51 protein-coding genes, 1 pseudogene and 1 riboswitch (2 of these 53 cut by a window edge) are annotated in these 57,671 nt (G+C 67.9%); of the genes and pseudogenes, 33 read left to right on the plus strand and 19 right to left on the minus strand.

The genetic code is table 11. The features are described 5' to 3' along the window. The 3 genes in view from D7316_RS20170 to D7316_RS20180 are tightly spaced (at most 34 nt apart) and all read left to right on the plus strand, a layout consistent with a single transcriptional unit that may run on beyond the window. On the plus strand, window positions 1-16 hold the 3' end of the coding sequence (locus tag D7316_RS20170) for a YidH family protein (RefSeq protein WP_232016994.1). 317 nt of this gene lie to the left of the window's left edge; the window shows 16 of its 333 coding nt (coding positions 318-333); its start codon lies off the left edge, out of view; the stop codon is at window positions 14-16. Between the two features lie 15 nt (window positions 17-31). Then, a complete protein-coding gene (locus tag D7316_RS20175) occupies window positions 32-271 on the plus strand; it encodes a hypothetical protein (RefSeq protein WP_124709839.1) in 240 nt (79 codons plus the stop codon). 34 nt (window positions 272-305) lie between these two features. Next, a complete protein-coding gene (locus D7316_RS20180) occupies window positions 306-788 on the plus strand; it encodes a TIGR03668 family PPOX class F420-dependent oxidoreductase (RefSeq protein ID WP_124709840.1) in 483 nt (160 codons plus the stop codon). A 20-nt stretch (window positions 789-808) separates the two neighbouring features. On the opposite strand, the gene D7316_RS20185 is transcribed toward D7316_RS20180, so the two are convergent. Further along, entirely contained in the window at window positions 809-2,707 is a 1,899-nt protein-coding gene (locus tag D7316_RS20185) for an ABC transporter ATP-binding protein (RefSeq protein WP_124709841.1), read from the minus strand. Between the two features lie 172 nt (window positions 2,708-2,879). Here D7316_RS20185 and fgd point away from each other — a divergent pair, with 172 nt between their 5' ends. Further along, window positions 2,880-3,896 (plus strand): glucose-6-phosphate dehydrogenase (coenzyme-F420), encoded by a 1,017-nt coding sequence (gene fgd, locus D7316_RS20190; RefSeq protein ID WP_124709842.1) that lies wholly within the window; start codon window positions 2,880-2,882, stop codon window positions 3,894-3,896. Window positions 3,897-3,929: 33 nt separating this feature from the next. On the opposite strand, the gene D7316_RS20195 is transcribed toward fgd, so the two are convergent. Beyond that, a complete protein-coding gene (locus D7316_RS20195) occupies window positions 3,930-4,817 on the minus strand; it encodes a LysR family transcriptional regulator (RefSeq protein WP_124709843.1) in 888 nt (295 codons plus the stop codon). A gap of 81 nt (window positions 4,818-4,898) precedes the next feature. On the opposite strand from D7316_RS20195, the gene D7316_RS20200 reads away from it, so the two are divergent. The 6 genes from D7316_RS20200 to D7316_RS20225 all read left to right on the plus strand — a co-directional run bounded on the left by D7316_RS20200 (window position 4,899) and on the right by D7316_RS20225 (window position 12,374). Further along, window positions 4,899-5,948, plus strand: coding sequence for a DMT family transporter (locus D7316_RS20200; RefSeq protein ID WP_124709844.1), 1,050 nt, complete (start codon window positions 4,899-4,901; stop codon window positions 5,946-5,948). Window positions 5,949-5,978: 30 nt separating this feature from the next. Beyond that, window positions 5,979-6,647: a hypothetical protein gene (locus D7316_RS20205; protein ID WP_124709845.1), complete on the plus strand. Its 669-nt coding sequence runs from the start codon at window positions 5,979-5,981 to the stop codon at window positions 6,645-6,647. A 59-nt stretch (window positions 6,648-6,706) separates the two neighbouring features. Further along, on the plus strand, window positions 6,707-7,255 hold the full coding sequence (locus D7316_RS20210; protein WP_124709846.1) for a TetR/AcrR family transcriptional regulator: 549 nt from the start codon (window positions 6,707-6,709) through the stop codon (window positions 7,253-7,255). Window positions 7,256-7,359: 104 nt separating this feature from the next. Then, window positions 7,360-8,991, plus strand: a complete 1,632-nt coding sequence (locus D7316_RS20215) for an FAD-binding oxidoreductase (RefSeq protein ID WP_124709847.1) — start codon at window positions 7,360-7,362, stop codon at window positions 8,989-8,991. A gap of 66 nt (window positions 8,992-9,057) precedes the next feature. Continuing rightward, window positions 9,058-11,169 (plus strand): phosphate acetyltransferase, encoded by a 2,112-nt coding sequence (gene pta, locus D7316_RS20220; RefSeq protein ID WP_124709848.1) that lies wholly within the window; start codon window positions 9,058-9,060, stop codon window positions 11,167-11,169. After that, a complete protein-coding gene (locus tag D7316_RS20225; RefSeq protein WP_124709849.1) occupies window positions 11,166-12,374 on the plus strand; it encodes an acetate kinase in 1,209 nt (402 codons plus the stop codon). Before pta ends, D7316_RS20225 begins: the two co-directional genes overlap by 4 nt. A gap of 21 nt (window positions 12,375-12,395) precedes the next feature. Here D7316_RS20225 and D7316_RS20230 read toward each other — a convergent pair whose 3' ends face one another. From D7316_RS20230 to D7316_RS20240, 3 genes are read right to left on the minus strand one after another with little or no spacing between them, the layout of a single operon-like run. Next, complete coding sequence (locus tag D7316_RS20230) at window positions 12,396-14,951, minus strand: serine/threonine-protein kinase (protein ID WP_124709850.1); 2,556 nt, start codon at window positions 14,949-14,951, stop codon at window positions 12,396-12,398. A gap of 41 nt (window positions 14,952-14,992) precedes the next feature. After that, window positions 14,993-16,012, minus strand: coding sequence for a glutamate ABC transporter substrate-binding protein (locus D7316_RS20235; protein WP_197718275.1), 1,020 nt, complete (start codon window positions 16,010-16,012; stop codon window positions 14,993-14,995). Beyond that, window positions 16,009-17,448: a hypothetical protein gene (locus tag D7316_RS20240; RefSeq protein WP_124709851.1), complete on the minus strand. Its 1,440-nt coding sequence runs from the start codon at window positions 17,446-17,448 to the stop codon at window positions 16,009-16,011. The genes D7316_RS20235 and D7316_RS20240 overlap by 4 nt, the downstream gene beginning before the upstream one ends. 351 nt (window positions 17,449-17,799) lie before the next feature. On the opposite strand from D7316_RS20240, the gene D7316_RS20245 reads away from it, so the two are divergent. After that, on the plus strand, window positions 17,800-18,282 hold the full coding sequence (locus D7316_RS20245) for an NUDIX hydrolase (protein WP_124709852.1): 483 nt from the start codon (window positions 17,800-17,802) through the stop codon (window positions 18,280-18,282). Here D7316_RS20245 and D7316_RS20250 read toward each other — a convergent pair. Next, window positions 18,257-18,643, minus strand: a complete 387-nt coding sequence (locus tag D7316_RS20250) for a hypothetical protein (protein ID WP_124709853.1) — start codon at window positions 18,641-18,643, stop codon at window positions 18,257-18,259. The two genes, D7316_RS20245 and D7316_RS20250, sit on opposite strands and share 26 nt — an antisense overlap. Before the next feature lie 289 nt (window positions 18,644-18,932). Beyond that, entirely contained in the window at window positions 18,933-19,391 is a 459-nt protein-coding gene (locus D7316_RS20255; protein WP_124709854.1) for a winged helix-turn-helix transcriptional regulator, read from the minus strand. Between the two features lie 86 nt (window positions 19,392-19,477). Between D7316_RS20255 and D7316_RS20260 the strand changes: the two genes are divergently transcribed. Beyond that, window positions 19,478-20,179, plus strand: a complete 702-nt coding sequence (locus D7316_RS20260) for a nitroreductase (protein ID WP_232016995.1) — start codon at window positions 19,478-19,480, stop codon at window positions 20,177-20,179. Here the strand turns inward: D7316_RS20260 and thiE are convergent. Then, a complete protein-coding gene (gene thiE, locus D7316_RS20265; protein ID WP_124709855.1) occupies window positions 20,172-20,879 on the minus strand; it encodes a thiamine phosphate synthase in 708 nt (235 codons plus the stop codon). The two genes, D7316_RS20260 and thiE, sit on opposite strands and share 8 nt — an antisense overlap. A 19-nt stretch (window positions 20,880-20,898) precedes the next feature. Further along, a riboswitch (TPP riboswitch) is annotated at window positions 20,899-21,012 on the plus strand. Here thiE and D7316_RS20270 point away from each other — a divergent pair. From D7316_RS20270 to thiG, 3 genes are all read left to right on the plus strand, one after another. Continuing rightward, window positions 21,009-22,106, plus strand: coding sequence for an FAD-dependent oxidoreductase (locus tag D7316_RS20270; RefSeq protein WP_124709856.1), 1,098 nt, complete (start codon window positions 21,009-21,011; stop codon window positions 22,104-22,106). It overlaps the preceding riboswitch by 4 nt. Next, on the plus strand, window positions 22,106-22,303 hold the full coding sequence (gene thiS, locus D7316_RS20275) for a sulfur carrier protein ThiS (RefSeq protein ID WP_124711466.1): 198 nt from the start codon (window positions 22,106-22,108) through the stop codon (window positions 22,301-22,303). The genes D7316_RS20270 and thiS overlap by 1 nt, the downstream gene beginning before the upstream one ends. Continuing rightward, window positions 22,263-23,078, plus strand: coding sequence for a thiazole synthase (gene thiG / locus D7316_RS20280; RefSeq protein WP_197718276.1), 816 nt, complete (start codon window positions 22,263-22,265; stop codon window positions 23,076-23,078). The genes thiS and thiG overlap by 41 nt, the downstream gene beginning before the upstream one ends. A 30-nt stretch (window positions 23,079-23,108) precedes the next feature. On the opposite strand, the gene D7316_RS20285 is transcribed toward thiG, so the two are convergent. Then, window positions 23,109-23,399 carry a DUF1330 domain-containing protein gene (locus D7316_RS20285; RefSeq protein WP_124709857.1) on the minus strand — a complete coding sequence of 97 codons (291 nt, stop codon included), beginning with the start codon at window positions 23,397-23,399 and terminating at the stop codon, window positions 23,109-23,111. A gap of 68 nt (window positions 23,400-23,467) precedes the next feature. On the opposite strand from D7316_RS20285, the gene D7316_RS20290 reads away from it, so the two are divergent. The 6 genes from D7316_RS20290 to D7316_RS20315 all read left to right on the plus strand — a co-directional run bounded on the left by D7316_RS20290 (window position 23,468) and on the right by D7316_RS20315 (window position 33,163). Beyond that, window positions 23,468-24,436, plus strand: coding sequence for an ABC transporter ATP-binding protein (locus tag D7316_RS20290; protein ID WP_124709858.1), 969 nt, complete (start codon window positions 23,468-23,470; stop codon window positions 24,434-24,436). Beyond that, window positions 24,433-25,185 carry an ABC transporter permease gene (locus tag D7316_RS20295; protein WP_124709859.1) on the plus strand — a complete coding sequence of 251 codons (753 nt, stop codon included), beginning with the start codon at window positions 24,433-24,435 and terminating at the stop codon, window positions 25,183-25,185. The genes D7316_RS20290 and D7316_RS20295 overlap by 4 nt, the downstream gene beginning before the upstream one ends. Before the next feature lie 80 nt (window positions 25,186-25,265). Further along, the gene (locus D7316_RS20300) at window positions 25,266-27,887 is read left to right on the plus strand and encodes a helix-turn-helix transcriptional regulator (protein WP_124709860.1); all 2,622 of its coding nucleotides are present in this window, start codon (window positions 25,266-25,268) and stop codon (window positions 27,885-27,887) included. Window positions 27,888-27,996: 109 nt separating this feature from the next. After that, on the plus strand, window positions 27,997-30,243 hold the full coding sequence (locus D7316_RS20305) for a glycerol-3-phosphate 1-O-acyltransferase (RefSeq protein ID WP_124711468.1): 2,247 nt from the start codon (window positions 27,997-27,999) through the stop codon (window positions 30,241-30,243). Further along, window positions 30,240-31,724: an HAD-IB family hydrolase gene (locus D7316_RS20310; RefSeq protein ID WP_124709861.1), complete on the plus strand. Its 1,485-nt coding sequence runs from the start codon at window positions 30,240-30,242 to the stop codon at window positions 31,722-31,724. The genes D7316_RS20305 and D7316_RS20310 overlap by 4 nt, the downstream gene beginning before the upstream one ends. Next, window positions 31,721-33,163, plus strand: coding sequence for a wax ester/triacylglycerol synthase domain-containing protein (locus D7316_RS20315; RefSeq protein WP_124709862.1), 1,443 nt, complete (start codon window positions 31,721-31,723; stop codon window positions 33,161-33,163). Before D7316_RS20310 ends, D7316_RS20315 begins: the two co-directional genes overlap by 4 nt. A gap of 4 nt (window positions 33,164-33,167) precedes the next feature. On the opposite strand, the gene D7316_RS20320 is transcribed toward D7316_RS20315, so the two are convergent. Together D7316_RS20320 and D7316_RS20325 are read right to left on the minus strand one after the other, a co-directional pair. Beyond that, a complete protein-coding gene (locus D7316_RS20320) occupies window positions 33,168-33,833 on the minus strand; it encodes a phosphoribosyltransferase (protein WP_124709863.1) in 666 nt (221 codons plus the stop codon). A gap of 5 nt (window positions 33,834-33,838) precedes the next feature. Beyond that, window positions 33,839-34,288, minus strand: a complete 450-nt coding sequence (locus tag D7316_RS20325; RefSeq protein ID WP_124709864.1) for a nuclear transport factor 2 family protein — start codon at window positions 34,286-34,288, stop codon at window positions 33,839-33,841. A gap of 145 nt (window positions 34,289-34,433) precedes the next feature. Between D7316_RS20325 and D7316_RS20330 the strand changes: the two genes are divergently transcribed. Then, complete coding sequence (locus tag D7316_RS20330) at window positions 34,434-35,318, plus strand: SCO6745 family protein (protein WP_124709865.1); 885 nt, start codon at window positions 34,434-34,436, stop codon at window positions 35,316-35,318. A gap of 27 nt (window positions 35,319-35,345) precedes the next feature. Here D7316_RS20330 and D7316_RS20335 read toward each other — a convergent pair. After that, window positions 35,346-36,463 (minus strand): annotated as a pseudogene (locus D7316_RS20335) (EamA/RhaT family transporter). 255 nt (window positions 36,464-36,718) lie between these two features. Between D7316_RS20335 and D7316_RS20340 the strand changes: the two are divergent. Then, window positions 36,719-37,816, plus strand: a complete 1,098-nt coding sequence (locus tag D7316_RS20340; protein ID WP_408610077.1) for an ATP-grasp domain-containing protein — start codon at window positions 36,719-36,721, stop codon at window positions 37,814-37,816. 32 nt (window positions 37,817-37,848) lie between these two features. Here the strand turns inward: D7316_RS20340 and D7316_RS20345 are convergent, their stop codons facing one another. Next, complete coding sequence (locus tag D7316_RS20345) at window positions 37,849-39,261, minus strand: amidohydrolase family protein (protein ID WP_124709867.1); 1,413 nt, start codon at window positions 39,259-39,261, stop codon at window positions 37,849-37,851. Window positions 39,262-39,410: 149 nt separating this feature from the next. Here D7316_RS20345 and D7316_RS27200 point away from each other — a divergent pair, with 149 nt between their 5' ends. Continuing rightward, window positions 39,411-39,587, plus strand: coding sequence for a hypothetical protein (locus tag D7316_RS27200; protein ID WP_164473823.1), 177 nt, complete (start codon window positions 39,411-39,413; stop codon window positions 39,585-39,587). 8 nt (window positions 39,588-39,595) lie between these two features. Here D7316_RS27200 and D7316_RS20350 read toward each other — a convergent pair whose 3' ends face one another. Beyond that, a complete protein-coding gene (locus D7316_RS20350) occupies window positions 39,596-41,287 on the minus strand; it encodes a SulP family inorganic anion transporter (RefSeq protein ID WP_232016996.1) in 1,692 nt (563 codons plus the stop codon). A gap of 78 nt (window positions 41,288-41,365) precedes the next feature. Here D7316_RS20350 and D7316_RS20355 point away from each other — a divergent pair, with 78 nt between their 5' ends. Next, the gene (locus tag D7316_RS20355; RefSeq protein ID WP_124709868.1) at window positions 41,366-42,019 is read left to right on the plus strand and encodes a GAP family protein; all 654 of its coding nucleotides are present in this window, start codon (window positions 41,366-41,368) and stop codon (window positions 42,017-42,019) included. Between the two features lie 70 nt (window positions 42,020-42,089). Here D7316_RS20355 and D7316_RS20360 read toward each other — a convergent pair whose 3' ends face one another. Next, window positions 42,090-43,988 (minus strand): alkyl/aryl-sulfatase, encoded by a 1,899-nt coding sequence (locus tag D7316_RS20360; RefSeq protein ID WP_124709869.1) that lies wholly within the window; start codon window positions 43,986-43,988, stop codon window positions 42,090-42,092. Window positions 43,989-44,088: 100 nt separating this feature from the next. Further along, entirely contained in the window at window positions 44,089-45,087 is a 999-nt protein-coding gene (locus tag D7316_RS20365; protein WP_124709870.1) for a TIGR00341 family protein, read from the minus strand. A 154-nt stretch (window positions 45,088-45,241) separates the two neighbouring features. Here D7316_RS20365 and D7316_RS20370 point away from each other — a divergent pair, with 154 nt between their 5' ends. The 8 genes from D7316_RS20370 to D7316_RS20405 all read left to right on the plus strand — a co-directional run bounded on the left by D7316_RS20370 (window position 45,242) and on the right by D7316_RS20405 (window position 53,980). After that, complete coding sequence (locus D7316_RS20370) at window positions 45,242-46,825, plus strand: MFS transporter (RefSeq protein WP_124709871.1); 1,584 nt, start codon at window positions 45,242-45,244, stop codon at window positions 46,823-46,825. 280 nt (window positions 46,826-47,105) lie between these two features. Then, window positions 47,106-48,368 carry an ABC transporter substrate-binding protein gene (locus D7316_RS20375; protein ID WP_124709872.1) on the plus strand — a complete coding sequence of 421 codons (1,263 nt, stop codon included), beginning with the start codon at window positions 47,106-47,108 and terminating at the stop codon, window positions 48,366-48,368. A 123-nt stretch (window positions 48,369-48,491) separates the two neighbouring features. Next, window positions 48,492-50,498, plus strand: a complete 2,007-nt coding sequence (locus D7316_RS20380) for an ABC transporter permease (RefSeq protein WP_124709873.1) — start codon at window positions 48,492-48,494, stop codon at window positions 50,496-50,498. Continuing rightward, entirely contained in the window at window positions 50,491-51,333 is an 843-nt protein-coding gene (locus D7316_RS20385) for an ABC transporter ATP-binding protein (RefSeq protein WP_124709874.1), read from the plus strand. Before D7316_RS20380 ends, D7316_RS20385 begins: the two co-directional genes overlap by 8 nt. A gap of 5 nt (window positions 51,334-51,338) precedes the next feature. Next, entirely contained in the window at window positions 51,339-52,103 is a 765-nt protein-coding gene (locus D7316_RS20390; RefSeq protein WP_124711470.1) for an ABC transporter ATP-binding protein, read from the plus strand. 74 nt (window positions 52,104-52,177) lie between these two features. Next, the gene (locus tag D7316_RS20395; RefSeq protein WP_124709875.1) at window positions 52,178-52,849 is read left to right on the plus strand and encodes a TetR/AcrR family transcriptional regulator; all 672 of its coding nucleotides are present in this window, start codon (window positions 52,178-52,180) and stop codon (window positions 52,847-52,849) included. A 404-nt stretch (window positions 52,850-53,253) separates the two neighbouring features. Then, entirely contained in the window at window positions 53,254-53,703 is a 450-nt protein-coding gene (locus D7316_RS20400) for a hypothetical protein (protein ID WP_124709876.1), read from the plus strand. A 19-nt stretch (window positions 53,704-53,722) separates the two neighbouring features. After that, window positions 53,723-53,980: a hypothetical protein gene (locus tag D7316_RS20405; protein WP_124709877.1), complete on the plus strand. Its 258-nt coding sequence runs from the start codon at window positions 53,723-53,725 to the stop codon at window positions 53,978-53,980. 154 nt (window positions 53,981-54,134) lie between these two features. Here the strand turns inward: D7316_RS20405 and D7316_RS20410 are convergent, their stop codons facing one another. The 3 genes from D7316_RS20410 to D7316_RS20420 all read right to left on the minus strand — a co-directional run. Then, window positions 54,135-55,586 carry a sugar porter family MFS transporter gene (locus tag D7316_RS20410; protein ID WP_124709878.1) on the minus strand — a complete coding sequence of 484 codons (1,452 nt, stop codon included), beginning with the start codon at window positions 55,584-55,586 and terminating at the stop codon, window positions 54,135-54,137. A gap of 86 nt (window positions 55,587-55,672) precedes the next feature. Further along, window positions 55,673-56,029, minus strand: coding sequence for a universal stress protein (locus D7316_RS20415; RefSeq protein WP_124709879.1), 357 nt, complete (start codon window positions 56,027-56,029; stop codon window positions 55,673-55,675). Between the two features lie 100 nt (window positions 56,030-56,129). Further along, window positions 56,130-57,671 carry the 3' portion of a cytochrome P450 gene (locus tag D7316_RS20420; protein ID WP_124709880.1) on the minus strand. Its footprint extends 702 nt past the window's final position, so only the last 1,542 of its 2,244 coding nucleotides appear in the window; its start codon lies off the right edge, out of view; its stop codon occupies window positions 56,130-56,132.

Here is a 57,671-nt window from a genome sequence, read left to right on the forward strand (position 1 = left end):
CGTGATCCAGACCTGAGGTGACTACGTTTCGATGATCAACAACGACTTCCAGCGTGGGGCGCAGAGCTTCTCCCGCGGTATGACCATCGTCGGATCGGTGATCCTGATGGTCTGCGTGGCGTTGCTGACGGTCAACTGGTGGCAGGAGGGACGCTGGGTCTGGGTGGGACTCGGCATCGCCATCGTCATCGTGAACATCGGCCTCGTCTACCTGCAGTTCCGTCGCCGCAAGCTGACGCCGCCGACGAAGCCGCCGTCAGACGGCGCGTGATCGCGCCGGCCACCCGGATCCCGCCGACAGCACCATGACGTCCGCGCAGGAACGGTTCGGGTCGGCGCGGGTGGCACGACTGGCCACGGTGGGATCGAACCCCGCGGGATCGAACCCCGTGGGATCGAACACCGTGGAATCGAACACCGTGGGATCTGAGACCGTGCCGCACCTCGTGCCCATCGTGTTCGCCCTCGACTCCGATGGCCGGACGGACGCGATCTACAGCTGCGTCGACCACAAGCCGAAGCGCACGCAACGCCTTCGACGCCTCGCCAACATCGCCGCCAATCCCGCGGTGTCCCTCCTCGTCGACCATTACGACGACGACTGGACAGCCCTGTGGTGGGTCCGCGTCGACGGACGGGCGGCCGTGGTCGACGCCGACAGCCCGGCGGGCTCCACCGCGATCGACGTGCTCGCCGAGAAGTACGCCCAGTACCGCACCGACCGACCCGACGGACCGGTCATCGTCGTGCGTGATCTGCGATGGCATGAGTGGGTGGCGCGACCCTGACCGGTCGGCGCGACCCCGGATCACGCCGTGAGTTCGGAGACCGTCGCCGGTGCCTGGTCGGCGAACTGCGTGCGGTAGAGCTCGGCGTATCGCCCGTTGCGGGCCAGCAGGGTCGCATGGTCGCCTCGCTCCACGATCCGGCCGTGCTCCAGCACGGCGATCTCGTCGGCGGCGCGGATGGTCGACAACCGGTGTGCGATGACGAGCGACGTACGTCCGACCAGCGCCTCGGAGAGCGCTTCCTGCACAGCCGCTTCCGACGTCGAGTCGAGGTGTGCGGTCGCCTCGTCGAGGATCACCACCGACGGTTGCGCCAACAACAGCCGCGCGATGGTCAGCCGCTGACGTTCCCCGCCGGACAGCCGGTAGCCGCGCTCGCCCACGACGGTGTCGAGACCGTCCGGCAGCGACGTCACCAGGTCGTCGAGCCGCGCCCGCCGCAAGGCATCCCAGATCTTTTCCTCACCGGCCGTCGGGTCGGCGAGCGCGAGGTTGGCGCGCACGGTGTCGTGGAAGAGGTGGCCGTCCTGGGTCACCAATCCGACGGTCCGATGCACGGATGCGCTCTGCAGATCGCGGAGGTCGACACCGTTGAGGCGGATCGACCCGGTGTCGACGTCGTAGAGGCGGGTGGCAAGGTTGGCGATGGTCGACTTCCCGGCGCCCGAACTGCCGACCAGTGCGGTCATCGAACCGGCCGGGACCTCGAGGTCGATCTCGTGCAGCACCGTCGCGCCACCGCGATTATCCAGTTGCGCAACCTCTTCCAGCGAGGCCAGCGACACCTTGTCGGCCGATGGATAGGCGAAGGAGACGTCGTCGAAACGGACCGACACCGGGCCCGACGGTACCTTCTGCGCATCCGGCTTGTCGGCGATCAGCGGCTCGAGGTCGAGCACCTCGAAGACACGCTCGAAACTGACCAGCGCACTCATGATCTCGACGCGGGCGTTGGCCAGCGCGGTCAGCGGCGCATACATCCGGGTCAGCAACAGGGCGAGGGAGACGATCGCGCCGGCCGACAGGTGGCCGCCGACGGCGAGCCAGCCGCCGAGACCGTAGACCAGGGCGAGCGCCAGTGCCGACACCAATGTCAGCGCGGTCATGAAGTAGGCCTGCAGCATCGCGCGACGAACACCGATGTCGCGCACCTGATCCGCGCGGTCGGCGAACTCCCTCGACTCGATGTCGGGACGGCCGAAGAGCTTGACCAGCGTCGCACCGGGAGCCGAGAACCGCTCGGTCATCTGCGTGGACATCCGTGCGTTGTATTCGGCCGCCTCCCGGGACAGGGCGGCCATCCGTTTGCCCATCCGGCGCGCGGGGACCACGAACACCGGCAGCAGCACCAGCGCGAGGATGGTCACCTGCCAGCTGATCGCGAGCATGACACCGAGCGTCAGCACCAGCGTCACGGCATTCGACACCACTCCCGACAACGTGTCGCTGAACGCGCGCTGCGCCCCGATGACGTCGTTGTTGAGACGACTCACCAGCGCGCCGGTGCGGGTGCGGGTGAAGAACGCGACCGGCATCTTCTGCACGTGGTCGAAGACGGCGCGGCGCAGATCCAGGATCAGACCCTCGCCGATGTTCGCCGAGAACCATCGGGTGGCCATGCCGGCCGCCGCCTCGATCACGGCGATCAGGGCGATGACCAACGCCAGCCCGACGATCGCACCACCGCTTCCGCCTGCGGTGATCAGGTTGACCACCCGGCCCGCCAGCAGCGGTGTCACCACGGTCAGCAGAGCCGTGAGTACCGACAACACCAGGAAGATCGCGATCCGCCGCCGATGTGGCTCGGCGAACGTGGCGATCCGGCGCAGTGTGGTGCGACGTTCACCTCGTAACGCGCGGGCCTCCGGCGCGTTCATCGACTTGTACATGGTGTCCCAGCCCACCGATTCCATGCTCATGACGACCACGGTAGAACTTAAAGCTCACTTGAAGTCCACTCGGTGGGTCGGATTTCGCACACGGCGAACCGGGCGCAGCGCGTTCGGGCGGCCCTGAGTACGTTGGACCCAGAGTGATCGATCGGTGAACCGCGAGCTCGACGAGCCGCGGCCGGCAGGAGCGAGGTAAGACGTGGCAGCAGAACTCAAGCTCGGATTCAAGGCGTCGGCGGAACAGTTCGACCCGCGGGAGCTGGTCGAGATCGCGGTGGCGGCCGAGCAGCACGGCATGGACTCGGTGGCGGTCAGCGATCACTTCCAGCCGTGGCGGCACAACGGCGGACATGCCCCGTTCTCGCTGGCCTGGATGGCGGCGGTCGGCGAGCGTACCGAGCGGGTGCAGATCGGGACGTCGGTGATGACCCCGACGTTCCGCTACAACCCCGCGGTGATCGCGCAGGCCTTCGCGACGATGGGTTGCCTGTACCCGGGGCGCATCATGCTCGGCGTGGGTACCGGCGAGGCGCTCAACGAGTACGCGACCGGGTTCCAGGGGGAGTGGCCCGAGTTCAAGGAGCGCTTCGCTCGGCTGCGTGAGTCGATCAAGCTCATGCGTGAGCTGTGGACCGGCGACGAGGTGGACTTCGACGGCGAGTACTACAAAACCCAGGGCGCCTACATGTACGACGTGCCCGAGAAGCCGATCCCGGTCTACGTCGCCGCGGGTGGCCCGGTGGTGGCCCGCTACGCGGGACGGGCCGGCGACGGTTTCATCTGCACCTCGGGCAAGGGCGCCGACCTGTATCAGGAGAAGCTGATCCCGGCGGTCAAGGAGGGGGCGGAGAAGGCCGAGCGCGACTTCGAGACGATCGACCGGATGATCGAGATCAAGATCTCCTACGATCCGGATCCCGAACTGGCGCTGGAGAACACCCGTTTCTGGGCGCCGCTCTCGCTGACCGCCGAGCAGAAGCACAGTGTCAACTCGTCGACGGAGATGGAACGGCTGGCCGACGAACTGCCCATCGAGCAGGTCGCCAAGCGCTGGATCGTCGCCTCTGATCCGGACGAGGCGGTGGAGAAGGTGAAGTTCTACACCGACTGCGGCCTCAACCACCTGGTGTTCCACGCCCCCGGACACGACCAGCGCCGGTTCCTGGAGAACTTCGAGAAGGACCTGGCACCCCGCCTGCGCACGCTGACGGTCTGAGGCCGGAAACCGGAGGGCGCGGGAGATCAGAGCCTAGGAGATGCCGACCGCCGAACGCAGTAGTTCCAGGATGCGTTCGGTGGCCTGACTTCCACCGGTTCGGTGATGGCGTCGCACCCAGATCGACCGGGTCGGTGTCGGCTCGACGATCCGGACCGCGCACACCTCCGCGGGCATCCCGACGAGGGCGAGTTCGGGGACGACGGTGAGCCCGACCCCGGCCGCGACGAACCGGATCGCGGTCGGATAGTCCTGGGTCTGGACCCCGAAGTCGGGTGTGAAGCCGGTTGCCACACAGGCGTCGATGAGGGCCTGGCGGCAGGGCCCGCGGGCGATGTCGTTGTCCACCCACGACCGGGTGCTCAGCTCCTGCAGCGGCACGCACTCGAGCCCGGCGAGCGATGACTCCGCGTGCACCACCGCGTAATACGGTTCGGTGACCAGATGCTCTCGGTCATAGCCGGCCATGCCGGACGTCGCGGCGCCGTCCACGTAGACCTCGACGTCGGGTCCGTACGGGGTGTCCTCGGCCAGCTCGACGAGCCGGAGATCCAGCCGGACGTCGGGGAACTCGCGGGTGATGGTGGCGACGACGGGTGGGATCCAGGTGGTACCCGCCGAGGCGAAGTAGCTGACCGACAGCCGCCCGGCGCGCCCGACCCGCAGATCGTTGACGATCCCGTCGAGACGCGCGAGATGGTCGAAGACCCCTGCCGACTCCTCGGCCAGCATCAGCCCGGCCTCGGTCGGGAGTACGCCGCGACCGTCGCGTTCGACCAGCGCGAGACCGGTCTCGCGCTGCAGGGCCGAGATCTGCTGACTCACCGCCGACGACGTGTATCCGAGTGCTTTCGCCGCTCCGCCGATCGACCCCTCCGCGACGACGGAGCGGAACACACGGAGGCGATGCGGATCGATCATGAAGCCAAGCTATAGCAATGCTTAATTGTCGGCAATGAATAGTCACTTGTGCTAACTGCTGAAGCTCGCGATGCTGGTTCCATGTTGATGCGCACCTCTGCCCCGCCCGCCGGGCCCGCCGTCGCCGCATCGGTGACCGTGGCGCTCTGGGCCTCCGCTTTCGTGGTGATCCGCGATCTCGGGCCGGTCTTCTCGCCGGGTGCGATGGCGTTTCTCCGGCTGCTGTTCGGCGTCGCGGCACTGACCGTCATCCTGGTCATCTCGCGTCGCCGCACTGCGACTGCCGCTTCTCGCGCGCCCCGATGGCCGCGGGGTCGTGGCCTCGGGCTCGTCATCGCCTACGGCGTCGCGTGGTTCGGTGCCTATAGTGTCGTGCTGAACTGGGCCGAGCAACATCTCGATGCCGGCACCGCGGCGCTGTTGGTCAACCTCGCGCCGATCATCGTCGCCGTCTACGCGGGTTTCTTTCTCGGCGAAGGCTTTTCCCGAATGTTGGTGCTCGGTATCGTCATCTCGTTCAGCGGCGTCGTGCTGATCACGGTCGGTGGCGGCGGTGCGCATGCGGATTGGCTGGGACTGGCCCTGGGCGTGATCACCGCAGTGCTCTACGCCGCCGGGGTGCTGTTGCAGAAGGTCGCGCTGCGCGACGTCGACGCCGTCACCGCCACCTGGTTGGGTGCGGTGGCGGGATTGGTCGCGACCCTGCCGTTCGCGCCGACCGCATTCCGTGAACTCGGTGCGGCCGACCCCGGTCAGATCGCGTGGCTGGTCTTCCTCGGCGTCGGACCCACCGCCATCGCGTTCACCACCTGGGCGTACGCGCTCGCTCGCACGGATGCGGGCGCACTGGCGGCCACCACCCTGGCCGTCCCGGCGATCGTGATCGTGATGTCGTGGCTGTTCCTCGGGGAGTTGCCGTCCGCTGTCCGCATCGTCGGCGGCGTCCTGTGTCTGGCAGGGGTGGCCATCGGTCGCGGACTTCTCCGCATCCGGTCACGCCGTGTCGTGGGGACAGAGGTCCGCGATGTCCTCGGCGACGAGGGCGCATCTGGCGCAGAGGGATCGGGCGCAGGGGGATCTGGCGCAGGGGGATCGGACGCAGGGGTATCGGGGGCGGCCCGGACTCGTTAGGGTTGATCGGAGAACTCGAGGAGTCCCCGCATGCGGAAACTGACCGTACCCATCGCCGCCGCTGCCGTTGTCGCCGCGGCCGGCGGGATCACCATGGTCGTGGTCGATCCCTCGCCGACATCTGCCGCGCCGAATCTCGCCCGTTCGTCGTGCGGGAGCTTCGACGGCTTCGGTCCGGCACCTGACTGCGGCGTCGTGATCAACGGCAAGACCGTGCGGGTCGAGTTGCGCAACAACGGAGTTCGCCCGATCCCGGTCGTCTGCACCCTGGGTCGCGTCGGCGCGCAGTCGCCGACCGCCAGCACGACCATGGGGCCGGGCGCGCGGGGGGTGCTGAGCGCGACGTCGGCGCTGTCGGGCGGGCAGGCGTACGTCGTCGACTGTCAGAGCGCCGTGCCCGTCGCCAAGGAGATCTCCCGCACCGCGGTGTTCACCGCCCACTTCGCCGCGCCCGAACGCACCACGTCGAGTGGGCCGCGGTTCGTCCGCCCGGCACCCCCGGACAGATCCACGCCCACACTGACCGTGCCGCGGGTGCGTCCGTCCTCGTCGGCGACTCCCACTGTGACGACGCCCACTGTGACGACTCCTCCTGCGACGACGACCCGTGAGTTCCGTCCGTTCATCCCGCGCCCGACGACGCCATCTCCTGACGGACCCGACAGCACCACGACCACGACGACCACACCCGCTCGCTGACGCCACCCGCAGCACCGTCCGATATGGGCGACGGAGCTGGTCGGATACCGTTGATGACCATGGATCGTGACCGCATGGTGGACGTCGGGGTGGCCCTGATGTCGCGCTTCGGCGCCAAGGCGCTGAGCCTGACATCCGTGGCGCGTCAGGCGGGTGTGGCCCGTGCGACGGCGTATCGGATGTTCGGCGGCAAGGACGCGCTCATCGCGGCGATCGTCGAGCGGGAGGTCGCGACGCTCCGGGTGAAGTTGCGCGAGTGGGCCGACACGGCTCCCGACGCGCCCGGCAAGGTGCGTGCGCAGATTCTCCACGTGTTGCCCTACATTCGCGAACACGAAGCGCTGCAATACATTTTGCGCAACGAACCGGAGGAGATCGTCCGTTCCCTCGTCGCCACCAAGGATGCGACCGGACCGACATTGATCCACCTCATCGTCGCCGAGGCGCTGCCGGATCTGCAGCCGGAGATCGGTGATCGGCTGTACCCGGGTCCGGAAGGGGCCGCCGAGTTCCTGGTGCGCACCATCTACTCGCTGATGCTGATCCCCGACAGCGCTCTCTCGGACGAGGAGATCGCCGATCTCGTCGTCCGCGCGATCGTGAGGTGAGGCGGTCGGGCGGCGCGCTTCGCGTGGAGTTCCGGGGTCGCGCCATTCCCCGGCCGCGTGACAGTTAGGGTGAATGTGTAACGCACCCGAGGAGGCCGGTCGCCATGAACATCCACGCCGATTCACCGAGAACCGATGAGACCGCCCTGCCGGTGGTGCATCTGCGCAGGCCACGATGGGGCGACCCCGCGACGCCCGGCGAGCTCCCGGCGGCCGCGGCCGCGCTGGTCGGCGCCGACGGCACCGAGCGACGGGGTGTGGCCCCCGACGACGTCGTGCTCGCCGAACCGCAGCTACCGGTGGACGCCCGTTCGGCGCTCGTGGAGGCGCTCGGCGAGCATCATGTGATCGACGATCACCGCTCGCGCATCGATCACACCCGGGGATACTCGACGCCCGACATCCTCGCGCTCCGCAGCGGGGACGGCACCGATGCGCCGGACGTCGTCGTGACGCCCGGCTCGCACGACGATGTGCTCCGCGTGCTGGAGATCTGTGCCGAGCATCGGGTGGCAGTGGTGCCGTTCACCGGCGGGACGTCGGTGGTCGGTGGTCTGGCGCCCGATCGGACCGGATTCGCCGGGGTCGTCACCGTGGACCTCGCCCGGCTCGACGAGCTCGTCGACATCGACGAGATCTCGCGCACCGCAACCCTGCAGGCCGGTCTGCGTGGCGTGCGGGCCGAAGAACTGTTGCGCGCCAAGGGCTATACCCTCGGCCACTTCCCGCAGTCCTATGCCGGCGCCGGTATCGGCGGCTATGCGGCGACCCGCTCGGCCGGGCAATCGTCGGCGGGGTACGGACGCTTCGACGACATGGTGGAGGGCATGGTTCTGGCGACGCCACGCGGCACCATCGCACTCGGCGCGGCGCCGAAGTCGGCTGCCGGCCCCGACCTGCGGCACCTGGTGCTCGGTTCCGAAGGGGTTCTGGGCATCATCACCGAGGTCACCGTGCGGGTCCATCCGGTGCCCGACCATCGCGTGTTCGAAGGCTGGCATTTCGACGACTTCGACGCCGGTGCCGCGGCGCTGCGCGCGCTGGCGCAGGACGGGCCGATGCCGACGGTGCTGCGGCTGTCCGACGAGATGGAGACCGCGATCAATCTCGCCGATCCGGACGGGGCCGGCGGGACCGACGCGGCCGGACCCACGGGCGGATGCCTGGCCGTGATCGGCGTCGAGGGTGCGCACGACGAGGTGGAGGCCCGCCATGCGGCCGTCACCGCGGTGCTCGAGCGGGCCGGCGGCGTCTCGATGGGCGAGGGGCCGGGAGAGTCGTGGCGGACCGGCCGATTCCGGGCGCCCTACCTGCGTGATCCGCTCCTCGATGCCGGCGTGCTGGTGGAGACGCTCGAGACCGTCACTTACTGGTCGCGTCTCGCCGACCTGAAGGTCTTGGTCACGGCGGCGTTGACCGACACCCTCACCGCCGCAGGCACCGCACCGCTGGTGATGTGCCACATCAGCCATGTCTACCCCGCCGGTGCCTCGCTCTACTTCACCGTGGTCTGTCCGCAGACCGACGACCCGATCGCGCAGTGGGCCGCTGCGAAGACCGCGGCCAACGACGCGATCCGTGCCGCGGGCGCGAGCATCACCCATCACCACGCGGTGGGCCGCGATCACCGCGCGACCTATCACGCCGAGATCGGGGACTTGGCACTCGACGCCCTGCGCGCGGTCAAGGTCGCGCTCGACCCGGCGGGCGTCTGCAATCCGGGCATCCTGATCTGAGTCTCCACGCGAGCCTCGGGGCGACTCACGACATGCATTCGGGTTCCGGCCGATAGGCTGGTCGCCATGGGTGCAGACACCGTGACGTCGAGCAGCATCTACATCGCCTCCGCGGAGGGGGACACCGGGAAGTCGACGGTGGCGCTGGGCCTGCTGGCCCTGCTGTCGGCGACCGGCGGGCGGGTCGGTGTCTTCCGGCCGATCTCCCGCGCCGCGGCCGGCGAACGGGACTACATCCTCGAACTCCTCATCGATCACGCGTCGGTCGACCTGCCGTACGAGGACTGCATCGGCGTCACCTACGACCAGGTGCACGCCGACCCCGAGGGTGCGATCGGCGAGATCGTGGCCCGCTTCCATGCCGTCGAGGCGCGCTGCGACACTGTCCTGATCATCGGCTCGGACTACACCGACGTCGGGAACCCGTCCGAGCTGAGCTTCAACGCGCGGATCGCGGCGAATCTGTCCGCACCGATCATCCTGGCCATCAAGGCAACCGATCGCACCCCGGCCGAATTGCACGGTCTCGCCGAACTTCTCCTCGCCGAGATCAGCGCACTGCACGCCACCACCGCGGCCATCGTCGTCAACCGGTGCGAACCGGAGCGGATGACGGTGATCGGCAAGGAGGTCGAGAAGACCGGTGTCCCGACGTGGTGCCTGCCCGAGGATCCGGTGCTGTTCGCCCCGACGATGGCCGAGCTCAGGGAGGCACTGGGAGCCGAGATGTTCAGCGGCGACGAGGAACTCCTCGATCGCGAGGCGCTCAAGGTGATGGTCGGCGGGATGACCGTCGAGCACATCCTCGAGCGGCTGACCGACGGAACGGTGGTGATCACCCCGGCGGATCGCTCCGACGTCCTGCTCGCACTGGTGAACGCCAATACCGCGCAAGGGTTCCCGCGGCTGTCCGGCATCATCCTCAACGGTGGGCTGCGACCACATCCGATGATCGACGCCCTCGTGAGCGGGCTGAAGCCGACGTTACCGATCATCTCCTGCGAGCAGGGCACCTACGAGACGGCACGGACCGCGGCCCATACCCGGGGTCGGGTCGGTGTCGGGTCCGCGCGCAAGATCGACGCCGCACTCGCCCTGATGGAGGAGCACGTCGACCCCGAGGCGGTCATGAAGGTCCTCGACGTCCACACGCCGTCCGTGGTGACCCCGCAGATGTTCGAATACAACCTCATCGCACGCGCCCGGTCGGCGCCCAAACACATCGTGCTGCCGGAGGGCGAGGAGGACCGTATCCTGCGGGCCGCCGGACGCCTGCTACGGCGCGGCGTCGCCAAGCTGACCCTGCTCGGCGCGGAGGACGTGGTCCGCACGCGCGCACAGGAACTCGGTCTCGACCTCGACGGGGTGGACGTCATCGACCCGGCCACCTCCGACCTGCTCGACGAGTTCGCATCCATCTACACCGACCTCCGCAAGCACAAGGGGATGGACCATGAACGCGCTGCGGAGACCATGCGCGACGTCTCCTACTTCGGCACGATGATGGTGCACACCGGGATCGCCGACGGCATGGTGTCCGGGGCGGTCCACACCACCGCGCACACGATCCGCCCGGCCTTCGAGATCATCAAGACCAAGACCGGTGTGTCGACGGTGTCGAGTGTCTTCTTCATGTGTCTCGCCGACCGGGTGCTCGCCTACGGCGACTGTGCCGTGGTGCCCGACCCGACCGCCGAGCAGCTCGCCGACATCGCCATCTCCTCCGCCCAGACGGCCGCGCAGTTCGGCATCGATCCGAGGGTGGCGATGCTGTCGTACTCGACGGGGCAGTCCGGGTCGGGCGCCGACGTCGACAAGGTCCGGGTGGCAACAGATCTCGTGCGGGATCGGGCCCCGGAGGTCCTCGTGGAAGGGCCCATCCAGTACGACGCGGCCGTCGAACCGAGCGTGGCGGCCACCAAGATGCCGGACTCGCCGGTGGCGGGGCAGGCGACGGTGCTGATCTTCCCCGACCTCAACACGGGCAACAACACCTACAAGGCGGTGCAGCGCAGTGCGAATGCGATCGCGATCGGACCGGTGCTGCAAGGCTTGAACAAACCGATCAACGATCTGTCGCGCGGAGCCCTGGTGTCCGACATCGTCAACACGGTGGCGATCACCGCGATCCAGGCCCAGGACCAACCGGCGATCCCCGATCCGGAGGCGACGGCGTGAGCACGGCGGCCGCCGGCGCGGTTCTGGTCCTGAACGCCGGGTCGTCGTCGCTCAAATATCAACTGCTCCACCCTGATACGCAAGAGGTTCTGGCCGACGGCATCGCCGAACGCATCGGCGACGAGGGATCGTCGATCACCCACGAGCAGGACGGCGAGGAGATCACCGAGTCATTGCCACTGCCCGATCACCACGCCGCGATCGAGCGGGCGATGCGGTTCTTCGCCGATCACGGCACGGACCTGCGGACCGCGGGTCTACGGGCGGTCGGCCATCGGGTGGTGCACGGCGGGCGGACCTTCTACCGGCCGACACTCATCTCGGTCGAGGTCATCGCCGAGATCAGCCGCATCTCCACGCTTGCGCCACTGCACAATCCGGCCAACCTCATCGGGATCGAGGCAGCACGGTCGCTGTTACCGGACGTGCCGTCGGTCGCGGTCTTCGACACCGCGTTCTTCCACTCGCTGCCCGATGCCGCGGCAACGTACGCGATCGACCGTGGTGTCGCGAGCCTGCACGCGATCCGCCGCTACGGATTCCACGGTACGAGCCACGAATACGTGTCCGAACAGGTGGCTGCCTTCCTCGACCGCCCGGTCGGTGACCTCAATCAGATCGTGCTGCATCTGGGTAACGGGGCGTCGGCGTCCGCGATCGCGGGCGGCCGCCCGATCGACACGTCGATGGGGATGACGCCACTCGAAGGGCTCGTGATGGGTACCCGCAGTGGCGATCTGGATCCCGGAATCGTGATGCACCTGAATCGTGTCGCGAAACTCGGTGTGGACCAGATCGATACGCTGCTGAACAAGCAGTCGGGACTCAGGGGGCTGTGCGGCGAGTACGACTTCCGGGCGATCACAGAGAAGATCGCGGCGGGTGATGACGGTGCGCGCAAGGCCTATGACGTCTACATCCACCGGCTGCGCCGCTACATCGGTGCCTACATGATCGAACTCGGCCGCGTCGATGCGATCACGTTCACCGCGGGAGTGGGGGAGAACGCCGCGGGCGTCCGGGCGGACGCGCTGGCCGACCTCCAGAACTACGGCATCATCATCGACGACGAGCGAAACGCGCTGCGTGGCAAGCACGCCCGCCGGATCTCGGCCGACGAGAGCACGATCGAGGTGCTGGTGGTGCCGACCAACGAGGAACTGGCCATCGCGCGGCAGTCCGCGGAGGTCGTCGCGGAGCTCTGACGCCGCGCGCCCGGCGGAACCTCAGAACAACGTATCCGGCCGAACATAATTCGCGAGGTCGACGAGCATGAACCGATGCGCGCGATTGACCCGGGTCTGCCGTGCGAGCAGGCGCAGACAGCGCTCGGTTCCCGCCCGTAATCCCTGCTCGGTGAAAGGATAGCCGAGCAGGGTGGTCGGCTGCAGCGACGGATCGGCGTCCGGGTTCTCGTGCACCCAGCCCAAGGCGGTCCCGAGGACGATGAGCAACAACCGCTGTTTGCGTGGTTCGCTGTCGGGCATCACGCCCACCCGCCGCGCGGCCTCGACGACCTGCGCCCGGGACACCTGGGCGATCGGTCGGCCGTGGACCAGCGCGAGCACCGCGGTCGCCCGGGCGGTGTTGAAATGCCGGCTCGTGGGCGGTACCTCGTCCAGCGGCGCGATGGCGGCGTCGGCATCGCCGGCCGCGACGGCCAGGCGGGCCAGTCCGAAAGCGGCGGTGACGATGCCGTGGTCGGTGAGCCACAGGTCGTGATAGTGGTGGGCGGCGATGTCGAACAATTCGGTGATCCGCGCCTGGTGGTCGGCCGACGGAGACGACTCGTCGGACAGCCACCGCCCGATCAGCTCGGCGGTACCCGCGACGGCCAGTTTCGGGGCGACCTCACCGGGCATCGCCTGCAGGACGTCGCTGAAGCGCTCATAGGCGAGTTCCGGTTCGTCGTTCATCAGCGCGCAGATCGCCATGTACCACTGCACCCGCCACGAATCACCATGGTGCGCCGAGACATCCCGCAGCAGGGTGAGTGCGGTGTCCACATCGTCGAGCTCCAGATGGGCCCGGGCCTCGGCGAGGTCGATCTCCAGTGACGGGTGACGATCGTCGCTCGAGGTGCCCAGCATCGACGAGAAGCCGTCGGCGCGGGCGGCATGGATCGAGTCGAGCGTCTGGCGCGGGTCGGACAGCGCCGCCGACGTGAGCAATCCGGCCGCCGGGTCCATCGGGTTCACCAGGGGCAGCGGCAATGCGCGGGCGATGTCGACCGGATCGTAGAACGCCGCCTGCTCCGGATCGAAGAAGCCGTCGACCGGTGCGAGCAGGAGATCGGTCCCGAAGGTGGACCGCTGCGGGGTGAACACCGTGGACAGCGACGGCCGGGGCACACCGGTGTGCACCGCGACGATCTCACGCAGCACGTTGAGCACCTGCGTGGTCATCTCGTTCGTCGAGGCGAACCGGTCTGCCGGGTCGGGTGCGGTGGCACGTTGCAGCAGAAGGTAATACGACGGGTTGTCACGGAAGACCGGGGTGTCCTCCGGCGACGGTAGGCCATCGAGGTAGCGGCCGTCCTTCTTGGGCATGTCGACGGTCAGCGCAGCCAGCGTGCGCCCGATGCTGTAGATGTCGGTGGCCACCTGCGGGCCCGTCTTGACGATCTCGGGCGCCTGGAACCCCGGCGTGCCGTACAGGTGCCCGTAGCCGTTGATCGGGGACACCGCGCCGAGATCGATGAGTTTCACCTCGTCGCTGCCGATCATGATGTTCTCCGGCTTCACGTCGTTGTAGACGAGACCGACCGAGTGCAGATACCCCACGGCAGGAAGCACTTCCAGCATGTAAGCCATCGCGTTCTCGACGCTCAGCAGTCCGGCGGGCGCGCTCGGGTCGCCGTCGCCATCGTCACCGGCCGTGATCTGTTTGAGCGTCTGCCCGCCGATGTACTCCATCACGATGTAGCCGAACCGGTCGTCGTACTCGGTGACGTGTTCCACGAAGTTGTAGATCTTCACGATGCCGGGATGATTGACCGACGCGAGGAACTGCCGTTCGGCGACCGCGACCGCCTGTGCCTCGGCGTCCGACGAGTTGAGCAGACCCTTGAGCACCACCGGCCGGTCGGAGACGTTGCGGTCGATCGCCAGGTAGATCCAGCCCAGGCCGCCGTGCGCGATGGCGCCGGCGATCTCGTACTGCTCGGCCACCAGCGTTCCCCGCTCGAGGCCGGGGACGAACGAATAGCGCGCACCGCAGTGTGGGCATTCGCCGGTGAGATCACCCTTGCCCGGACCGACGCTGCGCCCCACCGGCTTTCCGCACCGCCAGCAGGTGCGCTTGCGTTCGGCGATGATCGGATGGCTCAGCACCGCGTCGGCCGGCTCGATGTCGGTGATCTTCGGCAACTCGACCAGGCCGCTGCCCAGTCGGCGATCGTGAACCATCGAACGATTGCGCGGCACCAGGCGACGGCTGGAGCCGAGCGACGTGACATCGGTGGGGATCGTCGGACCGGAACGTCCCGAGACGCGATCGGTCGGCGCGTCCCCGCTCTGGTCGTCCGCCGCCGCGGCCGCCTCGAGGTCGGCCTGACTGGCCTTCTGGGTGCCGACGTCGAGGTCGTCGAGAGTCGCTTTCTGGGTGCCGACGTCGAGGTCGTCGAGAGTCGCTTTCTGGGTGCCGACATCGAGGTCATCGCGGCTCGCGGCCTGCGTGCCGACATCGAGTTCGTCGCGGGTGGCCGCCTGCGTGCCGACGTCGACCGCTCCCACCTCCTGATCGGGAGGTGCTGTGTCGGTGCGGTTCTCGTGGTCGGTCATCTGGGTCCCCGGGTTCTCGTCCTGTTCTGTCGGTGGGTGTATCAGTCTCGGTAGACCGGTGGTGGCGGTCCGTTGCCCGGCCCGAGGATGGACAGCCAGCGGTCGTACATCTGCTGCCACCGGCCGCTGACCCGCAGTTGCTGCAGCACCCCGTTGACGAAGCGGACCATGTCGTCCTGCCCCTTCGGGATGCCGACCCCGTAGTACTCCTCGCCGAGACTCGGGCCCACCAACTGCATCCACGGATCCTGTTCGGCAAGCCCCGCGAGGATGGCGTCGTCGGTGGTGACCGCATCGACCTGCGCCTGCTGCATCATCACCAGGCAGTCCGCCCACGTGGTGGTGGTGACCATTCTGGCACGCGGTGCGATGGACTGTATGCGACCGATGGACGTCGCGCCACGGGCCGCGCACACCTGCTTGCCCGCCAACGCGGCGGGCCCGTCGATGCCGGAGTTCCGGGTGGACAGGATGCGTTGCGAAGCAACGTAGTACGGGCTGGAGAAGGCGACGTCGCGCAGCCGGTCGCACGTGATGCTCATCGTCTTGACCACCACGTCCACCGAGTGGTCGATGAGGGCCTCGGTCCGTTCGGCCGAACTCAGCACCCGGTATTCGATGGTGTTCGGATCGTCGAAGATGGCCTGGGAGATCGCCCGGGCGATGTCGACGTCGAAACCCTGGATGTCGCCGGTGATGGGGTCGCGGAAGCTGAACAGGTTGCTGCCGATGTCGAGGCCGACGATCAGCCGCCCGCGGCCGAGGATGTCGGCCATCGTGGTGCGGATCGGCATCTGGGCCGGTACCGGCATCGGGCCGGGACGCAGGCTCACGGTGGCGTCGCAGGTCTGCGAGTTCGGCGCGGGTTCCCGAGCCGCATCCGGCTCCGCGCCCTGCGGTGTGGGCTGTACACCGAACGCGACCGGCGGCGGCGACGGGGGCGCCGGGAAGCGCACACACCCGGTGGCCGTCGCACAGATCGCCAGGCCCGTCACGATCGCGACGAGCACGCGCCGCGTGCCGTCGCCGTGTCCGGCTCCCTGGCTTCGTCGTCGCATCATCGGTACTCCCGGATACGAGGGATCAAGCCGACCACCACCGCCGCGGCGGCGAACAGCGTCAGCAACAGAATGCCGGTGCCGGTGTAGCCGAGCACTCGCTGCGCGGTGTTGATGTCGTCGCGGAACGACGTCCGGGTGGTGGTGATGGTGTCGACGAGCGCACGGTCGAGGTCGCCGTACGCCTGCGCCGTCGAGTTCGGACCGTCGCCGATCGTCTTCACCCGCGCCTGCGCGAAGTCGCCGGCACTCATCTGGGCGCGCACCTGCGCATCGCGTTCACGCCATTGATTCAGCACGTAATTGGCGTTGTACAGCTGGGAATCGGTGACGGTACCCGTCCCGTCCTCGCTCTTCACCCGATCGAGGGTGCGGGCGATCTCCCCGGTCGTCTCGCTGAACTTACGGTCGAGGTCGCCCTGATCGCCACGCCGCACCAGCGACAGGGTCTCCGCGGACCGGGCTTGCTGGGTGAGGATGCGCGCGGACGTGAGTTCGCGCAGGGGATCGGCGCCGTCCATGCGCGCGTTGTTGGTGGCCGCGACCGACATCAGACCTGATGCCAGCAGCCACACGGTCCCCACCACGACGGCGATCAATGCGGCCAGCACACCGATGTTGAACTTGCGTCGGGTCCGTCGTGCGAGGTAGCGGCTGGTGGCGACGAGTCCCACGATGAGGATGATCAGCGCCGTGTACACACCCCACGGCGGCACGGTGAGCGCGCTCTGCGGATCCGCGATGGCCATCGACCGTCGCTCGTAGAGTCGCTGGGCGGCGGGCAGGATTCGGTCCTGCATCAGGGCGGAGGCCTCACCGAGGTAGGTGGAGCCGACCGGGTTGCCGAGCCGGTTGTTGGTCCGCGCGATCTCGATCAGTCCGCTGTAGACGGGGATGCTGACGGCGAGGGTCTGCAGATCGGCGTCGATCTTGCGTTCGGTCACGGTGGGCTCCGCCTCGTCGGGCTGTGAGGTGCCCGCCGCGATGATCAACGAGGACGACGCGGTGGCCAGCGCGTCGGAGTATCTGGTGCGCAGTTCCGGAGATTCGAGGCCGCCCGAGATGAACGCGGAGTTGGCGGCGGCGTCGGCGATGGAGAGCGAGCTGTAGAGGACCTGGGACGCCTCGGCGAGGGGCTCGGTGTGGTCGATCATCTCGCGCAGGGTCTCGGTGCGCTTCTCCAGCGTCGTCGAGGCGTACAGACCGGTCGCGACGCACATGATCGCGAGGAGCACGAGGATGATGACCAGTTTGCCGGGGCTCGTCACCGCGTAGTGCCGCAGCGTGCTCAACGGGGACTGCGCGCGCTGCCGTGCGGAGGTGACCAGATCGCGTCGCTCGGAGAGCACCTGCCGGATCGGTGGGGAGGTGGGACTGGGCCGGATCGTGCGGCCCGCACGTGTCAGCGCGGTCCGCATGGGCGAGACGTCGCCGGTCACGTCAGGTTCCTTCCGAACTCTCCATGGTGGCGGCGTCTCTTTCCGATAGTGCCGGCGACACCGGCGTCGGGCTCACGATCTCCACCTCGTCTGTCGTCGTGGGCGGCTCACATGTTTCACCCCGAGGGCCGCGAATCCGGGCGGTCGAGACACCCGACCTCGACCGGGATCGGCGTGCGGACCACCTGTTTCAACCCTAGTCCTCGCCTGTCCGCGCGGCTCGACTTGCGGTGCCGTGTCCCGATCCGGTGCGGTGTCGGCCATCGCGTCCCTCTGGCCACTGTCACGGCACTCACATACCGTGGAGATGTCTGGGGTCATTTCGGGGTGGAGAGATCAGCAGGAGGCGGCGTGCGCGGAGACGGTGACGGCTGGGTGATCGATCCGGACGGCTCGCGTTATTGGGGACGAAACGGTGCGGCGGGCCTGTTGTTGCGCGCACCGCTGTCGGACGGTTCGATGTCGATCCTGCTGCAGCATCGCGCGGTGTGGTCGCATCAGGGCGGGACATGGGGTCTGCCCGGCGGCGCACGCGATTCGCACGAGAGCGCCATCGACACGGCGATCCGCGAAGCCGACGAGGAGGCCGGCATCGGCGGGACCGACCTGCGGGTGGTCGCGGCGCTGGTCACCCATCAGACCCCCAGCGGGTGGACCTACACCACCGTGATCGCCGAGACCGATCGGCCGGTGCACACGATCGCCAACGGGGAGTCCGCCGAGTTGCGGTGGGTACCCGAGGGTGACGTCGAGGGGCTGCCACTGCATCCCGCGTTCGGCACCGCCTGGCCCGGCCTGCGCGAGCGGATCAGCTCGCTCGACCCGCAGAGCTGACCCGAAGGCGGTTCGCGCCGGCGATCAGGGCGTTGACGTTGGCCTCGTCGGCGGAGTCCCCGCTGCCATATGCCCAGCACTGCCGGTCGTCGCGCTCGCACAGCAGGAACGTCGTGATCACGCCGTCGACCGATCGCTGATGGAGTCGGACGATCTGCACGGGCGCGCCGATGTCGTGCAGCATCGACGTCATGGCGCCGATCGGCCCGGACGCGCTGGCCTGCAGGGACACGATCCGATCCGCGTCGGCGATGGTGGCCCGGCAGGTGACCATGTCCTCGCGCCCGGCCTCGACGCTCCAGGCGCCGAGGCGGATACCGCCGGTGGGTGCGTACTCGTCGGTGAATCCTTGCCAGGTCATTCCGTATGCCTCCTCGCGGATGCCGCGCGGGAGTGCGCAGCCGAATCGTGTGGCGAACGGATCCCGGGACGTCTCATACGGCCAGGATTGGTGAGAAAGATGAAGGTTGTGCATCTCGAGGTTTCGTTTCGGTCGACAACTCGGTGACCGACGGGCAGACAGCGCAACGACCCCGCAGCGGGGGGTCGGTCAGATCAGACCCCGCTGCGGCGGGTTACGAGGGCGCTCTGCATGCACAACATGGTGTCGGCCAGCCTAGACCCGCCGCGGTCGCGACGGCAAACGTCTTTCATCGGTACGCGACGGGGAAGCCCGGGCCCGGCTCGGGCACGACGTCGCGGGCGGTGATCTCCACACCGCATCCGTCGCATTCGAGGTGGGTGTGGGCCTCGCCGGTGCAGTCGCGGTGCCGGTAGTGCACCGGCGGGCCGTCCGGTGCGAGGTACTTGTCGCCGAAGTCGCGCAGCGCGATGAGGATCGGATAGACGTCGTGGCCCTTCGGGGTCAGCCGGTACTCCTCGTGGGCCGCGCCGTCGGGTCGGTGTTTCACCAGGAATCCGTGCTCGACGAGCCGGTCGAGGCGGTCCTGCAGACGGCCACGGGAGATGCCCATCGCGGAGTGGAAAGCGGTGAAGCGTCGCACCCCGGTGAAGGCGAACTTCATGATCAGGAGCGTCCATCGGTCACCGAGTATCACCAGCGGCCGGGTGATCGAGCACGGCTCGTCGGCGAGCTCCTCGTAGCGCATGATCGGCATTCTACGCCCGATGGTTCCAAAATGAGACCGCCTCGGGTAGCGTCAGGTCTCGAAATGAGACCGCGGAGGTGGATCAGATGACGCAGACCGAGATGACCCATGCCGTCGATGCGATGGCGGCACTCGAGCAGATCATGGACGACCGCTGGACCTGTCGGCAGTTCCTGCCGGACGCGGTCCCGCGAGCCGAGCTCGAGCGACTGTTGCGGCTGGCGCAGCGCACGCCGTCGTGGTGCAACACCCAGCCCTGGCAGGTCCACGTGACCGAGGGCGCGGCCACCACGCGGCTGCGCGACACCCTGCTCGGCCATGTCGACGCGGGTGGCGCCATCTCCACCGACATCGACTGGCCGCCCGGGTACGAGGGTGTCTATCAGGCACGTCGGCGGGAGTGCGGACACCAGTTGTACGAGACCCTCGGCATCACGCGCGAGGACAAGGTCGGCAAGCTCATGCAGATGCGCCGCAACTTCGAACTCTTCGACGCGCCGCATGTCGCGATCATCACCACCACCGCGTCGTTGGGTACCTACGGGGCGGTCGACTGCGGGCTCTACATCGGCAGTTTCCTGATGGCCGCGCAGGCGCTCGGCCTCGGCGCCGCGCCCCAGGCCGCACTCGCCTCGTACTCCGGCGTCCTGCGAGACCATCTCGACATCGCCGACGATCGGCAGGTCGTCGCGGGGATCTCGTTCGGCTACCCGGATACCGAAGCGCCGGTGAACACCTTCCGTACGACACGCGCCGACCTCGACGAGGCGGTCACGTTCGTCACCTGATCGGCCGTGCGGTGACACCGGCGACGAGGTGTGCGGCCGCCGAACGCGGATCATCGGCGCCGGTGATCGCCCGCACCACGACGACTCGTTCGGCGCCGGCGGCGGTCACCTCGGGCAACCGGTCGGCGTCGACCCCACCGATCGCGAACCACGGCTTGGCCGGCGCAGCGGCCGCGGCGGCCCGGACGAGGTCCAGACCTGCGGCCTCGCGACCCGGTTTGGTGGGGGTCGCCCAGCAGGGACCCACGCAGAAGTAGTCGACGTCGGCGTCGGCGATCGCGCCGCGCATCTGGTCGGCGTCGTGGGTCGACAGTCCGATGACGACGTCGGGACCGACGATCTCCCGCGCGATCGCGGCGGGCAGATCGCCCTGTCCGACGTGCAGCACGTCGGCACCGGCGAGTCGTGCGATGTCGGCCCGGTCGTTGACCGCGAGGAGTGCGCCGCGCTCGCGCGTGACCTGGCGCAATCGAGCGAGGATGGCCAGTTCCTCCCGTGCCTCGAGCGTGCCGAAGGCCGATTCGCCGGCCGATCCCTTGTCACGGATCTGCACGATGTCCACGCCGCCGTCGAGCGCCGCCGACACGAAGTCGATCAGGTCGCCGCGTTCCCGCCGGGCATCGGTGCAGAGGTAGAGGCGAGCCGATGACAGACGGTCGTACCGCGGGCCCCGCGGAGATGTCCCGATGGAGGTTGTCACCGTCGCAACGGTAGTGTGGCGGGCAAGACACGGGAGCCCGGGGTACGGCGGGCTGAGAGTGCGGGTCGAGCCCCCGCTGACCGTTTGACCTGATCCGGGTAATGCCGGCGAAGGAAGGATGCCGTCATCGTGACCGTTCACCGATCTGATCCGCGCCCGCGGGCACTCGCCGTCATCGGCGGCGGGGTCATCGGGCTGACCTGTGCACTTGCCGCCGCCGACGCCGGCCGTCGGGTGTGCGTGTACGACGCGGGCCCACATGCGCGCGCGGCGTGGGTCGCCGCGGGGATGCTCGGTTCACTCGGTGAAGGCCACCCCGGTGAGGATGAGTTGCTGGCGCTCTCGGTCGACTCCGTTCGCCGTTGGCCCGACCTCCTCGCGCGCCTCGGTGACCCGGCCGTGTCGGCCGCCGCCGATTCGTTGTTCGTCGCGGGCTCGTCGACCGACGCCGAACACCTGTCCACGCTCGCGGAGTTCGTCTGGGCCCGACAGCCGCGGGCGCATGACGACCTCCGGCCGGTCGGCATCGCGGAGATCCGCCGGATGGAACCAGGACTCAGCTCGCGCATGCACAGCGGCTACCTGGCCGTCGGTGAAGGTGCCGTGGACAATCGGCGCCTGATCGACCGGTTGCGGGCGGCGCTGCTGGATGCAGGAGGCGAGGTCGTCGAGCAGCGAGTCGATGATCTGGGCGCCCTCGCGGCCGACGACGTACTCGTCGCCGCGGGGCTCGGCACCCGCTCGCTGGTGCCCGACGTCCGGCTGCATGCCGCCAAAGGGGAGATCCTCCGGCTGCGGCGCACCCGCTGGTCGGTGCCGCCGCCGTCGCGCGTGATCCGTGCGCGGCTGCACGGCCGGTCCGTATACCTGGTGCCGCGCGACGACGGAATCGTCGTCGGTGCAACCCAATACGAGCCGTTCGACGAGGCGAGCGCACTGCCCGAGGTGGGCGGCGTGGCCGACCTGCTCGCGGACGCGCTCGAGCTGATGCCGGGCCTGCGGACCTACGAACTGACCGAGGCCGGTGCCGGCCTACGCCCGTGCTCGGCCGACGGACTGCCGATCATCCGGCGCGTGGACGAGCGGGTCGTCGTGGCCACCGGCCACGGCCGCAACGGAATCCTGTTGGCGCCGTACACCGCCGACAGGGTGATGACGCTGTTGGACGGGCCGGCCGAGGCCGGCCGCGACGAGGTGGCCACGTCCACCGGAGGAGTGAAGCGATGATGACCATCGTCGTCAACGGGGAGGCAACCGATCTCCGGCCCGACGCATCGGTGCGCGACCTGGTCGCGGTGCTGGGCTTGCCGGATCGCGGGATCGCGGTCGCGGTGGACGGGGAGGTGGTGCCGCGCGGCCGGTGGGATCGGTTGCTGTGCAACGATGCCCAGGTCGAGATCGTCACGGCGGTGCAAGGTGGCTAGCGGGATCGCCGCGGCGACGGATGCACCCCTGCGGATCGCCGATCGGGAACTGACGTCGCGGCTCATCATGGGTACCGGAGGGGCCGCCAATCTCGCTGTGCTGGAGCGGGCGCTGGTCGCCTCGGGTACAGAACTCACCACGGTCGCGCTGCGTCGGGTCAGCCCCGAGTCGCGCACCGGGATGGTCGAACTGCTGCGCCGCCTGGACATCGCGATCCTGCCCAACACGGCCGGCTGCCGCACCACGGCCGAAGCGGTGCTGACCGCACAGCTCGCCCGGGAGGCCGTCGAAACCCATTGGGTGAAACTGGAAGTCGTCGCCGATGAGCGGACCCTGCTGCCGGACGCCATCGAACTGGTCGACGCGGCACGGGCTCTGGTCGACGACGGTTTCGCCGTCCTGGCCTACACCAACGACGATCCCGTGCTGGCCGCGCGCCTGCAGGACCTGGGGGTGGCCGCGGTGATGCCGTTGGGCTCGCCGATCGGTACCGGGCTGGGCATCGCCAACCCGCACAACATCGAGATGATCGTCGCCGCGGCAAGCGTGCCGGTGATCCTCGACGCCGGGATCGGTACGGCCAGTGACGCCGCGCTCGCGATGGAACTGGGCTGCGATGCAGTGCTTCTCGCCTCGGCGGTGACCCGCGCCGACGACCCCGAGCGGATGGCCACCGCGATGCGGCACGCCGTGATCGCCGGCCGTCATGCGGCCGGCGCCGGCCGCATGCCCAAACGATTCTGGGCGCAGGCGTCGTCTCCGGTACGGGAGTAGTCGAGTCTGCGCAGGCTCGGTGGGGCCGGATCAGTCCGCGTCGACCCGCCAGAGTTGCGTGCGGGCGACACACTCGTCCCGACGTCCGGCCATCGCGGCCCGGCGCGGATCGGCCATGTAGGACTCGAACGCGGCATCGTCGTCGAACTCGATGATCTGTGTCTCGCCGGGGTGCGTGTCGTCGGGGTCGACGCTGCGAACCCGGGTGACGACGCGACCTCGGTGTTCGTCCACCAATCGCAGGACGTCGTCTTCGTAGGAATGCAACTCCGCTGATCGCCCGTCGACAGGCCAGAGCAGCACGGCAAAGGTGACCGACACCTGTCCGACGTTACCCACCCTGCGTGTGCATCCGTCCCGCCGGCGCCCATCGTGGCTATGGTCGTGGTGTGCTGAAAGTCGAGAATCTGACCAAGGTTTTCGGGCAGGTGCGTGCCGTCGACGATCTGACCTTCGATGTCCGGCCCGGTGTGGTCACCGGATTCCTCGGACCCAACGGGGCAGGCAAGTCCACGACGATGCGGATGATGCTCGGACTCGACCGGCCGACGGCCGGTACCGCCACCATCGACGGTCGCCCGTACCGCGAACTCGACCACCCGTTGCGGCAGGTCGGCGCGCTGCTCGACGCCGCGTGGATTCATCCGAACCGGAGCGCGCGCTCGCACCTGCGCTGGATGGCCGCCTCCAACGGCATCCCGGCTCGCCGCGTGGCCGAGGTCATCGACCTGGTCGGTCTGTCGAGTGTCGCGGCCAAACGTGCCGGCGGATTCTCGCTGGGCATGAAGCAGCGTCTCGGTCTCGCGGGGGCACTCCTCGGCGATCCGCACACCCTGCTGTTCGACGAACCGGTCAACGGACTCGATCCCGAGGGCATCGTCTGGATCCGCGGATTCATGCGCCACCTCGCCGCCGAGGGCCGCACTGTGCTGGTGTCGAGTCACCTGCTCACCGAGATGTCGCTCACCGCAGACCATCTCGTCGTCATCGGGCAGGGCCGTCTGATCGCCGACAGCTCGGTCACCGATTTCACCAGCCGGGCGACGAGCAGCGTGCGGGTGCGGAGCCCGCAGCTCCCCGATCTGCACCGCGTCCTCGCCGAGGCCGGTCTTGCCGTGGTGCCCGGTGCCACCCCCGACGGGCGGCCGACCTTGTCGATCACCGACGTCTCCACCGAGCAGGTGGGCGACATCGCGGGCCGTGCCGGCATCGTGCTGCACGAACTCACGAGCACGAGCGCATCACTGGAAGAGGTCTTCATGTCGATGACCGCGGGTGCGGTGCAATACCAGGGCGGCGGGCCGCCCGCGCCGGGGCCGGTGCATCCAGGCCAGTGGGGACAGGGGGGCCGGCAATGATCGCCGTGATGAACGCCGAGCGCATCAAACTCACCTCCACCCGGTCGCCCTACTGGTGTATCGCCGTCGTCGCCGTCCTCGCGATCGGGGTCGCCGGCCTCACCGGTGCGACCACCAGCGGGCAGCTGGCGCCCACGCCGGGCGAGGCCGCCTGGACGGCATTGGTCGGGCTGAACGCCATCGGCGTGCTCGTCCTGATGATCATGGCCGTGCTGGCGGTCACCAGCGAATATCGGTTCGGGACCATCCGCACGACCTTCCAGGCGACGCCGAAGCGGTCGAATGTGCTGCTGGCAAAGGCGGCCGTGTTCGGCGGACTCGCGATCGTGGTCACCGTCGTGCTCGCCGCACTCGGGGTGATCCTCGTCCGCGCGCTCGCCGGAGCGTCGAGCGGCATCGAACTCGGCGACAGCGGGGTGCTGCGGCAGATCTGGGGCACCCCGGTCATCGCCGCCCTGTATGTCCTCATCGGCCTGGGCGTCGGGGCCATCGTGCGGCACACGGCCGGGGCGATCGTGATCGTGTTGATCTGGAATCTGGCCGTCGAGACGATCCTGACCATCCTGCCGAAGGTCGGCCCGCATATCGCGCCGTTCCTGCCGTTCGCGAACGGTTCCCGGTTCCTCAACGGGACACTCGACGACACCGACTATCACTGGAACGCCTACGGCTCCCTGATCTACTTCGCCGTGTTCGCGGTGGCGGTGTTCGCGATCGGGATCGTGGTGACGGATCGTCGCGACGCCTGAGCCGACGACTCTGGGAACGCACGTACTCAGAAGTCTCGGTGAATGCCCCGTGAACTGGGCAGACGGACTAACATTTGGCCATGTCGTCGAACTGGCCGTTGGTCGAGCGCGAGAAGGAGTTCCGCATCATCGCGGCCGCTCTGCGCGGTGAGACGGCTGCGTGTGGCGTTGTGCTGACCGGGGATTCGGGGGTCGGCAAGACCACCCTCGCCCGCCATGTCACCGCCGCGCTCGACGGTGGGGTGCGCTGGGTCGCGGGCACCGAGTCGGCCCGCAGCATCCCGCTCGGGGTGTTCGCCCACTTGGTCGGGCCGGCGACCACCAGTGACCCGGTGACCTATCTGGCCGCGGCACGTGAATCCCTGCTCGCCGACGGCAATGTCGTGATCGGCGTCGACGACGCGCACCTCCTCGACGAACTGTCCGCGACGCTGCTGCATCAGCTCGCCATCGACCGCGCCGTGCACATCGTCGCGACGGTGCGCAGTGGTGAGTCGGTGCCTGACGCCGTGACCTCACTGTGGAAGGACAACCATCTGACCCGGATCACGTTGTCGCCGTTCACGAAACATCAGAGTGTCGAGCTCATCGAGTCGGTGCTGGGCGGGCAGCTCGAGGGACTGTCGGCCGATCTGATGTGGGAGGCCTCCGGCGGCAACGCGCTCTTCCTGCGCCATCTGGTGGAAGGTGCCCGGCAGGCCGACACGCTGCGCCAGGTCAACGGTGTGTGGCAACTGCGCGGCCGGGCGGCCATCACCTCGGAACTCGCCTCGCTGCTCGAGAACAGGATCGACCAGCTCGACGACTCGGTGCTCACCGTCCTCAAGTATCTGGCGCTGTGCGAGCCACTCGACATCGATGTCCTCTCCGACCTGGCCGGGGAGGAGGCGGTGGAGGAGGCGGAGATCGCCGGGCTGGTCCGCATCCTGCGCGACGGACGCCGGCTCAACGTCGCGTTCAACCATCCGCTGTTCGGTGAGGTGATCCGGCATCGGCTGGGGCTCGCGTCGGGTCGACGGCTCCGCGGACGGCTGGTCACCGCGCTGCAGTCGCGTGGCACCGACAGCGCCGCCGAGCGGATCCGGCTCGCCGATCTCGCGCTCGAGAGCGACGTCGCCCTCGACCCGACCCTGATGAGCGCCGCCGCGCGGGACGCACTCGGATTCGCCAACGCGCCGTTGGGGGAGCGCTTCGCGCGGGCCGCGGTCGCCGTGGGCGGCGGCGGCCTCGAGTCGGCCGAACCGCTCGCCCGGGCGCTGATGTGGCAGGGCCATGCGGGTGAGGCCGACGCGGTCCTCGCCGGTTTCCGGCCCGACGACCTCTCCGAGATCGAGTTGCTGCCGTGGGGGATGGTGCGATTCGCGACGATCTTCTGGGCGCTGGGAGACGCCGATCGGGCCGACGAGATCCTCGCGATGCTGCAGGAGAGGGTCACCGATCCGTACCTGGCGCTGGTGGTGAAGGGCGTCGCGTCGGTGTGCGCGATCTTCGAGAACCGCGTCGACGAGGCGATCGCGTTGTCCGACGAGGTCCTCGACGCGCCGAGTCCGTCGCCGTGGGCGGTCGAGTGGGCGGTCTTCGGCGGTGGTCTCGCACGGGCGCTGTCCGGACGGGGGGACGAGGTCGCGGCGCTGGCCGCGCGCGCTCGGATCGCGGAGGCGACGACCGACGGCCTGCTGCGATTCCCGGCCGGGTTGGGCGAGATCCTGGCCCTCACGCTCACCGGCCGGCTGGACGAGGCCTCCGCCCGCACGGAACGGTATGTGCGGTTCTCCAACGTCGGCCAGTATCTCGGGTGGGGTATGGCCGGCATCCTGGTGTCCGTGGTCGAGATGGCGCGCGGCGACAGCAGCGCGGTGACCCGGCGTATGGAGCAGACGCTGGCCACCCTCGACAGCGGCAACGGCGCCGCCGAATCGTGGAACTATCCGGCGCAGTTCTACCTGGTCCAGGCGCTCAGCGCGGGCGGTCGTATCGAACCCGCGGAACAGGCGTTGCGCAAGGCCGACCGCAAGTTCGGTCGACACATCGCCGTCTTCGGGCCGATGCTGACGATTGCGCGCTCGTGGCAGCAGGCCGCGGCCGGCACCGTGTCGCTCGCCGTCGAGACGTCGCAGACCGCGGCGGCCGACGCACGTGCGACGGGGCAGTTCGCCATCGAGGCCGAGGCCCTGCACTCGGCCGCCCGGTTCGGCGACGCGTCCGCCGCCGGCCGCCTCCGGGAGCTCGCCGGGCGGCTCGACGGGCCGTTGGCCGCGGCCTATGCGAGTCACGCGGAGGCGCTCGCCGCCGGCGATGCCGTCGAACTCGACCTGTGCGCCGGGGAGTTCGAGGCGCTCGGGTACCTGCTGTCGGCCGCGGATGCGGCTGCACAGGCGAGCGTCCTGCACGAGGCCGCCGGCTCGCGCTCGGCCACCGTCGCGTCCGCCGCGGTCGCCAATCGGTTGGCGGCCGAATGCGGTGGCCTCCGGACGCCGGCGTTGATCGAAGCGGCCCAACCTCTTCCGCTGACCACCCGCGAACGCGAGATCGCGAACCTGGTGGCGGCCGGGCTCTCCAACAAGCAGATCGCGGAGCGACTGACGGTGTCGGTCCGTACCGTCGAGGGCCACATCTACCGGGCGTGCGCCAAGCTCGGCGTCGCCGATCGATCCGAGATCGCCGCGCTGTTGCTGAAGTCCGCCCGACCCCCGACCGACTGATCGCCGGCACCTCGTCATCGAAACCCCTTCGGCGCGGGCACCGGACGGGCGACAATGAGCCTGCGTCGGGGGGTGCGGACGTGAGAGGTGGTCGGTTGTGGGTGACTCGATGGTGCTGGCGGAGGTCCGTACGGCATGTGAGCTGCGTGCGGTGACGGAGTGGGCGGCGGAACGACATCCCGACGCCCCGGTGCGGCCGGCGCAGGGCATCGACCTCGACGGCCTGTCAGCGGACACCGTGCTGATCCCCGCGCGGGTCGCCTGGCTGCCGCCGGTACGCAAGGGCGAGCGTCGGGTGTCGGTCGCCGACGTGCTGGTCCTGTCCAATCCCCGGCGGCCGCTGGCGGTGACCCAGCCCGTCATCAAGCGCCGCAGGCCCGATCGCCTGCGCGTCGTCGAGGGTGAGCCGGCGACGGTCGCCGATCTGCGCCGACGATATGAGCAGCATCTGGCCGAAGGCGAATCGTTCACCGCCTACGTCACGGTGCAGGCGTCGCTGTCGGCCGAACGCGCCGAACGCCAGATCGTCGGTGACCGCTACAAGGTGCCGCGGCTGGTCGCCGAGCAGATCAGCACGTCGGCCCGCTTCCAGGCGGGCGCCGCGAAGCTGGCCGCCGAACTGGGTCGGCCCGCGGCAGTGGTGGTGCAGGAGGCGACCGACAAGATGTCGACGTTCGTCGCCACCCAGAGTCGACTGATGGACGACATCTTCTCGTCCGTGTTCAGCAATCTGCACGAGCGCACGTGGACGGTGTCGGTCGATCTCGGCACTCTCAACCGCCTGCGTGAACTCAACAAGTCGAGCGGTCTGGTGTTCCTGCCGTCGCATCGGTCCTACGTCGATCCGCTGGTCCTGTCGGAGGTGTTGCGCAGCCACGACTTCCCGCCCAACCTGGTACTGGGCGGCAACAATCTGGCGTTCTGGCCGGTGGGCCCGATCGCGCGCCGGGCCGGGATGATCTTCATCCGCCGCAAGTTCGGGTCCGATCCCGTCTACAAGTTCGCGATGCGCTCGTACCTGTCGTTCATCGTCGAGAAGCGCTTCAACCTCGAGTGGTACATCGAGGGCGGTCGGAGCCGAACGGGCAAGCTGCGCAAGCCGATGCTGGGTCTGCTCGCCTACGTCGTCGACGCGGTCGAGCAACTCGACGACGCCGACGTCATGATCGTGCCGACGTCGATCGTGTACGACCAGCTCCACGAGATCGGCGCGATGGCCAAGGAATCGGCAGGCGGGAAGAAGAAGCCCGAGGGTGTCGCCTGGCTGCTGAAGTATGCGAAGGCGCAGCGGGACTATCTGGGCGAGGCGAGAGTGCGCTTCGGAGAACCCTTCTCGCTGAGGCAGGCGCTCGCCGAGTCGGGCGAGGGGCGCGCGAGGCTGGAGAAGGTCGCGTTCAAGGTGATGGACGAGATCAATGCCGCCACCCCGATCTCGGCGACCTCGCTGGCCGGATTCGCGTTGCTCGGCGCCCGCGACCGCGCGTACACCGCCGCCGAGATCGAGGCCATCCTCGCACCGCTGCTCGAGTACATCGATCGCCGCGGTCTACCCGGCCCCGACCCCGAACTGTGCCGCGGGATCGGCCTGCGCCGCACCCTCGGCGTCCTCACCGAAGAAGGGGTGTTGACCCGCTTCGACGAGGGCCCGGACACGGTGTGGTCGATCGCGCCGGACAGCTACGCGGTCGCCGCCTACTACCGCAACGGCGCCCTGCACCACTTCGTCGACCGGGCCATCGTCGAACTCGGGATGCTCGCCGCCGCCGACGGGGCGCTCGAGGACGACGGTGCCGGTGAGCTGCTGCCGTCGGCGCAGCAGGAGGCGCTGCGCATCCGCGATCTGTTGAAGTTCGAGTTCTTCTTCCCGGCCAAGGACGCGTTCCTGCACCGGCTCGGCGCCGAGCTCGACCTCATCTCGTCGGAGTGGCGTGACGTCCGGCCCGACCAGGCGTGGACCGAGCGCACGCTGCGGGAACACGGCGGGTCGCTGGTCGCACGACGCACCCTCCAGCCGTTCTTCGACGCGCAACTCGTCGTCGCCGAAAGCCTGGTGTCGGCAGGCGCCGAGACGTCGATCGACAAGGAGGCACTGCTCGACGCCTGTCTCGGACTCGGGCGGCAACTGTCGCTGCAGGGCGTGGTCCGCAGTCGCGACTCGGTGTCCAAGGAGTTGTACGACGCGGCCTACCAGTTGGCCGACAACCGTGGTCTCGTCACCGGCGCCGACGTCGACGACCTCGTGGCCGGACGGCAGGCCTGGCTCGACGAGGTGAATCTGATGCGCGACCGGCTCGCCCGGATCGCCGCCATCGAGGCGGAACACTTCGGTGAGGCCCTGCGAGGGCTGCGGCGATGAGCGCGTTCACCGACCGGCTGCGCGAGATCCGTTCAGCACCCACCGGGAAGAAGATCGGCGCGTTCTTCGACTACGACGGCACCCTGATCGAGGGGTTCTCGGCCGTCGCGATCACCCGGGCACGGGTGCGCAGCATGGAGTTCGGCCTCGGCGAACTCGGCGATTTCCTGCTGATCGGTCTGCGCGGGGTGAAGTCGGAGCAGGACTACGCCGAGGTCCTCGAGGCGACCAAGCCGACCTTCGCCGGTAAGACCTATGCCGAGATGCTCGAGTTCGGCGAGCACCTGTTCACCCACGAGACCGCGGCACAGCTGCGTCCACAGATGTGGCAGATTTTGCGTGCCCACCGGGAGATGGGGCATCGGATCGTGATCGCCTCGTCGGCGACGCGATTCCAGATCGAGCCGATCGCCCAGGCGATCGAGGCCGACCATGCGCTCGCGACCGATGTGGAGGTTGTCGACGGGATCGTCACCGGCAAATTCCTCGGCCGCCCGCTGTGGGGTCCGGGGAAGGCAGCGGCCGTGCGTGCGCTCGCCCGCGAGCACGACGTGGATCTCGACGCATCGTTCGCCTACAGCGACGGCAACGAGGACATCCCGTACCTCGAATCGGTGGGTCACCCGGCCGCGGTCTCGCCGCGGCACGGACTGCGGGCGGAGGCGGAGGCCCGCGGCTGGCCGATTCTCGACCTGCGGAATCCGTCCTACAACCGGGTGGCCATGGCCGCGAGGACCGGGGCTTTCTATGGGTCGTTCATCGGCTCGGCGGCGCTCGGGTTCGTCGGCGGTCTCGTGCGTCGGGACCCGAACGTGCTCGTCGAGTCGGCGATCCCCACCGGCAACGACGTCGGTCTCGCGCTGGCCGGTGTCGGCGTGGACGTCCTCGACGGCGAGGAGTACCTGACGTCGGACCGGCCGTGCGTGTTCGTGTTCAACCATCAGTCCAAGCTCGACCTCCCGGTCATCATCCACCTCGTCCGCCGTGACGCGACCGGCGTCGCGAAGAAGGAGGTCAAACGGGTCCCGGTGCTCGGCCAGATCCTCGATGCGGCCGGGCTCGTCTTCATCGACCGCGCCGACGCCGGCAAGGCGATCGAGCAGTTGCAGCCCGCCGTGCAGAAGCTGCGGGACGAGGGGGTGTCGCTGGTCGTCGCGCCGGAGGGCACCCGGTCGTCGACGCCGCGGATCGCACCCTTCAAGAAGGGCCCGTTCCACATCGCGATGCAGGCCGGCGTCCCGGTGGTACCGATCGTCCTGCGCAACACCGGCGAATTGATGTGGCGCGGTTCGCAATTGATCAAACCCGGCACCGTCGAGGTGAAGGTGTTGCCGCCGGTCGACACGTCGGACTGGCGCCCGGAGACCGCCGGGGAGCATGCCGAGGAAGTGCGCCAGATGTTCCTCACGGCACTGGCCGACTGGCCGGTCGAGTCCTTCGAGGACGGCCGGATGACCCGCTCGATGAAGGGACGCCCATGAGCGATCACGCCGACCAGCCGCTGGACTGGGCCAACGAACCGCACATGAGCCCGGTCGACGCGCTGATGTGGCGCGGCGACACCGATCGGCGCCTGCGCGGCACCATCAGCATGCTCGAGATCTACGACTGCGTACCCGATTGGGACCGCCTGATCGCCGCGCACGAATGGGGCAGCCGGATGGCGCCGCGCTTCCGGCAGCGCGTGGTGGATTCGCCGTTCGGTACCGGAACCCCCAGCTGGGCCGTCGATCCGGACTTCGACCTGCACTATCACGTGCGGCGGATACGGCTCGCCGGCGACGGCTCGTATCGCGAGCTCCTCAGCATGTGCGAGCAGTTGGCGATGACCGCACTCGATCCGGCGCGGCCGCCCTGGGAGGGCACGCTGATCGAGGGGCTGCCGGACGGCAAGGCCGCGTACTTCCTGAAGGCCCACCATGCGCTCACCGACGGTCTCGGCGCGATTCTCGGTCTCGCCCAACTGCATTCGACGTCGCGTGATCCGATTCCGGGGAAGCCGCAACCGCCCAACCCGGACCCGGTGAACATCTCCGCCCTCGACGTGCTGGGACGCCAGTTCGGCGAGGAACTGCAACGACTCCCGCACCGGGTGGACACCGCGTTCCGCGGGGTGCTGGCGCTCACCCGTCCGCGCCGCGCATTGAGCGAGGCCCTGCGGTACGGCCGGTCGGTGCCGCGGGTGGCGGGACTGGTCACCGCGCCGGGCTCTCCGCTGCTCGCCGAGCGCAGTGTGTCGTGGCGGTTCACCGCGTTCGAGGTGCCCTTCGAGGATCTGAAGGCGGCCGGCAAGGCGGCCCGGGCCTCGGTCAACGACGTCTACCTCGCGGGGCTCATCGGCGGGTTCCGGTTCTATCACGACAAGCTGGGGCAGCCGGTCGAGGCGATCCCGGTGGCCATCCCGATCTCGGTCCGCCGTCCCGAGGATCCGGCGGGTGGCAATCGCATCGCGGTCGGCCGGATGGCCGGACCCGTCGGCATCGCGGATCCGTTCGAGCGGGTGCTCACCATCCGTGAGCAGGTGCGCGCCGCCCGCACCGAACCCGCGGTGGACATCTTCAACACGCTCGGCTCGGTCCTCGCGTGGTTGCCCGGCCAGGTGCTCGCCCAGTTCAGCGGGGCGACGACGATGAACGACCTGCAGGCCAGCAACGTCCCGGGCATCCCGTGGGACACCTACGTGGCCGGGGCGAAGGTGGAACGGATGTTCCCGTTCGGCCCGCTACCCGGCTGTGCGGTGATGGCCACGATGATCACCCACAACGGCATCGCCTGCCTCGGCGTCAACCAGGACGGCGCGTCGATCACGGATGTGGATCTGTTCTCGGACTGCCTCGTCGAAGGGTTCAACGAAGTGCTCGCGTTGGGCGCCGAGACCCGCGCCGACGCGATGTCGGGTTCGTTGCGTCGGGTGGTCTGATCCGTCAGGGCGTGCGCAGGCAGCGCCGGACCTCGTCGTCGTCGACCTGGCGGAAGTCGTCGTAGGACTGACCGACGGCGTGGAACGGGTCCGGGGTCGTCACGCACACCACCGCGCCGACGGTGGGGTCGGCGTCGAATCGATCGATGGTGTCGGCGGGGGCGGTGGGCACCGCGACCACCACGGCGGCCGCCCCCGCGGCGTCGGCCGCGCGCACCGCGACCGCCATCGTCGACCCGGTCGCCAATCCGTCGTCGACCAGGATCACCGTGCGGTCGGCCAGTGAGAGTGGTTGGCGGCCAACGCGATACCGTGTCTCGCGCTCCACCCGGACCGCATCCTCCCGGTCCACGATCGATCGGAACTGCTCCGCCGACACACCCAGCCGCCGGGGCACATCGTCGTTGACGACGATCTCCCCGGCGGCGATCGCACCCATCGCGAACTCCGGCTGCCCCGGGGCACCGAGCTTGCGCACCACGAGCGCGTCGAGCGCGGCGCCCAGCGCATCGGCGACCTCGCGGGCCACGGGCACACCGCCGCGGGCCAGCCCGAGCACGACGATGTGTTCGGTCGGGGTGTCGGTGACCAACGGTTCGCGGCGCAGACGGTCGGCGAGGGCCCGGCCGGCGTCCCGACGGTCCGCGAAGACCACTGCCCGCCACGACATCGTGGTCAGATCCGGATGGCCGGGCCGACGTCGAGTGCGAAGCTCGGCAGATCGTCGAGGCTCAGCTTGGCCTCGTAGGTGCGGTCGTAGCCGGTGGCGCAGATCCGCCAGCCGGCATCGGTCTTGCGATACCGGTCGCTGTAGAAGGCCGCGCCGAAGAGCATGAACTTGAAGTCGGGCACCATCACGCGGTCCTGCAGATACCAGCGTCCGGTGGCCTCGTCCCCCTCGACGTCGATCTCCGGATGGTCGACCCGGTGCTCGGTGATCACCGCGGGGCCGACCGATGTCCGCATGAAGTCGACGAGCTCGCCCCGGTTGGTGAACGCGAGACTCGACCCGTAATCGCCGGTCACGTCCTCGGTCAGCGTCCCTTCGAACACCTCCCAGTCCTTGGTGTCCAGCGCACGCAGATAGCGGTATTTGAGAAGCTTGATCGCCTCGACATCGTCCATGCTCCACATCTACCCGTAACCCGCCCACGGCAATCGGAAATCCACTGATGCCAACCGCTCCTTCGCCGTCGGGAACCCGGCCCGGAGGCCGCCGGCGCCACCACCGTGGTTGACAGCCACGTGCGATGACCACGAGTGTTGAGCCATGACTTCCATCGCCGACGACACCGGCCACCGCACTGCACGCAAGGCGTACGAGACCATCGAACCCTTCCACGTGCTCGCGTACTTCAATCCGGGTCTGCGCGCCGCCAACGAGGACACCGGCCTGGACGCCCACTCCTTCTACGTGGGAGCGCGGGCGGCACCGATGGGGGATTGCCACCCGTTCGTGGTTGTCTCGTCGTTCTACAACTTCGCGCCCGATCTGATCACCACCAGTTGGGACGCCGCGCGCGCGGTCGGGCTCGACAAGGTCGCCGCCCGGCGGGTGCGGATGCTCGACGAACAGTTGCGCACCATCCTGGCCGACCGCATCGACGACCCGCAGATCCCCGAGCTGACCACGCGCTATCGCGAGATCGCCGACGGTCTGCCACTCGGCGGCCGTCCGCTCGCGGCCGCGTGGGCGGCGGCCCCGCTGCCCGACGAACCGCACGTGGCGCTCTGGCACGCGATCGCGGTCATTCGGGAGTGGCGCGGCGACAACCACATCGCCGTTCTCGTCAATCACGGGCTCGACGCGTTGGACGCGGTCACCTTCCACGAGGCCGAGCTGCCCGATACGACGATCAGCCGGCGCATCCTCGGCCGCAAGCTGGTGCAGCTGACCCGCGGCTGGTCGGATGAACAGTGGGACGCCTCGGTGGACCGGTTGATCGACCGCGGCCTCGCCGCCCGTACGGAGACCGGACATCAACTGACCGAGTCGGGCCTCGAGCTCTATCGCACGATCGAGTCCGACACGGACGCGCTCACCGCCCCGGCCTGGTCGGGACCCGACGTCGAGGATCTGCTGACCCGGACCCGCCCGTACGTGAAGGCCGTCATCGACGCCGGTGTGCTGCCGGGTACTCGCAAGAAGGACTGACCGCGGTGCCGTGGGACGGCGGCCCGGTCAGGACGGGTGACCGTCCACGCCGCTGTCCCCGGACGCCCGGTCCCGGCGGGTGAATCGGCTCGACGACGCCCAGCCGAAGAGGTCGTTGCCATCGGCTGGCGGGTCGATCGCACGGGTGGTGCCGTTCTCGACGTCCGCGTCCGTGGTGTCCGCGTCGGAATCCGGATCGTGCTCGGTCGTCTCGTCTTCCCGGCCTCGACGCCAGCCGCCCTTGAGAGGTGGCGCCTCGCCGAAGTGATCGGGATCGCCGGAGCCGTACCAGGCGACCAGCACGGCGCCGATCACGGCGCCGATGAAGCCGACGATCGCCAGCCAGCCCAGACCGGACTTGGCCGTGTCGTCGAGGAACAGCACCCCGACGAGGCTGGGGCCGGCCGTCTCGCCGACGACGAGTACGGCGGTCACCCCGTTCACCGCGCCGACCTGCAGCGCGACGGTCTGGACGAAGAATCCGCAGGCTCCGGCGGCGGCGATGGTCCACGCCGCCGGGTCGGTGATCAGCACGAGCGGCTGGAACGGCTGCACGCCGTCGAGCACCCGTACGGCGATCGCGATCACACCGAACAAGAGACCTGCCATCGCGCCGCCGACGATGGCGGCGTGCTTGCCGAGGCGGTAGACCCGAGCAGCGCGAGGCCGCAGAGCCCGAGGGTGGCCACGAAGAGTTCCCAGTGGAAGACGGCGCTCTCACCGCCGCCGGCGTGCGGCTCCGCGGAGAGTCCGAGCAGACACAGCGACAGCACGACCAGCCAGATCGCGATCCAGTCGCGTGTCTGCAGCGCGATGTTGAGCATGATCGTGCCCAGCAGTGCGGTGACCACGAGGTTTGCCGACACGATCGTCTGCGAGAGGAAGAGCGGGAGGAAGCGGGCGGCCAGCGCGCCGCCGGCGAAACCGATGACCACCATGGTGGTGCCCAGGATGAAGGCGGGGTCGACGAAGGTGGACATCGTCGACTGCAGCGACGGTCCGCCCGCCGCATTGGTCTGACTGTCCTCGGTGCCCTCTTCGCGGGCGGTCGTCGCAACCCGGCGCGCACCGAGCGCGCGGAGTACGGTGGACATGCCATAGGCGACGGCAGCGAGGCAAGCCGCGATGATCCCGATCACGAACATCCGCACACCTCCCCAGACTGGCCTCGAGCGACGTGGGACCTGCACCGACTCGAGATTCCGAATGCACCCCGCGTAACAGCATTGTGCAACGATCCCGACAGCTCGACTATTCCTTTTTCGCCGAACGTTCTCCCCGAGGCCGGTTAGTCAGCCTAACCACCCTCTCCTACACTCCTCACCGTGGGCACCACGGAGCGCAAGCACGTACTGATCACCTTCGGGAGATCGTTCCTCACCCTCGAACTCGCGCGGCTGATGTCGGCGGCCGGGCACCGGGTGACGATCGTCGACAGCATCCCGGTCGGCGTGACGCGTTTCTCGCATGCCGCCGACGCATTCCACCGGGTGCCTGCGCCAAAATTCGAGCCCCGCGCCTATTGTCACGCGCTGGCGAAGATCGTCGCCGACGAGAAGGTCGACATGGTCATCCCGATCCACGAGGAGACCGACATCCTCTCGATGATGGTCGATCTCTTCCCGCCGGAATGTGAGCTGTTCCTGTCGGATTTCGAGACCGAGAACAGCCTGCACAACAAGTTCGAGTTCCAGGAACTCCTTGTCGCACGCGGAATCACCACACTGAAATACGCTCAGGTGCGCGGTCCCGAAGACGTTGCGGCACTCGATTTCGACGCCCCGTTCGCCCTCAAGGAATGCTATTCACGGGGTTCGCAGAAGGTCCACAAGATCATGCCCGACGATCCGCTCGATTGGGTCGAGTTCGATCCGATCAATCCGTGGATCGCCCAGGAGTGGGTGTCCGGCACCAACTACTGCACGTACTCCATCGTCCGCGAGGGGCGCATCCACGCGCACGCCACCTACCCCGTCGACTACGCGATCGGCGGCAGCTCCTGCCTCAACTTCCGGTCGGTGCAGCACGACGGCATTCTCGAGTGGATCTCGAAGTTCGTGCGGGACATGAACTTCACCGGCCAGATCGGCTTCGACTTCATCGAGGACCCGGAGCGCGGACTGTTCTGCATCGAATGCAATCCACGCGCGACGAGCGGGATCATGATGTTCGAACCCGCCGACGGGGTCGATCGCGCATTCTTCGGGGAGAACGACGACGTCATCACGCCGGACCCCGATGTGCACAAGATGATCGGTCTGGGCATGCTGCTCTACGGCTGGCGCAAGGCATCGCGCCGCGACCGGTCACTGCGAGAGTTCTTCCGGACCTTCCGGAACTCGAGTGACGTGATCACCTCGCCCGGCGATCAGCGGCCGGCACTCCTGTTGCCGTTCGCGTATCTGGGCATCCTGCGCAGCTGCTACAAGTACAAGGTCGGACTGGCCGAGGGGTTCATGCACGACCACGAGTGGGATGGCCTGCGCATCTCGGAGTAACGGTCAACGGGGCCTTCGGGAAGCGGTGCTCGTCAGGGGGCGGGCTGCGACACCCGACGTCCGCGCACGTAGACCTCGGCGATGGCGGGCTCACGCATTCCCATCAACAGCGCGAACAGGGTCTGGTCTCGGGCGGTGTCCGCATCGTCGGCGCGGATGCCGTGCCGCAGGATCGACTCCAGCGGCTCCCATCGATCCGGTTGGATGACAAGGAAATCCGCCTCCTTCCCGACGTCGAAGTTGCCGAAGTGGTCCTCCATGTCGAGGGCGCGCGCGCCGGCGAGCGTGCCGGTGAACAGCATCTGTGCCGGATGTATGGCGACGCCGGCCTCGCCGGGTTCGCTGAGATGCACTTTGAACGCGTCGGCGAGCACGCGCGCGATGAGCCATTCGTCGCCGGCGCCGACGTCGGTCCCGGCCGCGACGGTGACCCCGGATGAGACCGTCCGGCGCCATGGCATCGTGCCGGAGCCGAGGAACTGCTGTGACACAGGGCAATGCGCGATGGATGTGCCCGCATCGGCCATCCGGGCGAGTTCGTCGTCGGTGCAGTGCACCGCATGGGCCATGATCGTGCGGCGACCGAGTAGCCCGGGCCCACCGATGCGACTGCCGGGCAGGAAACGTCCGTCGTAGGTGTCGAGGTACGAGTCCACGCCGAAAGTGCTCTTCACCATGTCGATCTCACCGGTCCCGGGCCGGTTGTTCTCGTTGAGGTGGGTGTGGACGTACACCCCACGCGCACGGACGTCCTCGTAGAGTTCACCGAGTGCGGCGAGGGTGCTGGTGGTGACGGAGAGGGAGAACCGCGGCACGATCGCCACCTGCAGCAGAGGGTTGCCCGCATCACCGGAATCCGCACCGTGCCACCTGCTGATCTCGTCCGCGGCGAGTTCGACGGCCCGATCGTCGGTGGTCAGCAACGGGGTCGCGGACGGTCCGCCGACGGTCTGGATGCCTCGGCCGCTCACCAATCTCAGTCCGGCACGGTGGGTTTCGGTGAACAGGGCGTCCTGCGCGGATGGGAAGGCCGAGCCGAACACCATCGCGGCCGTGGTCCCGACCGCGATGCGGCGCGCGGTGAAGTCGCGGGCGATCTGCTGGGCGAACGCCGGATCGGCCAGCCGCGCCTCGGCCGGGAAGATGCAGGAGTCGAGCCATTCCAGCAGTTGCCCCCCGCCGTACGCGTCGACCGAATAGGTCTGCGGGAAGTGGATGTGGGTGTCGACGAATCCGGGGATGAGGAAACCGTCCCCGTGGTCGCGGATGTTCTCGGGCGTGTCGGTCGCCTGCGGCCGTCCGTCACGCAGGCCGCAGTAGACGATGGTGCCAGCATCGTCGATGACCAGCGCGCCGTCCGGAATCCAGACCAGGGCGTCGGTCGCCTCGCCGACGGTGGGGCGGCCGGCCACGTGGAAGATCCGGCCGAGATGGGTGGTGCTCACCCGAACACGAAAGCACAGGTTCGCCGGGTCGGCCGGGTGAGTGACCGGCCCGTTCGCCGGTCGGCACAACGCCTGGCAGGTGGCGCGATAGTAGAATCCGAGCCAGGGCGTACCGGGGAGCGTCGCAGCATTCGATGAAGGGACACACGATGAAGCGCAGGATCTCTCTGGTCATGGCCACCGCGGCCGTCGCACTCGGGGTCGGATCGGCAGTCGCACCCGCCGCCGACGCGTCACCGCTGGAACCCCACCCGGCATTCAGCCTCGGTTCGGTGTCGTTCTGCATCAACATCCCGGTCGGACCGGTGCACATCAGCATCTGCTGACCGCACGATCAGTCCGGCGGCACATCCTCGAGCCAGCGGGTGGCGTCCGCGTACGCGGCATCGACGGCCCCGAACAACCGGTCGGTCGCCACGTAGATGTTGTCGGCGCCGATGCTCTCGGCGATGCCGGAGCCCTCCAGGCGCCGGTGCAGATCCTCGGTCACCCCCGCGAGAATGAAACGCCCACCCCGGGAGCGGATCTCGTCCGCCCAGCCGCGGAGCAGCTTCTGCACCGTCGCCGACGGTACGCCCGGTAGTGTTCGCACACTGAGGATCAGCACGCTGCGACGGCTTCCGTCGGTCACCGCCGGCCACTGTTGAGCGATGCGCGGCACCTCGGCGAAGAGTGCGACCCCCGAATAGTGGAGGACCGTCACCCGATCACCGGGCAGCGACGCCGGCGGCTCGCCGGTGACCCAGCCGCCATCCGACGGTGACAGCGTGACCAGCCGGGCCGCTCGCGCCGCCTGGACGCAGTAGAGCACCAACGAGGTCGCCGCACCGACCAGGATCGCGTCCTGTAACGGGATCTGGGTGGTTGCGACAAAGGTGACCACCATCGCGACAGCGCTCAACGGTGCAGTCCGGAACACGATCATGACGTCGTCCCAGCGTCCCTGGATCAGTTCGAAACCGATCACGAAGAGCAGACCACCGATGACCGCCATCGGGATCACCTGCGCCGCTGCGCCGACGGCGAGGACCAGCAACAGCAACCAGACACCGGCGAAGATCCCGGCCCATCGGGTCCGTGCTCCCGCCGACACCGCGACACCGGTCCGGGACAGTGAGCCGCCGGTGGCCAGCGAGCCGAAGAATCCGCCGACGAGGTTCGCCGCACCCTGCGCCGCGAAATCACCGGACGCACTGGGTCGGGATCCGTCCGGATTCGGTACGGCAGCGGAGATGCCGGCGGCCTGGGCGAGCGCGACGAGCGCGATGGCGAATGCGCCGAGGAGCAGATCGGGCAGCCGGGTCAGATCCGGCAGGGTCACCGGCGGCAGGCTGTTGGGGACCTCCGCGATGTCGCCGACGGTCTCCGCATCGACCCGGATCACCGCGCACACCGCGGTGACCACCACCAGCGCGATCAGCATCGCATACGACGCGATCGGTTTGACCAGGCGGAAGATCGCCCACACGGCCACGGTGGCGATCGAGATCACGACCGCGGCGATCGACCATTCGGAGACATGGGCGGCCGCATCGACGAACTTCACCAGCGTGTTGTGCGCCTCCGGCGTGTACCCCGTGACGTCCTTGAGGACCCCGCTGACGATCTGCACCGCGATGCCGAGCGTGAACCCCGTCATCACGGCGCTCGAGACGAAATCCATGATGGCGCCGACCCGCAACACCCCGAACAGGAGCATCACCAGCCCGACCGCGATGGTGAGCATGGCGATGTTGCCGACGTCGTGGGGGTCGAGTCCGGCCGACGACAGCACACTCTGCGACGACAAGGCGATGGCGCTCGTCAGGGTGGTCACCATCAGGACGGTGCGCGAGAAGATCGAGGCCACCATCGTCGGGACCATCCCCGAGTAGAGACCCGTGACCGGGTTGAACCCGCCGATCGACGCGTAGGCCATCCCTTCCGGGATGGAGAAGAGCGCTGTCACCAGTCCCGACACCGCGTCCGCCGGACGCGGGCGGCCGAGGCGGGGTAGTGGTCGTCTGAGTCGATCCGCGACTGGCACGTGACCAGCGTAGGCATGAACGGCTCGGTGGACTACGGTCGGTGACAACATCATCGCCACACGGCTGAGGGAGTCGGTATGGGCTCGGCGCTCGGAGAACTGCTGCCGCTCGCGCTGGGTGTCGCGATCTCGCCCATCCCGATCATCGGTGCGATCCTGATGCTGCTCGGCAAACACGCGCGCACCACCAGCATCGCCTTCGCCGTGGGATGGTTGCTGGGCATCGTCATCGCCACCACGATCTTCGTCTTTCTCGGCGGTTCACTGGGTGATTCGGCCTCGAGCGGCAACGCCTGGATCAAGCTGGGGCTGGGAATCCTGCTCCTGGTCGTCGGCCTGCGTCAGTGGCGCGGTCGCCAGGGCGAGCCGGCCACCCCGAAATGGATGCGCGCGATCGACGAGATGCGGCCGCCGACCGCACTCGGACTGGGCTTCGCCTTGTCTGCCATCAATCCCAAGAACCTGATCATGTGCGTCGCCGCCGGAGTCAGTATCGGGACCGCGTCGCTGTCCGCCGGATCGGATGTCGCGCTCGTCGCGATCTTCTCCGTCCTCGCCGCGACCACCGTGGTCATCCCCGTGCTCGCCTATCAGATCGCCGCCGACCGGCTGCGTGATCCGCTGGACCGGCTCAAGGTGTGGCTGCAGGCCAACAATGCCACCGTGATGGCGGTGCTCATCCTGGTGATCGGCGTGGTGCTGATCGGGAAGGGCATCTCCGGGTTGGGGTGATCGTCCCGACCACACAGGGCGCGTCCCGCGGGGGACGCGCCCTGTGTGGTCGATCGGACTCTGCGGTGAATCAGGGTGTGACCATGGCGAAATCCGGGTCGGGCGAATCGAGATGGCCGGCCATCTGCGCGAACAGGCCGGGATCTCCCTCGACGCTGACCGAGCCGTCGTCGATGGCGGCACCGAGGTCAGCGCCCGCGAGGAACAGCCCGAGCAGAACCGGTTTCGTCAGGGTGAACGTCGCGTCGGCTCGGCCGGGGGCGTCGTCGTCGAGATCGAAGTGCACGAGGAGCCCGTTGCGCAGTTCCGAACGGTGACGGAGGTTCTCGTCGGTGATCACCCAGTCGAGGGTGATGTTCGCGTCCCAGCTGTTGGGCCCGTCGACCCGCAGGGCGACCGCGTCGAACACCTGCTCCACGGACAGGGCGGCGATGATGTCCGGGGCCGCTGCCGTCGTCGGCGTACCCACCGGACCGTTGCGCAACTCGTAGGCGCCCATCAGGAAGAAGTTGCGCCAGGTACCGTTCTCCGCACCGTAACCCAGTTGTTCCAGTGTGTCGGCCTGTAGTTCACGCGCCGCGGCGTGCTGCGGATCGGCGAAGATCACGTAGTTGAGAACGGTCGCCGCCCAACGGAAGTCGCCCGCGTCGAACGACCCCCGCGCCTTGCGGACGGCCTCGTCGGCACCACCCATGAACTCGACGTGGCGCTTTGCGGACTCGACCGGCGGATGCTCCCACAGATGTGCCGGGTTGCCGTCGAACCATCCCATGTAGCGCTGATAGATCGCCTTCACGTTGTGGCTCACCGAGCCGTAGTAACCGTGGGTGTGCCATGCGTTCTGCAGCGCCGGCGGCAGCTGGATGTCCTCGGCGATCTCCAATCCGGTTCGGCCCTGGTTCAGTTGGCGCAGGGTCTGATCGTGGAGGTATCCGTACAGGTCACGCTGCTGGGCGAGGAACTCGGTGAGTTCGGCGGTGCCCCAGGTGGGCCAGTGATGCGACGCGAACAGGACGTCGGAGCGCGAGGCATACCGGTTGATGGCCTCGGTCAGGTACTTGGCCCACACGTGCGGATCGCGGACCAGCGCGCCGCGCAGGGTGAGCAGGTTGTGCAACGTGTGGGTTGCGTTCTCCGCCATGCACAATGCGCGCATCTGCGGGAAGTAGAAGTTCATCTCGGCGGGCGCCTCGGTCCCCGGTGTCATCTGGAACTCGATCGTGACGCCGTCGACGGTCTCGGTGTGGCCCGTCGTCGAGATGTCGTGGGTGGGCACGATCAGTGTCGGTGTCCCGGTCGACGTGGACTGGCCGAGGCCGGCACCGACAGCACCACGGGGGCCGCGGGGGAGGGCGGCACCGTACATGTAGGCCGCCCGACGGCCCATTGCGGTTCCCGCATAGACGTTCTCGGCCACCGCGTGTTCCACCATGCCGGCCGGGGCGATGATGGCGCAGTCGCCGGCGTCGACCGCCTCCTGCGTGGTCACACCCTTGACGCCGCCGAAATGGTCGATGTGGGAATGCGTGTAGATGACGGCCTTGACCGGGCGATCGCCGCGCTCCTGTCGATAGAGCTTCAGGCCGGCGGCCGCGGTTTCCTCGGAGATCAGCGGATCGATGACGATCACGCCCGTGTCTCCTTCGACGATCGTCATGTTGGAGAGGTCGAGACCGCGGAGCTGGTAGATCCGGTCGGTGACCTCGTAGAGGCCTTGTTTGGCGACCAGAGCGGATTGACGCCACAGACTGGGGTTGGCCGTGGGCGGGCAGTCCTCGGTCAGGAAGCCGAATTCGTCACAGTTCCACACGGAGTCACCGTCGGCCCCGCGGATCACGGGCGGGTCGAGCTTGGCGACCAGGCCCCGATCGGCGGCGGCGAAGTCGCGTGTGTCGTCGAAGGGCAAGGATGACACCGCTCCGGAGATCGACTCGGTTACTGCTGGAGTTGCCTCACGTGGGCTCTCCATGGAGATCACCTCTGTTCGTCGTTGTGGTGTCCGTCGTCGGACACGTCCATTGTCCAGGTTTCTGCTCGCCGGCGAGGAGACCCGGACAATGAACGTCCGATCAGTTCGCCGCCTCGCGGGCCCCGACGGTGTGTACGACGACGATCTGCGGATCCCATGGCACCAGGTCGTCGACGGTGTGTTGGAGATCGTCGACCGACGGCAGGTCGGGTGGCGCGAGGACACTCACCGTCACCTTGTCGCCGCTCCACTGGACGTTCGTCACCTCGGCCGACGTCAGGCCCGCGTCGGACAGCCACGAATCGGTGGCCGATGCGATCTGCCGCGACCACAGCGACGACAACGAGTTCAGCACCATCGGCACCGCGACGACGACCAGCGCGATCGCCAGCACCAGGTAGCTGCGGGTCCGATGCGGTCGGGTCCCCGTCCCGGTCGTCTCGGCCTCGGCCGCCTCGCGGTGATATCCGGCGAGCGTCAGGACCACGATGCCGGTGATGATCATCGCGACCACGTTGGACGCGAACAACACGAACGCACCGAGCGCGAGCGATGGCGCGCCCGAACCCAGGCACACCCCGACGACGCCGAGCGGAGGTACCAGCGAGATCGCGATCGCGACGCCGGGCAGCACGTCCCCGACGTCACGTCGGGTGATCGCGATGGCACCTACCAGGCCGGTGGCGAGTGCGGCCAGCAGGTCGACGAGCGTCGGTGAGGTCCGCCCGAGAACCTGCGAATTGGCGAGCACGTTGGTGGGATTCGGCAGGAGCTGGGCGACCACCACACCCAGCACCGTGACCAGGACGACGCCGGCGAGCACATATCCGAGGCTCGTCAGGATCAGTCGGCCGCGCGCGGTGACGATGCCGAGCCCGATGCCGAGGATCGGCGTCGACAGCGGCGCGACGATCATCGCGCCGATCACGGTCGCGGTGCTGTCGGCGACCACACCGGACACGGCGATCACCCCGGAGAGCGTGAGCATGATCCAGAAGGCGGACTGTTTGGCCTTGGCATCGCCGGTGGACAGATCGAGCCGTTCGACGATCTCGTCGAGTGAACGGCGCTGCGAATCAGGGATCAGTGTCGGGACCATGCCAGATGAACCTTCCGGATGACATGTCGGCGCAGCGGACGACTGCCAGGAAAAAGTAGCATCTGAGCAACGCCGCGAGGCGCACCTCGTACGTCAAGGATGACTTGCTGCCAGTCGGGCCGTACCGCGCCGGATACCGTCGTACCCTCGACGGGTGACTTCGACCGTGCCGCAAGCCGATGAGGGCACCGCACCTGCCCGCGCGCCCATCATCCTGGCCGCCCTGATCCTGGTGGCCGGCGTCGCGAACATCAACCTCGCGGTGGCCAACGTCGCCCTGCCCGACATCGGCAGAGACCTCGACGCGAGCTCCACCCAGTTGAACCTCATCGCGGTCGCGTACTCCCTCGGCCTCGCGGCGTCGGTGCTCTACTTCGGCGCCCTCGGTGACCGGTACGGACGCAAGCGCATGCTGGTGATGGGCATGTCGCTGTCCATCCCGGCGTCCCTGGTGGCCGGTTTCGCCCCCAACTTCGAGGTGTTGTTCGGGGCCCGGGTCGTCGGGGGCATCTCGGCCGGTCTCGCCTACCCCACCACGCTCGCGATCATCACGGCGCTCTGGTCGGGCGCCGAGCGCACCAAGGCGATCGCCGCATGGTCGGCATTCGGCGCCGCGATCTCGGCGTCCGGTCCGGTGATGTCGGGCGGTCTGCTCGAGGTCTTCTCGTGGCATTCGGTGTTCCTGGTGACGGTGCCGCTGGCCGTGCTCGCGCTGATCGGTGCGTGGTGGCTGGTGCCCAAGGACGGCGGCGACCAGGCGGCCACGGTGGACAACATCGGCGGCGTGACGTCGATCGTGTTGGTCGGTGCCACCATCCTCGCCCTGAACTTCGCCCCGCTCGGCGACAAACGCACGGCTGTACTCGTCCTCACGGCAGTCGCCGTCCTCGCGCTCGTGCTGTTCGTGGTGCGGCAGTTGCGGGTTCGGGTACCGCTCTTCGATCTGCGGGTGGCGTCACGTCGCACGTTCTGGGTCGCCGCGGTGGGCGGCATCATCGTGTTCGGCACCCTCATGGGTGCGATGTTCATCGGCCAGCAATTCCTGCAGAACGTGCTCGAATACTCCACGTTGGAGGCCGGCGCGATGATCATCCCGGCCGCGCTGGCGATGGTGGTGGTGGCCCCACGATCGGCGAAGCTGGTGGAGGCCAAGGGATCACGATTCACACTGCTCCTCGGCTATCTGTTCATCGTGCTGGGCCTGGCGCTGGCGCTCGTCACGTGGGACGAGGGCGCCTCGGTGTGGTCGGTCATCGGCGCCTATCTGCTGATCGGTATCGGGGTCGGGTTCGCCGGGACGCCTGCGTCGCATTCACTCACCGGGTCGGTACCGGTGGAACGCGCCGGGATGGCCTCGAGCATGTCCGATCTCCAGCGTGACCTCGGCGGTGCGATCATGCAGTCCCTGCTGGGTGCGATCCTCACCGCGGGCTACGCCAAGGCGTTGTCGTCGACCATCTCCTCGTCCCCACAGGCCGATCAGATGACCGCCCAGACCGAGAGCGCGTTGACGAAGTCGTTCTCCAGTGCCGAGGTGATGTCCGAGCGCTACCCCCAGTACGCCGATCAGATCATCTCCGCGGCACGAGATGCCTTCGTACAGGGGGACACCCGCGCCTATGCCGCCGCGATCGTCGTGGTGGTGATCGGCGCCATCGTCGTGTTCTTCGGCTATCCGAAGCACGACGCGGAGCGGTCCGCGATGCGCCGCTACGCCCAGGAGCGCCTCGCCGGTTAGCGGTGCCGCGGCGAGCACCCCCACCCCGCGGTGGTGGGTCCATTTCTGGACGTTCGACCCACCCCGATTTCCGTGCAGTATTCGCGCACAGTGCATTTGGCCTGCCGAAACAGCTTGACACGGCTGTAAGGCAGGGGCTACTTTTCGAGTGGCCCAGATCACATGTACCCGGTTCGGGCCCACGGATCGCCGCCGGCGATCCGGTGCATCAATCCGTGATTCGGAGGCCCTCCCGGGCTGATCTGTCGTGCCCGGGGGTCGGTGGGAAAGGCGTGTGGGAATGCGTAGGAGAACTGGTCGGGTCCTCGCAGCGGCGATCGCCGCTGCGTGTGTTTTCTCCGTTGTGTCGTGTAGCAGCGACGACAGCGGATCGGGCGGCGAGTCGACCGCCGTGGACGAGAGCGGGGTCAAGGCCGCCGGGGATCCGATCAAGGTCGGCCTCTTCAACCCGTCGAAGGGTCCGGCCACCCAGGCCGGTGTCACCACCGGCAAGGATGCCGCGGTCAACTACATCAACAACTCGCTCGGTGGCATCAACGGGCGTCCGATCGAGGTCGTGGACTGCGGGATCGACCAGACCGCACCCGAGTCGACGATCGCCTGCGCCAACCAGTTCGTGCAGGCCGGGGTTGTCGCCGCCGTCGACGGATACGACTCGGAATCGCTTGCCGCCGTGCCGATCCTGACCTCCGCGGCCATCCCGCTGGTGGGGCAGATCCCGTTCAACACGGCGACCGGCGCCAAGGCCGAGAACCGCGTCTACTTCGGTCCGCCGCCGGCAGCATTCCTGGTCGGCTTCATGCAGTCGCTCAAGGCGGCCGGTAAGACGTCGCTTACCCTGGCCAATGCCGATCTGCCGCAGGCGCATCAGGTCTTCGACGGTCTGCTGGCACCGCTGGGCAAGCAGCTCGGCATCGAGGTCAAGAGCGTCTACTACCCGCCGACCGGACCCAACTTCACCGCGCTGGCAACCACTCTCGCGGAGGGCAATCCCGATGCGGCGGGTCTGATGACGGCACCGAACGACAACACCTGCACCAAGTTGTCCCAGTCGCTGCGGTCGGTGGGGTACAAGGGCACCATGTTCATGGCCGCCTGCACCGAGTTCATCGACACGATGGGATCGCAGGCCGTCGGTGCGCAGACGTACTCGCCGGGTTGGCAGCCGCCCGCCGCGGCCTCGGCTCCCGAACCGGCCAAGTCGAACCTGGCCATCGCCGAGAAGTACATCGACGACGCGGACGGTACCGGCGGCTTCTACGCCTACGGCACCTTCGCGACCCTGGTCGACTTCGTCAACGGGCTGAACACCGCGAAGGTCACCGACGTCACCGGACCCAATGTGCTGTCGGGTCTCAAGGGGCTCACCGATTTCCAGAGTTTCCTCGGGCCCAAGCTGACCTGCGGTAAGCCCACCACGCCGAACTGCACGACGGAGATGCTGCTGTTCGAGGTGACCGGGGACAAGACCACCAAGCCCGTCGGCGGTGGATTCATCACTCCGAGTCCGGAAGTGCTGAAGCTCATCCCGGGCGCCGCCTAGGAGCCCGCGGGCTCGTACCGGTCAACCCTCACCGGGCCGGGCGGACGTGAGCACGTCCGCCCGGCCCGTTCACCGACGTTCACCCCACCAGCGCCACACGCGCACTGATCGATTGGTTCGGGCATGGGTCAGTTCCTGCAGTTCGTCTTCCTCGGTCTCTCGACCGGCGCCGTCTACGCCGTTCTCGCCTCCTCGCTCGTCGGGGTCTACGCGGCGACCGGCATCATCAACTTCGCCCAGGGCGCGATGGGTCTCTGGGCCGTCTACGCCGTGGCCGCCCTGCGCACCGACGGCAGCCTGGTCCTGCCGATCGGGACGATCCCACTCGGCAGTGCCGACGATCCGACGCCGATGGGTCTCGCCGTCGTCATCGGAGTCGGATCCGCTGTGGTGTGGGCGATCCTGGCGCACTATCTCGTGTTCCGGCCGCTACGGCATGCCCCCGTGCTCGCCCAGGTGGTGGCGTCGGTCGGCCTGATGTTGTTCCTCCAGGCACTGGTGCAGTTGCGGTTCGACACCGAGAACCTGCTGGCGCTGGCGACACTGCCGGATCGGACCTTCGAATTCGCCGGTGCCGTGGTCAACGTCTCCGACGTGATCCTCGCGGGTATCGCGATCGCCATCGCCGTGATCTTCTGGGCGTACTTCCGACTCACCACCCTCGGGGTCGCGACCCGCGCCGGGTCCGAGGACGAACTCGCCGCCCGCCTCGTCGGGTACTCGCCGGATCGACTCGCCGCCGTCGTCTGGGTCCTGACCGGCGCCGCGACCGGACTGATCGTCATCCTCGCCGCGTTCACCATCGGACTCAGCGTCACCAGCTACACCTTCTTCGTCATCCCCGCACTCGCGGTGGCGCTGCTCGGACGACTCACCTCGTTCGGCATCGCCTGCGGCGCAGGTCTTCTGCTGGGGTCGTTCCAGGCTGTCATCACCTGGCTGACCACCAAGGACTGGTGGCCGGAGTGGGCGCAGGCCGGCCTCGGTGAGGCACTGCCGTTCGTCGTGATCGTGGTGGCGCTGTTCGTCTTCGGCGGGCGCATCCCCTCGCGCGGCTCACTCGGGGAAGTGAAGATGCCGGCCGTCCGCATCCCACGCATCCGGCCGATCCCGACGATCGTCGTGCTCGCCGCGGTGATCGCGGCGATCCTGCTCACGTCGGGTACCTGGCGCTTCGGTGTGGTGACGTCGGTGATCCTCTCGCTCATCGCGCTCTCGCTGGTCCTGCTCACCGGCTACCTCGGTCAGATCTCGCTGGCGTCCATGGCCTTTGCCGGCACCGCGGGTTTCGCCCTGTCGAAGCTGACCGTCAACTGGAATGTGCCATTCCCGTTCAGCATCCTGCTCGCCGCGCTCATCGCGACCGGGCTCGGCATCCTGGTCGGCATCCCGGCCCTGCGCATCCGTGGAGCGCAGCTCGCGGTGGTGACGCTGGCTGCGGCCATCGCCATCCAGAGCTTCGTGTTCAACAATCCGGAGATCACCGCGTACGAGGGCAACATCATCGTCGACCCGACGCTCTTCGGACTCGATCTCGGGGTGCGCGACGGAACCAACCTCGTCACCGTCCGATTCGCGCTGATGGTGCTGCTGGTCGTGGCGATCGCGACGCTCGTCGTGATGCGCATCATGGCCGGTTCCACCGGGCGCGCCTTCCTCGCGGTCCGCTCCAACGAACGGGCCGCGGCGTCGGTCGGCATCAACGTCGCGTCGACCAAGTTGCTCGGATTCGCGTTGTCCGCCTTCCTCGCCGGCATCGGTGGCTGTCTGATCGGCTACAGCCGGGGCCAGCTCTCCGCCGGATCCTTCACGGTGGTGGTCGGTCTGACGCTGCTCGCGATGACCTATGTCGGCGGCATCACGTCGGTCTCCGGTGCGTTCCTCGCCGGGGTGATCGGTCCGCTCGGTGTCGGCTATGTCTTCCTCAACCAGACCCTCGACCTCGGCGAGTACTACGAGATCATCGCCGCGGGCGGACTGTTGCTGATGGCCGTGCTCAACCCGGTCGGCGTCTCCGGGGCGGTCACCGAGTTGGTCGACCGGCTGCGCTCCGAGCATCGGAGTGATCACCCGCCATCGACCACAACGATTGTCACACCGTCGAATTCGGAGGCCGGAGCCAATGCCTGAGACCCTCGGCGCCACCGCCGCAGAAACGCTGTTGCAGACTCGCGGGCTGTCCGTCCACTACGGCGGCGTGACGGCCAACGCGGATATCGATCTCACCGTCGCGACCGGCGAGATCGTCGGACTCATCGGCCCCAACGGTGCCGGCAAGACCACCTTCGTCGACGCGGTCACCGGCTTCGCACGGTCCACCGGGGAGGTGGTGTTGGGCGGCCGGCGCGTCGACCGCGCCGCACCGCATCGGCGCCGCAACGCGGGTATGGCACGGACCTGGCAGGCGGGTGAACTCTTCGCCGATCTGACGGTCGCCCAGAACCTGGCCGTCGCGGTCCAGCGAGTCGGGTTGCGCGCCTTGTTCTCCGACGTCTTCACCGGTTCCACACCGCCTGCGGGCGTCGTCGAGCAGGCGCTCGAGGTGGTCGGGCTCCTCGACGTCGCCGACCGATTGCCGGGGGAGCTGACCCTCGGGCAGCAGAAGCTCGTCGGTGTCGCGCGGGCACTCGTCGGTGGGACACGGCTGGTGTTGCTCGATGAACCCGCGGCGGGCCTCGACACCCACGAGAGCCACGAGTTCGGCGCCGAACTCCGCAAGATCGCGGCCACCGGGATCGGCATCCTCCTCATCGACCACGACATGTCGCTCGTGCTCGACGTCTGCGATCGGCTCTATGTCCTCGACTTCGGGCGGGTGATCGCCGACGGGACCCCGGCCGCGATCCGCGACGACCCGGCCGTCGTGGCGGCCTATCTCGGCAGTCCCGAGGTGGAGGCTGATCCCGAGGACCTGACCCCGACCTCACCCACGGCTCCCGATTCGTCCGGAGAGGATGCGCGATGAGCGACATGAGTGACACCACGACCGACCCGACCACCGACACGACCACCGGCGGCGCGGTACTCACCTTCGATCAGGTGACCGTCGGCCACGGTGGGGTGCCCGCGGTCCGCGACTTCTCCGCGAATGTCGCGCCCGGCGAGATCCTCGCCCTCCTCGGTCCCAACGGTGCGGGCAAGACCACCACGCTGCTCGCCGCGGTCGGGGCGTTGCCGGTGATGTCGGGCGCCATCACCGCGCTCGGGGCATCGATCGACGGCCGGGTGGAACGCAATGCGCGGCGGGGCGTGACCCTGGTCCCCGACAACCGCGGGCTGTTCCACCGGCTGTCGGTCACCGACAACCTGCGGCTCGCGAAGCGTAAGGGCGGCGGCAGTATCGACAGCGTCTACGAGAACTTCCCCAAGCTGCGCAGCCTGCGCGGACGTCGGTGCGGCAACCTGTCCGGCGGCGAACAGCAGATGCTGGCGTTGGCCAAAGCGCTGCTCACCAAGCCGTCGGTGCTGCTCATCGACGAACTGAGCCTCGGTCTGTCGCCGATCGCCGTGCAGGACCTGCTACCCCGGCTGCGCGCGATCGCCGACGATCAGAAGATGGCCGTGATCCTGGTGGAACAGCACATCGACCTCGCCCTCGGGATCGCCGACTCGGCGATCGTCCTGCACCACGGGCGGGTGGCATTGCGCGGCTCGGCGCGCGAGCTCCGGGAGCGCCGCGATACCGTCGAGGCTGCCTACTTCGGCCGACTGGGTGAACCGGACAACGTCGGCTGAGGTGCGTCGGGGGCGGCATCGTTCAGGCACCGGTACAGCCCTACCGGCCCGCGAGGCGACAGCAGGAGACCACAGTGACCAACTCCGGACGGGCCGAGGGCTCGCGTCGCCGTACACGGGGACGCAGCACCCGGAATCGACCGACCGACGATCAGCTTCTCGATGCGGCGCGGGCGGTGATCGCCGAGGTCGGCGCCCAACGTTCGACGATGGACATGATCGCCGAACGCGGCGGCACGACGCGGGTCACCCTGTATGCACATTTCGGCTCACGGGATGCGTTGGTGGACCAGGTGATCGAGCGGGAGCTCGGTGAGTTCACGGAGTGGATGTACGCCGCCTACGACGAGATCGCCGACGAACCCTACGGTGCGCGCGCACGGCACTCGGTGGAGGCGACGTTCGAGTACGCCCGGCGCAATCCGGAGGGTTTGCGCATCCTGTTGGGACATCGGCAGGAGGCGCAGGACCCGGGCCGGCAGCTGTATCAGACCCTCGAGCCGCGGGTGGCGACGCGACTGCGTCAGAACTATGCGACGCGCGGTACCGAGATCGCGGCGAGTGCGGACACTCTCGCGTCGCTGTTGATCGGGATCAGCCTCGACGTCGCGTATCGCGCGGTGATCGTCGACGACGCGGACATCGACGCGGCCTGCGATCTGGCGGTCACCGCCACCATGGCGGTGCTGCGCGACGTGCGGCCGGAGCAGCTGTTGGCGCTGGATGCGTCGTTGGGGAGGGAGTGAGAGGGTGAGCCCCGCTCTGGCTGACATCCCGAGGTCGTGCAACCCGTCTGACGAGATCCGACGCCTAGATGTCGGCGAAAGGCTGTTGGCTGGCGCGTTTCGCGTACACGGATTCCCGAAGTCAGGCATCCTTGCATCGAATTGCGCTCGCATTCGCCGGGCGCCACCGGGCTTGGAGGCGAGGGAACGCGTTGTCGAAGATTCTCGTTCTACATCGTGGGTACGATAAAGAGAAATACCGCTTGTACGAGAACGGCCAACCTGTCACAACAATAAAAGCAGGATCGGATGGTTACGCAGGTGGGAAGGGTGACGTCGGTCTGTCGTCTGACCCATCTGCTGTCACGAGGGACGGTCAGATCTTCGTTTTTCACGAGGACAACGACCATCACGGTGACCTGTGGATGACCAAGCGGGACGCTAGTGGGCTCGGTCTCTACTCGGAGGACAAGAAGATAGCCAGCGAACTCATGACAGAGTCTCCGGGTGCTTTCGCAGACGACAACGGGGTCCATGTCTACTACCAACAGCATAAGAAGGACGGCTTCTGGCTCGCGGGTCTGGAGGTCGACGGCGCCGGGGAGATCAGCAGCCAAAGCCTGGGCTTTCCCGACACGGGCATTACCGGAAGCCCGAGCGCGCTCCAGTTCGATGGCCGCGTCCTCCTTTTCCATCGCGGCCGAACCGACGGATACGGAAACGAGGGACGCCTCTTCTTCAATACCGGAAGTTCGTATTTCGCCTTCGATCGAGAACGGGCGATTCCGGGAGTCTCGATTGCGCACAATCCCTGCGCGGCATTCATGGGGAGACCCTTGGGTTCTTTACCAAGGTGGATCGGGGGACCGTGGTGATGGCTCGTTGTGGCTTTCGATGTTGATCAGTGACAGCTACACGGACGCCAAGTGGGAGCACCGGCGCATTGCAGAGAAGTGCATGTCGGGAAGTCCGTCCGCTGTTTTCGCGTACGACAAGGCGGCGGATCTCTACCGTCTGTATGTCTACTATCACGGTTACGGCGAAGACGGTTCATTGCACGTGAACACATTCGACGGCCATAACTGGTCCGGCGACAGATTGATCGGCGCAAAATATCTCTATGGCAGCCCGAGTGCCGTCGTAGTCGCGTGAGATCTCGCTCAGCGACTAGCAGAATGCCGACGATAACCGAGCTCTGCGGACGATCTTGGTGTTTGACCGACTCCGGAACTGTGCAACGGCATTCGCCGTCGACCTTGCGGTCGACGGCAAATGGCACCGGTATGGCGCAGTGGGCGTCAGCCCGCTATCTGAGATTGAAATTGCCGGCAGCGAATTCTTCCTCGAGCTGCTCGAGTGAGCGACCGCCGGTGTTGGGCAGGAACTTCCAGACGAATGCGATCAGGAGGAGTCCGATGAGGAAGAACATCAGGAATGCGCCCTGGAGTCCGCTGGCGGCCACGATCGACGGGAACAGGAAGGTGATCGCGGTGTTGACCAACCACAACACTGTCACGCTGAGGCCCATGGCAAACCCCCGCATCCGCAGCGGGAAGATCTCGGACAGACACACCCACATCGGCACGTTCAGCATGAGCTGCATGAAGAACAAGAAGATCGCACAGAGGATCAGGATCACGTAGGCGCGCCCCACACTCGGCGCCATCAGCGTGGCCGCGAGCGCGATGAACCCGTGACAGGTGGTCGTGGCCACGAACCCCCACAACAGAATTGAGCGCCTGCTCACTCGGTCGATCAGATAGAAGAGGCAGATCGCGGAACCGATGACGGGAAGGACACCGTTGGCGATGTTGGCGATGATCGCCGACTGGGCCGAGAAACCCGCCTGCGTGAGAAGCTGCGTTCCGTAGTACTGGATCGTGTTGACCCCGGTCAGCTGTTGGGCGGCCGCCAGGCCGCACGCGGTGAGCACGATCCGTCGGATCCAGGGCACCGCGAGGTCGGTCCAACCACCGGTCTGCGTTTCTGCCTCCTCCTGGGCCAGATGCTCGACCTCGGCCATCTCGGCCCGAGCACGATCCTCGGTACGAACCTGTGTGAGCACAGCCAGTGCGTCGTCGTGCCTGCCCTGCGATATCAGCCACCGCGGCGATTCGGGCATCCGCAGCATGCCGACGAAGAGCGCGACGGCCGGGAGTGCGGCGACGGCAAGCATGATGCGCCAGACGCCGTGGTACTCGCCCCAGAGACTGAAGATGATGGCGTTCATGACGAACGCCAGCAACTGTCCGACGACGATCGCGAGCTCGTTGCGACCCGAGAGCGTACCGCGTCGTTCCGTCGGAGAGAGCTCGGCGAGGTACACCGGGACGCTGACCGATGCGGCGCCGACTGCGAATCCGAGAATGACTCGGAACGGCAGCATGACCTCGACATTCGGCGCGAACACTCCGCCGATGGTTCCCACGAAGAACAGAACGGCGATGATCGTCAGCGTCCGCCGGCGACCCAATTGGTCGTTCATCTTGCCGCCGACGAGCGCACCGAGCGCTGCACCGGCGAGCAGTGTCGCCGTGACCAGGCCTTCCAGGGTGGTGGTGAGGTGCAGTTCGTTCTTCATCGGCTCGAGCGCACCGTTGATGACGCCTGTGTCGTAGCCGAACAGCAGCCCACCGAAGGTCGCGACGAGTGCGATGACGTCGAGCCGCCGCTGGTGCGGACCCGGTCTCAGTGGCGGTAGCGTGAATCCGCCACTCTCGCTGTCGCTTTTCTCACTGGGTGATGTTGCGTGGGACATGGGTACTCCTGGGTGTTGTGAATGTAGCGCGATTTCCGGCGGCTACGTGGTGGTCTGGCGAACTGCAGACGTCCGCGGTTGCGGCACTACGTCGCCTTCACGGCGAGGACGGGAATCGGGCTTGCAAGCAGCACTCGCTGGCTGATGCTGCCGATCAAGGCCTTGCCGACGGGCGATCTGCGGCGCACGCCGATGACCACGCGGGAGATCTCCGGATCGGTCTCGATCGTGTGGAGCACGAGGTCGACGGGGTCCTGGTCGTCCTTGCCGCGCCGATCGATCTTCTGCAACGGAATGGAGTCGGGAATGGCGCTCAGGTCGAGGTCACGCAGACCGAGATTGAGCACGATCATGGGTTCCCGGAACGTGCGTGCCTCGAAGACGCCCGCGTCGAGTGCGGCCTGGCCTTCCTCGCTGTCGGTGACGGCAATCAGGATTGACATGTGCTTCGTCCCTTCTGGTGGCGGGCACACGGCGCGCCGAGGTGGTCGGATTTCCGACGGTTGTCGGTTGGGGAGGGATCGGTGTGATGCGGGGATTCGGTCACACGTCGAGTACGAGGCGTGGACACTTCGCCCGCGAAACGCAGACCATCATGCAGTCGTTTCGCGCTTGTTCCTCCGCGGTCAGGATGGAGTCGCGGTGGTCGATCTCGCCCGCGACGACAGGTGTCTCACAGGTTCCGCAGGTCCCTTCGCCGCAGGACGAGAGGATGTGGACACCGGCGTCGGCGAGTGAGGTGAGCACGCTTTGATCGGCGGGCACGGTGATGACCCGTCCCGATGAGGCGAGTTCGATCTCGAACTCCGAGTCCGCGCTGTGGTCAATCACTTTGGGAGTGAACCGCTCCACATGGCAGGCTCCGGAAGGCCACGACGCGTTGCAGATCTCTTCGACGGCGGTCAGCAGCGGTTCGGGTCCGCACGTGTAGACCGCGGTGCCGGTGTCGGGCGATCCCAGAACCTGGGGCAGATCGATGATGCCGTGTGTGTCCTGCGGCCAGAGGGTCACCCGGTCGATGCCGAACGCCTCGAACTCCTTGCGCAGGGCCATCGATTCGAGGGTGCGGCCGCCGTAGACGAGGGTCCATGCTTTGCCCCTGGCCTCGGCCGCACGCACCATCGCGGCAATCGGCGTGATCCCGATGCCGCCCGCGATGAACAGGTACCGCTGCGCGTCGACCAGCGGGAAATGATTCCGCGGTCCGCGGATGACGACGGTGTCGCCGAGGTGAATCGAGGAGTGGACGTAGCGCGACCCGCCTCGGCTGGCCGGCGCGTTCAACACGCCGATGGTGTAGCTCCGTCGGTCGGCAGGATCGCCGCACAGCGAGTACTGGCGGACGAGGTCCGGACCGAGCTGGACGTCGATGTGCGCGCCGGGTGCCCAGGGCGGCAGGGGTGACCCGTCCTGCGCGGCGAAGGTGATGAAGACGACGTCATCGGCTGCGTCGACCCTGTTGATCACGGTCGCCTCGATGACGCTCTCGTGATCGATCTCGGGTGTCGCGCCACGCCCGGCCAATTCGCTTGACGCGGTCGAGGTCCGAAAGCCGTTGAAGGAAACCGGCACCCGGTCGAGCACGTAGCCGTTGGGCGTGGTGACGTAGCGTCGGGGCACACCGTTGAGTTCGAAGATCTCCTTGCGCGCGACCAACTGCTCGAGAGCGACTGTCGTCTCCAGACGGGCAAGAGGATTGCCGAGACACCCGTGCAGTCCCTCGCCGAAGGCCAGGTGCGGCTTGGGCGTACGCAGGATGTCGAACTTTTCGGCGTTCTCGAAGACGGTCTCGTCGAGATTGGCCGAGCCGAGGATCAGGAATACGCGCTTGCCTTGCGGGATGTGGACGCCGTTGACCTCGACGGGCCGGCTGGTCGTTCGGGCGGTGACCTGGAAGATCGTGCGGAAGCGGAGCGACTCCTCGACCGCGCGCGGGATCAGCGACGGATCGTCGTGCAGCGCTTGCTGCTGGTCGGGCGCGAGCGCCAACTGCTCGAACAGCGTCGACATTGTTCCCGCCGTCGTCTCGACCCCGCCGAGGTACAGCGCGAACGCCAGGCCGGTTGCCTCTGCGGCGAAGTCGAT

This window comes from Gordonia insulae (assembly GCF_003855095.1).
Classification (GTDB): Bacteria; Actinomycetota; Actinomycetes; order Mycobacteriales; family Mycobacteriaceae; genus Gordonia; species Gordonia insulae.

Coding starts and splice junctions, on each gene's coding strand:
- D7316_RS27200 (WP_164473823.1), top strand. CDS start 39,411: ATGAAGCGCAGGATCTCTCTGGTCATGGCCACCGCGGCCGTCGCACTC.
- D7316_RS20325 (WP_124709864.1), bottom strand. CDS start 34,288: ATGGACGATGTCGAGGCGATCAAGCTTCTCAAATACCGCTATCTGCGT.
- D7316_RS20300 (WP_124709860.1), top strand. CDS start 25,266: ATGTCGTCGAACTGGCCGTTGGTCGAGCGCGAGAAGGAGTTCCGCATC.
- D7316_RS20405 (WP_124709877.1), top strand. CDS start 53,723: ATGTTGATCAGTGACAGCTACACGGACGCCAAGTGGGAGCACCGGCGC.
- D7316_RS20305 (WP_124711468.1), top strand. CDS start 27,997: ATGGTGCTGGCGGAGGTCCGTACGGCATGTGAGCTGCGTGCGGTGACG.
- D7316_RS20360 (WP_124709869.1), bottom strand. CDS start 43,988: ATGGAGAGCCCACGTGAGGCAACTCCAGCAGTAACCGAGTCGATCTCC.
- D7316_RS20295 (WP_124709859.1), top strand. CDS start 24,433: ATGATCGCCGTGATGAACGCCGAGCGCATCAAACTCACCTCCACCCGG.
- D7316_RS20250 (WP_124709853.1), bottom strand. CDS start 18,643: ATGACCTGGCAAGGATTCACCGACGAGTACGCACCCACCGGCGGTATC.
- D7316_RS20375 (WP_124709872.1), top strand. CDS start 47,106: ATGCGTAGGAGAACTGGTCGGGTCCTCGCAGCGGCGATCGCCGCTGCG.
- D7316_RS20415 (WP_124709879.1), bottom strand. CDS start 56,029: ATGTCAATCCTGATTGCCGTCACCGACAGCGAGGAAGGCCAGGCCGCA.
- thiG (WP_197718276.1), top strand. CDS start 22,263: ATGCCCAGGTCGAGATCGTCACGGCGGTGCAAGGTGGCTAGCGGGATC.
- D7316_RS20410 (WP_124709878.1), bottom strand. CDS start 55,586: ATGTCCCACGCAACATCACCCAGTGAGAAAAGCGACAGCGAGAGTGGC.
- D7316_RS20320 (WP_124709863.1), bottom strand. CDS start 33,833: ATGTCGTGGCGGGCAGTGGTCTTCGCGGACCGTCGGGACGCCGGCCGG.
- D7316_RS20215 (WP_124709847.1), top strand. CDS start 7,360: ATGAACATCCACGCCGATTCACCGAGAACCGATGAGACCGCCCTGCCG.
- D7316_RS20185 (WP_124709841.1), bottom strand. CDS start 2,707: ATGAGCATGGAATCGGTGGGCTGGGACACCATGTACAAGTCGATGAAC.
- D7316_RS20180 (WP_124709840.1), top strand. CDS start 306: ATGACGTCCGCGCAGGAACGGTTCGGGTCGGCGCGGGTGGCACGACTG.
- D7316_RS20230 (WP_124709850.1), bottom strand. CDS start 14,951: ATGACCGACCACGAGAACCGCACCGACACAGCACCTCCCGATCAGGAG.
- thiS (WP_124711466.1), top strand. CDS start 22,106: ATGACCATCGTCGTCAACGGGGAGGCAACCGATCTCCGGCCCGACGCA.
- pta (WP_124709848.1), top strand. CDS start 9,058: ATGGGTGCAGACACCGTGACGTCGAGCAGCATCTACATCGCCTCCGCG.
- D7316_RS20310 (WP_124709861.1), top strand. CDS start 30,240: ATGAGCGCGTTCACCGACCGGCTGCGCGAGATCCGTTCAGCACCCACC.
- D7316_RS20255 (WP_124709854.1), bottom strand. CDS start 19,391: ATGCGCTACGAGGAGCTCGCCGACGAGCCGTGCTCGATCACCCGGCCG.
- D7316_RS20195 (WP_124709843.1), bottom strand. CDS start 4,817: ATGATCGATCCGCATCGCCTCCGTGTGTTCCGCTCCGTCGTCGCGGAG.
- D7316_RS20385 (WP_124709874.1), top strand. CDS start 50,491: ATGCCTGAGACCCTCGGCGCCACCGCCGCAGAAACGCTGTTGCAGACT.
- D7316_RS20200 (WP_124709844.1), top strand. CDS start 4,899: ATGTTGATGCGCACCTCTGCCCCGCCCGCCGGGCCCGCCGTCGCCGCA.
- D7316_RS20390 (WP_124711470.1), top strand. CDS start 51,339: ATGAGTGACACCACGACCGACCCGACCACCGACACGACCACCGGCGGC.
- D7316_RS20355 (WP_124709868.1), top strand. CDS start 41,366: ATGGGCTCGGCGCTCGGAGAACTGCTGCCGCTCGCGCTGGGTGTCGCG.
- D7316_RS20205 (WP_124709845.1), top strand. CDS start 5,979: ATGCGGAAACTGACCGTACCCATCGCCGCCGCTGCCGTTGTCGCCGCG.
- D7316_RS20380 (WP_124709873.1), top strand. CDS start 48,492: ATGGGTCAGTTCCTGCAGTTCGTCTTCCTCGGTCTCTCGACCGGCGCC.
- D7316_RS20340 (WP_408610077.1), top strand. CDS start 36,719: ATGTCGGCGGCCGGGCACCGGGTGACGATCGTCGACAGCATCCCGGTC.
- D7316_RS20260 (WP_232016995.1), top strand. CDS start 19,478: ATGACGCAGACCGAGATGACCCATGCCGTCGATGCGATGGCGGCACTC.
- D7316_RS20330 (WP_124709865.1), top strand. CDS start 34,434: ATGACTTCCATCGCCGACGACACCGGCCACCGCACTGCACGCAAGGCG.
- D7316_RS20235 (WP_197718275.1), bottom strand. CDS start 16,012: ATGATGCGACGACGAAGCCAGGGAGCCGGACACGGCGACGGCACGCGG.
- D7316_RS20315 (WP_124709862.1), top strand. CDS start 31,721: ATGAGCGATCACGCCGACCAGCCGCTGGACTGGGCCAACGAACCGCAC.
- D7316_RS20400 (WP_124709876.1), top strand. CDS start 53,254: ATGACCAAGCGGGACGCTAGTGGGCTCGGTCTCTACTCGGAGGACAAG.
- D7316_RS20365 (WP_124709870.1), bottom strand. CDS start 45,087: ATGGTCCCGACACTGATCCCTGATTCGCAGCGCCGTTCACTCGACGAG.
- D7316_RS20175 (WP_124709839.1), top strand. CDS start 32: ATGATCAACAACGACTTCCAGCGTGGGGCGCAGAGCTTCTCCCGCGGT.
- D7316_RS20210 (WP_124709846.1), top strand. CDS start 6,707: ATGGATCGTGACCGCATGGTGGACGTCGGGGTGGCCCTGATGTCGCGC.